The sequence below is a fragment of the Listeria grayi DSM 20601 genome, from assembly GCF_000148995.1.
GTDB classification, from domain to species: Bacteria; Bacillota; Bacilli; order Lactobacillales; family Listeriaceae; genus Listeria; species Listeria grayi.
Genome location: NZ_GL538352.1, coordinates 518,901 through 576,571, shown reverse-complemented (window position 1 = coordinate 576,571; position 57,671 = coordinate 518,901). Strand labels below are relative to the sequence as shown.

Below are 57,671 nucleotides of genomic sequence, written 5' to 3'. Positions count from 1 at the left end.
CTTTTTTCTTTCTTGCTAGTAAATTAAGCCGTTCAATTTTCGATTTTTCTAACATCACGTAACATCCTTTTTTTATAAAATGAAAAAGAAAGCAGTCTAAGACCACTTCATTCATTATAACATAAATCAGCGTATTCTTTTAATTATTGGTCTGCTAGTTGTATTTCGCCATTCTTTTCTAACCGATTATCCTGCTTCACAGGAATGACGATCGCCTCGCCCGCTTTTACCTCGCCGTCTTGTAACTCGTTCTCATTCTCCACCCAACTGATAAACTGTGCTTTGTTCATGGAACTTTCATCGGCATACTTATCCGCAAGTGCCCATAAAGAATCCCCTTCTTTAATAGAGACTTTATTGTAATCTTTTGTATTCTCCCCTGCATACATAAAGAGTAATATCATACCAAATACCGTACAGATCGCTATGAAAATAATCGACATATAAAATTTATTCCAAAATGTTTTCAAAGTCATGAAAATCCCTCCACTAGAATATATGTTCGCTTTTTATTATTATAGAACGACTGTTCCCTTTTGTCAACAGAAAAATCGAACCTTTGTTTGCATATCGAACAGACATTTGCTATACTATGTTATAAGAAGAATACATATTAATGATGAGGTGAAAACATGAAACTATCCAAACGCCAACAGGATATATATGATTTTATAAAAGCACAAGTTAAAGCAAAAGGCTATCCGCCATCCGTTCGGGAAATCGGTGAAGCTGTTGGACTTGCCTCCAGTTCCACTGTCCATGGTCACTTAGAACGATTAGAAACCAAAGGCCTTATCCGCCGCGATCCTACGAAGCCAAGAGCGATCGAGATCCTTTCATTGGAAGATGAGATCGATATCCCAAGTACAGTTGCTGTGCCTATCATCGGGAAAGTTACAGCTGGTACTCCAATAACAGCGATCGAAAATGTCGAAGAGTACTTTCCTCTTCCTGAACACTTGACGAGTGGCGAAAGCAATGTTTTCATGTTGGAGATCGATGGTGAGAGTATGATGAAAGCGGGGATCTTAGACGGAGACCGCGTTATCGTTAGACAACAAAGCAATGCTAACAACGGCGAGATCGTTGTAGCAATGACCGAAGATAATGAAGCGACTTGCAAACGATTCTATAAAGAACAAGATCATTTCCGCCTACAACCCGAAAATGATGCTTTTGAACCGATCATTCTGCAACAAGTATCTATTTTAGGCAAAGTCATCGGGCTTTATCGAGATATCGTGTGACCGTATATTTTGAAACAAGACGACTGATCGCCAGAGATTATCAGCCGGAGGATTTGCCTGCGTTTACAGCAATGAATCAAGATGATGCTGTGATGCGCTACTTCCCGCACAAGTTGAACGCGGCAGAATCGAAAGTATTTATGGAAAAGCTCCAATTATTGCTGATGGCAAATAATTACGGGCTTTTTGCTTTAGAAGAAAAGCGATCGAGAGCATTTATTGGCTTTACTGGCTTTCATCTTGCTGATTTTGAAAGCAGCTTTACACCTGCTACCGAGATTGGTTGGCGACTTTGCGAGGAAAAGTGGCATCAAGGTTATGCAACAGAAGCAGCGAGAGGAGCGCTTGATTATGCAGCAGCGAAAACTGCTCTCCAAGAGGCCATCAGTTTCACTGCAAAAGCAAATCTCCCTTCTCAAAAAGTCATGCAGAGGATCGGGATGACTTTTGCAGGAGCGTTTATACATCCGCGGGTAGCTCACGATTCTCCTCTTGCTGATCACGTTTTATATCATCTAAATATCAAAATAAAAAAACGCCCCAGAGTGACTGGAGCGTTTTTTTATTAATAGATTTCTAAGTATTGATCTCTTTCCCACGGATGAACTGCAGTACGGAACATGTCGCATTCGATTACTTTTGCTTCGATAAAGTGTTCGTAAATATGTTCTCCTAGTGCTTCTTTAATGATCTCATCTTTCGAAAGCTCTTTCAGCGCGTGGCCTAAGCTTTCTGGAAGATCATAGATTCCGTGTTTGTGGCGTTCTTCTTCGTTCATACCATAGATATTGCGATCCACTGGTGCTGGCGGCTCTAATTCGTTCTTGATCCCGTCCAAGCCAGCTTGCAATAATGCAGCCATTGCTAAGTAAGGATTGGCAGATGGATCAACGCTTCGTAATTCTAGGCGTGTGCTTAACCCTCTTGAACTTGGTACACGGATCAATGGACTGCGGTTTTTACCGGACCATGCAATATAACATGGCGCTTCGTAACCTGGTACCAAACGTTTATATGAGTTAATTGTTGGATTTGTGATTGCTGTGTAGTTAGGCGCGTGTTTGATCATTCCTGCTAGGAAGTGATACGCATCTTTGCTCAATTGCAATTCACCGGATTCATCGAAAAATGCGTTGCCTTCTTTATTAAAGAGCGACATATTGAAGTGCATTCCGGAACCATTTACACCGAACAATGGTTTTGGCATAAATGTCGCGTGTAGACCATGCTTACGAGCAATTGTTTTTACAACTAATTTGAATGTTTGGATATTGTCACATGCCGTTACAGCATCTTCGTATTTAAAATCGATCTCATGTTGTCCTGGTGCTACTTCATGATGACTCGCTTCGATCTCAAAGCCCATTTCTTCTAATTCAAGTACGATGTCGCGTCGACAGTTTTCCCCTAAATCAGTCGGTGCTAAGTCGAAATAACCACCGCTATCGTTCAGCTCTAATGTTGGTTTGCGGTTTTCGTCTAGTTTGAAAAGGAAGAACTCCGGTTCAGGTCCTAAGTTGAAATCTGTAAAGCCAAGTGATTCCATTTCTGTAAGTACACGTTTCAGGTTGGCGCGAGGATCGCCATCAAATGGAGTCATATCCGGGTTGTAAATATCGCAGATCATCCGCGCAACTTTTCCTTTTTCGGCTGTCCATGGGAACACTACCCATGTATCCAAGTCAGGGAATAAGTACATATCCGATTCTTCAATTCTTACAAAACCTTCGATGGAGGAACCATCAAACATGATTTTGTTATCCAGCGCTTTTTCTAATTGGCTGATCGGAATCTCTACGTTTTTGATGATACCTAGGATATCCGTGAATTGTAAGCGAATGAATTTTACGTTCTGTTCCTCTGCGAAGCGGAAAATATCTTCTTTCGTATATTGTGCCATTTTCTAAATCCTCCCAAAATTCAAATTATATTAACTTTAAAAAAGTAAATATCGATTAAAAATGCGGTAGCTGCCGCTTGCCTGAATCATCTTGTTTGATAAAACGTCCTGCTTGCTGCATTTCTCGGCGCAATATCTTGCGCACGTCTTCGTCAGTCAATGGTGATTTATCATCGGTGTGTTGCATTTGATACATTTTCTTGATTCCTGCAATATTCAAGCCATCGTTCAAGTAATCTTTGATCTCAAGTAAAGTGTCAATGTCTTGTAAGGAGTAGAGGCGATGGTTTCCTTGATTTCTTGCAGGGTGAATCAAATCTTGATCTTCATAATAACGTATTTGCCTTGCAGTTAAATCCGTTAATTTCATTACTGGACCAATTGGAAAAAGCGGCATCGATCTCCGAATTTCTTTTTCACTCATCCTATTCCCTCCAACCACTTTTATATGTCATCTTTATATGCATTATAAATAACGTTAGTTCTTTTGTCAAATTTATGTAAGATAATCTAACATAAATGAAATGCATTGATAGACAACAGGTTAGTGGATATAAGAAAAAAGTTTATCTAAAAAGATAAACTTTTTTTATAAAATCGATGTGACGGCGCGTGTTACTGCGACTTTTACATGTTCATATGTCAAACCGCCTTGAATGTAGAGCTGATAAGGTGCTCTTATTGGTCCATCCGCAGTCAGTTCTAGACTTGCACCTTGAATAAATGTGCCTGCTGCCATGATGACATCGTCCTGGTAGCCAGGCATGTAAGCGGGTTCAGGTCTGACATAAGCATTCACGGGAGAGGCCTGCTGGATGGCTTCTGCAAAACGGATCATTTTTGTTTTGTCATGGAAGGAAACACTTTGGATCAGATCGGTGCGCGGTGCATCCCAGCTTGGTTCGACATCAACACCGTAACCTGCAAGCATTCCAGCAGTGAAACGTGCGCCTTTTACCGCTTGAGCTGTCACATGCGGGGCAAGAAAGAAACCTTGATACATCTCTAATAAACTGTACAGACTTGCTCCTGCTTCTTTTCCGATTCCGGGGGTAGTGAGTCGATAGCTACAAAGCTCGATCAAATCTTTTTTCCCAGCTATATAACCACCGATTTTAGCGAGACCGCCACCGGGATTCTTGATCAGCGAACCGGCAATCAGATCCGCACCAACATCTGTCGGTTCCTGCAGTTCCACAAATTCACCATAGCAGTTATCTACAAATATGATCAGCTCTGGATTGATCGTCCGCAACATTTGGATCATTTCTGCTATTTTTGCAATTGAAAAAGAGCGGCGATCTGCATATCCTTTTGAGCGCTGGATACCGATCATTTTTGTTTTCGTTGTGATCGCAGCTTTTACCGCATCGACATCTACTTCTTTTTCTTCTGTAAGTGGTATCGCTTGGAACCCGATCTGGAATTCTTTCAGCGATCCTTTGCCACTTCCTTTTATCCCAACGATTTCTTCTAGCGTATCGTAGGGCGAACCTGTGATATAGATCAATTCATCGCCCGGACGTAACACGCCGAACAATGCAGTAGAGATCGCATGTGTCCCTGAGATGATCTGCGGGCGCACCAAAGCATCTTCCGTGTGAAAAACATCTGCATAGACACGTTCTAGCGTATCTCTGCCTTCATCGTCATAGCCATACCCTGTCGACGGATTGAAGTGCTGATCACTGACATGATTTTTTTGAAAACTATCCAGTACTTTAGCTTGGTTGATCTCCGCGATCTTATCCGTTTCTTTTTGCAGCGGTTCGATTTGTTTTTCAACATTGCTTTTCAGCGTTTGAATATCCATTCGTCGTACCTCTCTCTATGTATTTCTAAATAAAACAGTATCTCCTCTATCAGAGATACTGCTCACTTTTTTTGTTTTATTCCGTAACGAGCGTAACATTTTTTTGTGGTGAAAAGGTAGAGATAGCGTGCTTAAATACTAATTGCTGTTTTCCTTCTACATCAAGCAAAACAGTGAAATTGTCAAAGCTTGTTACTCTTCCGCGTAGTTGAAAGCCGTTAGTTAGAAAAACAGTAACCGGGATTTTTTCTTTCCTAAGTTGATTTAAAAAATTATCTTGTAATGCTTGTCCACCTTGTTTCATGTTATATCTCTCCTATCTCTCTCTTACTCTTTAAAGTCGTACTGATTTCCAATACCCTTCTGGGTCGAAATAAAACCGATATCCGCTTTTATTTCTTTAAAAAGTCAGTAATCAATTGTTCTGCCGTATTGTTTAGCATTTGGCTGTCGGCCTCTAGCCAGTGAATATCCATACGATTGCGAAACCACGTCAACTGCCGTTTGGCGAAACGACGTGAATTCTGCTTGATCTGGTCGGTTGCTGCCTCTAGACTAGTATCCCCTTCAAAGAAAGCGAATAGTTCTTTATAGCCAATTCCTTTCATTGCCGGAAGATTTTTATCCAAGCCTTGTTCATATAGGTTTCTTGCTTCTTCGACAAGTCCTGCTTGCAGCATGAGCTCGACACGCGCATTGATTCTCGTGTAAAGCTGTTCCCGTGGAAGGTCAAGACCAATGTATAGCGGCCGAAAATCAGCCACCGGCTCTTTATGCGTGTGCATCGCTGAAAAAGGCTTGTTCGTAGCTTTGATGACTTCTAAAGCACGAATCACACGCTGCTTGTTGTTGGCATGGATACGTTCTGCACTCAAACTATCTAACGCTTTCAACTGTTCCCACAAAACATCGTTATCTAGTTTTTCCAATTCTTTTCGATATGTACGATCCTCAGCAATCGTGCCAAAGTTGTAATCGTAAAATACGGATTGGATATATAATCCGGTTCCGCCGACGATAATAGGTAAATTGGCTCGGCCTGCGATCTGGTGGATATATTGCTTCGTCGCCTTTTGAAATTTCGCTGCTGTAAATGGCGTTTGCGGCTCGACCTCATCGATCAGATAATGGGGAATCGTGTGCATTTCTTCAGTGGTCACTTTGGCTGTACCGATGTCAAGACCCTTGTAGACTTGCATGGAATCGCCGCTGATAATCTCACCGCTGAATTTCTCAGCTACAGCGATGCTTAACGCTGTTTTGCCTACAGCAGTCGGACCTACAATGACGATTACAGGAATAGCACTCAAACAAAAACCTCCTTACATCTGATACAAATGTATCACGAATTGACATTATTGAAAATAGTTTCTTATAAAATTTATTTTTCAAAGAAAACCCCCGCGTTTTCTTGCGAAACGCAGGGGTTTTTAGATGATTTACTTACGGTCATGCCAGTCAGCTGGTTCTACAGCATCTTGGATTTCTTTTTCCAGGTCTTCTTCGTATGCTTGACGGCGCTCTTCTTCCCAGTGGAAGACTCTATTCATTTCTTCGACCACTGCTTTTTTGTGTTCTTGCAAATAGTCGATATCGAATAATAGATAACCGGTTCTTCTGAAGAGGAAATCGACCGGGGTCTGCACTGCTTCATGATAAATGCTGTAATGAAGCTCCGCATATAAACTATTTGGTAGCGGATTTTCTGGATCTTCCTTATGCGCTTCCGCATAGGTGAAGAGTTGATCGATATTTGTGCCATATCGTTTTGCCAATTCGCGTGCTTTCTCGAGCGTCCAACCGAAACGATTGTTTCCTTCTTGCGCTTTTTTAGCAAGGAAGTTTTCTAAGTTCTTCGAGCCACCGATATCCCCACCGGAGATCGGCAAATGTTTGGTCTGTACGTTTTTATATTTGGTCTTGGTTTCTTTTTCGATTCCTTTGGTGATATCATCCAATAGTTTTTCCGCCATTTTGCGGTACCCGGTCAGCTTACCGCCAGCCATCGTGATCAAACCGCTTTCGGAAAACCAAACTTCATCTTTTCGCGAAATCTCGGAAGGATCTTTTCCTTCTTCATAAATCAGCGGTCTTACTCCAGCCCAGCTTGATTCAATATCTTTCTCCGTTATCTTCACATCTGGGAACATGTAATTGATCGCTTTGATAACATAATTATGATCGGATTCCAAAGCACGCGGATGGATGATTTCTTCTTCATAAAAAGTATCCGTCGTACCAACATACACTTTCTTATCACGTGGGATCGCGAATACCATTCGACCGTCCGGTGTATCAAAATAAACTGCTTGTTCCATCGGGAAGCGTTTTTTGTCGATAACTAAATGGATTCCCTTTGTTAAACGTAAGTGTTTATTGTTGCGGGTATGATCCATATTACGAATCTTGTCTACCCAAGGGCCACCTGCATTGATAACGCGGCGTCCATTGATTTCAAACGCTTTCCCAGTAACCTGATCCGTAGCAGTCACGCCAGAAACGTTGTGATCATCATCATATAATAGATTTTCTACTTTTACATAATTCAGGATCTCTGCGCCTAGCTCTACTGCCTTTTTGATAACTTCGATCGTCAATCTAGCATCATCTGTACGATATTCCACATAATAGCCGGAACCTTTTAAGCCGTCTTTTTTAACAAATGGATTTTTTGCCAATGTTTCTTTTGGGCTTAAAATTCTGCGGCGTTCGCTTTTTTTGACACCAGCCAAATGATCGTAAACGCGGATACCAAATGAAGCTGTGGTTTTACCCATATTGCCGCCTTTATGGAATGGCAACATCATCCACTCGGGAGTAGTGACATGTGGTCCATTTTCATAGACGATGGCCCGCTCTTTCCCTAATTCTGCTACTTCTTTTACTTGGAATTGCTGTAAATAACGCAATCCGCCGTGTACTAATTTGGTGGATTTGGAAGAGGTCCCGCTAGCAAAGTCTTTCATTTCTACTAACGCTACGGAAAGTCCCCGGGTAATGGCATCTAACGCGATTCCTGCGCCAGTGATCCCTCCGCCGATAACGACGATATCATATTTTTTCTCTTGCAGCTTGCGTGTGATCGTTTCACGGTCAAAACTAGAAAATAATTGCACCATTTAATGTTCCCCCTTGATATATACTAAATCGTCCATTCGATTACTCTCTTCTTTTCCACTTTTTGGTGAAAACGAAACAAAAGAAAAAGAGACTGCAAAATAAGCGTGCGCACGCTTTTTGCAGTCTCTCCAAATCTCGGACAATTTATTAACTTATTTTTAGTATAGCGTATTCTTTTCAAAAAGAAAAGCAGCTTGCTTATTGATCGGCTAATTTCGCCTGTATCTCTTTCGCACGTGCCGGGTAGTCGGTGATGATACCGTCTGCACCGCTTAAAAGAAATTTCCGGATGTCCGCTTCTTTATTCACTGTCCAATAGCGGACCTTTAAACCTGCTAGCAATGGATCGCCTAAAGTCCGTTTATCAGGATGGATGGCTTGAATCTCGATCGATTGCTGAATCTCAGCTAGTGTCTTCAGATCCCGTCCTGTTATCAATGCCAGGTCCGCAACTGGATTTAATGTTCGAACTCGTTTTAGTGTTTCCGGATTAAACGAGGAAAATAAGAACTTTGTTTTTCCGCCTTGTGCGTTGCAAAGATCCAACACGATCTTTTCAATACCCGGGTAATCAAATTCATCTGTCTTTAATTCAATGTTTAGCAGGATCGGTGTTTCTTTCAATGCGTCCAATACTTCTTGGAACGACGGGATCTTCATTGGCAACATTGCTCTCCAGCCGGATCGTTTGATATGTAGTTTTTTGATTTCTTCATATGTGAAAGAACGAATCAAACCCTTGCCATTTGTCATGCGGTTAACGTCTTTATCGTGCATCACGATCGGAATATTATCTTTGGTAAGTTGCAAGTCTATTTCGATCGAGTCGGCACCAGCTTTTACTGCTTCTTTGATCGCTGCGAGTGTGTTTTCTGGATGTGTTCCGCTGCTTCCTCGATGAGCCATGATCATTGTCATTGTCATTCCCTCCATTTCGCTTCTGTTTTTATTATAACTGATTCAGAAAGATTTTTTAAATATCTACCTTTCTCGCTTACAACATTGTGCCAATATGGTATTATAGACAGATAGAACAAGACATATAGACAGAATGTTTTAGGAGATGTTATTTTGAAAAGAACTACTCGCTACAGTAGGAAATATGTTCCGAGTATGGATGGTCTTCGTGCGCTCGCAGTTTTAGTTGTTATTTTTTATCATTTACAATTTAATTGGGCCAAAGGCGGATTTATCGGCGTGGATATCTTTTTCGTATTATCCGGCTACCTTATCACCAATCTATTACTTACTGAATGGGACAATACCCAAAAAATCGATTTGAAATCTTTCTGGATCAGACGTGCTAGACGTTTGATACCAGCCGTATATACTATGATCATTATTGTGGTCGTTTTAGCAACGTTGTTTGCTAGGCCATTACTTGCAAGCTTGCATGGGGACGCCATTGCTTCTTTCTTTTACAGTAGCAATTGGTGGTTTATTTTCCACCATGTTTCTTACTTTGATAGTTTTGGTACACCATCGCTTTTGAAAAATCTTTGGTCGCTGGCGATCGAAGAGCAGTTTTATGTTTTTTGGCCGCTCTTTTTATTGATCTTTCTAAAATGGGTAAAGAATCCCAAATTGCTGCTTCAAATCATTGCTGGCCTGAGTTTGTTTTCTGTTATTTTAATGGGCGTTTTGTATTCGCCAGGCGCAGATCCAAGCCGTGTCTATTATGGAACAGATACCCGGGCTTTTGACCTGCTGATCGGATGCGGGCTAGCATTTATCTGGCCATTCAAACAGCTCAGCCCAACAATTCCAAAACAAAGTAAACTCGTTTTGAATATAGCTGGATCGATGAGTTTGCTATTCTTTGGTCTCTTCACTTTCTTCATCAGTGAATATCAGCCATTCTTATACCGCGGCGGATTGTTTCTCGTGGCATTGATCGGCGGAGTAATGATCGCGACCATCTCGCATCCTGCCAGTTTCTTAGCGTCGATTTTCAGTTTTTCACCGCTTCGTTATATCGGAAAACGCTCCTATGGTCTTTATTTATGGCATTATCCCATTATTACGCTTACGACCCCGGTTTTAGAAATCGGTCAGCCAAATATCGGCCGAGCTTGCTTGCAGATTTTACTTACTTTCGTTGTTGCCGAACTTTCCTATCGCTTCCTTGAAATGCCGATTCGGAAAGTTGGTTTTATTGCTTACTTTAAAGGGTTTAAAAATGTCCGCTATTTTACCTATCAGGACAAACCAGTAGGCAAATGGCTCGCGATTTCAGGCGTATCGCTTTTTAGTCTGTTTTTCCTGCTTGGAATGACAAATTTGTTTGTTCCGCATTCAGAGGCAACTAATCAAACCACGCATGTAAAAGTGACTTCTAAATCTCCTGATACGAAAGCAAAGAAAAAAGAAGATCCACCAGCGAAAAAAGCTAAGAAAGCCAAGAAAAATGTGCCTGCAAAAACTGGCAAAGCGGATCCTGTGAAGAAGTCGGGAACTATTCCTTACGCGCAAACATTGGCGATCGGTGATTCGATCATGATCGATATTGAATCCGACTTGAAGGATGCTGTTCCAAATGTTACGATCGACGGCTTAGTAGGAAGACAGCTTCGGGACACGATCCCGCTGGCGAACAGTTATCAGAAATTCAATAATTCTAGCAGTGCGGTCATTCTTGAACTAGGGACAAATGGCCCCTTCACTGAAGACCAGCTGGATAAGTTGTTAAGCCGCTTCAATAGAGCACATATTTACCTTATTAATACTCGAGTGCCGCGGAACTGGGAATCGGAAGTGAATCAATATATTGAAAAAGCTGCTTCCAAAGATAATGTCACGGTCATAGATTGGCACAAACAATCTTTAGACAATAACCATTACTTCGCCAAAGACGGTGTGCATCTGACCGGTCGTGGCTCCCAGACATATGTCGATCTTTTGACCAACAAAATGAAAAAATAAAAGAAGCGTTACTCATTATCTGAGTAACGCTTCTTTTTATTCTGCAAATACGTTTTTCCATTCTGCTTTTTTGTCTAAGAACTCTTTGGCTAATGCTTGGGCGCCGCTTAAACTATGGCTTGCTGCCCAACCACATTGTACTTCGTTGCAAGCTGGAACTTCAGTTGCTTGTAAGATGTCTTTCAGTGTAGCTTCTAAAATACGTAAGACATCATCAAAATCTGTATGGTTGATCACGGATAAATAAAAACCAGTTTGGCAGCCCATTGGACTGATGTCGACAATTTTGTCTGTATGGTTACGGGAAAGTTCCGCCATCAAATGTTCTAAGGAATGAAGCGCGGGCATTTCCATGTGTTCTTTGTTCGGTTGCTTGAATCTAAGGTCGTATTTATAAATCTCATCGCCGTGGTAGCCTGTTTTTGTTCCTGCTAAGCGAACGTAAGGAGCGGCCACTTTTGTGTGATCTAAGTTGAAGCTTTCGACGTTCATTTTTTCCGTCATTTTTCTTCACCTTTCCCTTCTTCTTCTTTGATTTCTGGGATTTCTGTCCAAACTTCGATCGGTGTTCCCTCTAAGGTTTCATCAAGGATGAACGAGCCATTGGAATAGCGATCGGTGGTACGGAGATTTTCCACCTGGATTTCGACAGTCTGTTCTTTGTTCGTGAGTACCATCAGGCGATCGTCTTTATCAGCTAAACGGATATCGATAAAGCGGTGCGGGTTTGCTTTCAATTCGCGTAGCATCAGCAAGCCGCGTTTCGCTCTCGAGATCGCCTCAAATTCAGATGCCTTCATTTTCTTCATCGAACCTCGTTGCGTTGTCAAAATGATACCGCGATTTTCTTCACTTTGCAACAATACGCCACCGACAACTTCATCGGTTTCTTTTAGATTGATGGCTTTTACGCCGGCCGTTCTTGTACCTGATTCTGGTATTTCAGTGATTGGATAGCGAAGACCGTAGCCATTACGAGTCGCAATGAAAATATCTTCACTGCCATCTGCAACTGCCACATTTAACAGCTTGTCATCAGCCTTCAATTTGATCGCCATCATCGCTTTTGAATAACGCTGCGGCCGGTAGTTGGCGATCAGCGAGACTTTTGTCATTCCTGCTTGCGTCAGAAAGACTAATTTTTGGGTTTCATTCGCTTTAGATAATGGCAACGCTTGAATCACTTCTTCGCCGCTGCCCATTTCTGTGACGATATGGCTGACGTGATCACCGAGATTTTTCCAGCGGATATCGGGTAGCTCATGGACTGGCCGATAAATAAAATTACCGTGGCTGGTAAATAAGAGCAGTGCGTCCATAGTATTCATCTTCTCGATAAAGATCGCATGGTCGGTCTCTTTCATTGCTAGTTCGTCGCCTTTTGAAGCGGTATAGGATCGGTAAGAAGTGCGTTTGACATAGCCTTCTTTTGTTACAGAAACAATAACGTCTTCGCTTGCTACTAACACTTCTTTATCAATAACGATTTCTGCGATCTCGTTTTCAATTGCAGTGAGTCGCGGTGTTTTATAGTTTTTCTTGATCTCTGTAAGTTCAGCTTTTAATGTCTTTACCAATTCGCCTTCATCACCGAGGATCTTTTCTAGAGCATCTATTTGTGCCGCTAATTCGGCTGCTTCCTTATTCAAGTCATGGATGTCTGTATTGGTCAAGCGATATAATTGCAGGGAAACGATTGCTTCTGCTTGACGCTCGCTGAATTGATAGGTTTGCTGCAAATTAAGTTTCGCATCGCGTTTGTCTTTCGACCCGCGAATCAATTGAATCACTTCATCCAGTATCGATAATGCTTTGATCAGACCTTCAATGATATGCTGTCTTGCTTTTGCTTTCTTGATATCATATTCTGATCGTTTCGTAATAATTTCTTTTTGATGACTGATATAAGCATCTAGCATGGCGATAATGCCCATCAGTTCTGGTCGCTTATTGTGGATAGCGACCATATTGAAATTATAGCTGATTTGTAAGTCCGTATTTTTGAAAAGATAGTTCAAAACACCTTCACTGTTGGCGTCTTTCTTTAATTCCACCGCGATCCGTAGCCCTGTGCGATCCGTTTCGTCACGGACTTCGGAAATCCCTTCGATCCGTTTTTCGATTCGTAGTTCGTCGATTCGTTTTACAAGATTAGCCTTATTGACTTCATATGGGATCTCATGGATCGTGATCTGCTTGCGACCACCGCGCAGGTCTTCTACTTCCGTCTTAGAGCGGACGATAATGCGCCCTTTTCCTGTTTCGTATGCTTTACGGATACCATCGATCCCCTGGATGATACCTCCAGTTGGGAAATCCGGGCCTTTCACGATTTTCATAATATCTGCTAAGGAGCAGTCGGGTTTATCCAATCTCTTGATCACTGCTTCGATGATCTCAGTGAGATTGTGAGGCGGAATATCGGTTGCATAACCCGCGGAGATCCCGGTAGAACCATTAACTAGCAGATTCGGGAATCTTGCTGGCAGTACAGTTGGCTCACTCGACGTATCATCAAAGTTTGGTATAAAATCTACGGTTTCTTTTTCAATGTCGCGTAGCAATTCAGCGGCGATCTTGGAGAGCCGGGCTTCCGTATAACGCATTGCTGCGGGCGGATCACCATCAACACTCCCATTGTTACCGTGCATTTCGATTAGGCTGTTGCGGACTTTAAAATCTTGGCTCATCCGCACCATTGCTTCGTATACAGAAGAGTCGCCATGCGGGTGATAGTTCCCGATAACATTCCCTACTGTTTTAGCAGATTTTCGAAAACCCTTTTCAGAGGTGTTGCCTTCTACATTCATAGCGAACAAGATTCGTCTTTGAACGGGTTTCAATCCATCGCGAACGTCTGGAAGCGCACGTTCTTGGATAATATATTTACTGTAACGGCCGAAACGGTCTCCCATTACTTCTTCCAGTGCTAAATCTTGGATATGCTGTTCTGGTAAACTCATTCGTCAGTCGCCTCCTCAATCATCATGTTTTCATTTTCGAGGATGTTTTGATCATCTTCCATGGTAAATTCGACATGTTTTTCGATCCACTTGCGACGTGGCTCTACTTTGTCGCCCATGAGTGTCGCCACTCTTCGCTCTGCCCTTGCAATATCATCGATCCGAACTCTTATCAGCGTGCGTGTTTCCGGGTCCATGGTTGTTTCCCATAATTGATCGGCATTCATTTCACCAAGCCCTTTATAGCGCTGGATCATGTAACCCTTACCGATCTTGCTGATGGCACCTTCTAATTCATCATCTGTCCAAGCGTATTCAAGCACTTCTTTTTTGCCCGCACCTTTGCTGACTTTATAAAGCGGCGGCAAGGCAATAAAAATTTTGCCGGCTTCGATAAGTGGCGTCATATAACGATAGAAAAATGTCAATAGTAATACTTGGATATGCGCACCATCGGTATCGGCATCGGTCATGATCACGATTTTGTCATAGTTGCAGTCTTCTAAATTAAATTCTGCACCGACACCTGCGCCGACTGTATGGATGATCGTGCTGATCTCCTCATTTTTTAAGATATCCGGTAATTTGGCTTTTTCCGTGTTGATAACTTTTCCGCGCAGTGGCAGGATAGCTTGAAAGCGTCTATCTCGTCCTTGTTTAGCAGATCCACCGGCGGAGTCCCCTTCGACAAGATATAATTCATTTTTATTCGGATTCCGTGATTGTGCCGGCGTTAATTTCCCTGACAGAATCGTTTCCGAGCGTTTGCGTTTTTTGCCGTTACGGGTTTCTTCCCGTGCCTTACGAGCTGCCTCTCGCGCTTCTCGCGCTTTGATTGCTTTTTTGACAAGTAATGAGCTTGTATCTGGATTTTCTGCTAAAAAGTACGCCAGGTGCTCTGTCACGACTGCATCAACAGCTGCTCGTGCTTCTGCCGTTCCCAGTTTTTCTTTGGTTTGTCCTTCAAATTGAAGCAAGTTCTCAGGCACACGAATAGAAAGCACAGCTGATAACCCTTCGCGGATATCGCTTCCTTCTAAGTTTTTATCTTTTTCTTTTAGCATACCGACGCGGCGTGCATAATCGTTGAACACACGTGTCATGGCTGCTTTCATACCGGATTCATGCGTTCCAGCTCCTCTGGTACGAACGTTATTTACGAAACTTAAAATATTCTCGGAATAACCGTCATTGAATTGGAAAGCAAGTTCCATCTCGATCGAGCCGCTTTCCCCATCAATATCAACAACTGGGTGAAGGACATCTTTTCCTTCATTGATATATTCCACAAAGTTTTTGACGCCTTCTTCAAATTGAAAAATTTCTTCAGCGCCAGTGCGTTCATCGCTAAGTTCGATCGCCATTCCTTTTAGAAGAAAAGCAGATTCACGTAAACGCTCAGAAAGTGTATCATAATTGAACGAAGTCATGGGGAAAATCGCTGGATCTGGCTTGAAGTGTATCTTGGTTCCTCTCCGCTTCGTTTTTCCGATTTTCTTTAATTTATCGACAGGCTTCCCGCCATCGGCAAAATTTTGTTCATAGATGGCACCATCGCGATAAACAGTGACTTTTAGCCATTCCGACAATGCATTTACTACGGAAGATCCGACACCATGAAGCCCGCCACTTGTTTTATAACCGCCTTCTTGACCGAATTTCCCTCCGGCATGCAAGACCGTCAAAATAACTTCTACCGTTGATTTTCCAGTTTTATGGGTACCTACTGGCATCCCGCGTCCTTCGTCTTCTATACTGATACTTTGATCTTTATATATTTTCACAGTGATTCTTTCCCCGAAGCCAGCGAGCGCTTCGTCCACAGAATTATCCACGATTTCATAAACCAAGTGGTGTAGACCGCGCACATCTGTCGATCCAATGTACATTGCCGGTCTTTTGCGAACTGCGTCAAGACCTTCCAGTACCTGAATGGAGTCATCATTATATTCATTCATAGGTTTGCTCATACTTCATTCTTTCTCCTCTCACTGAGATGTGTCTGCTCTCATCAGCTACCTTATCAGAATAGCACTATCCTTTAAAATAATAAAGGGCTATATGTAAAGAACATGTATTCTCATATTATACTAAATCACTCTGCTTCCGCAACTTTTTCTTCAATAACCGTCACTTTTGAGTGCGGTTTCGATAAAGTAGTAGCTGTTCTAATAAAATACCGATCATGCTACCGACGATCAAGCCGTTATTGAGGAGTGCTATCAAAGCAGCTGGTAGCTGGCTAGTTGCAGATGGAGGTAAAAACATGATCCCAACGCCTGTCATCAGCGAGATCCCGATAATCAAATAAGTATCGTTTTCCAGCCGAATAATATTTTTTAATTCTTTTAACGCCATTACGACCATATTTGAAAATAGGACGAACACAACTGCATATCCAACTGGCGCAGGAATAGCCGCCATTACGTGCATCAGTGGTGGGAAAAATGTGATCACTGTCGTAAGTACACAACCGATCAAAAAAGCCAATCTGCTTTTTTCCCCAGTTTGCGCGACAAAGCCTGCCGCACCGCTGATCGGTACAGAACCAATTGCGCCGAATCCTCCGCCTAGTAGCTGATTAAACCCTGATACAAAGCCACTGCGACGATAACGCGAAGAGTCTTCTGTACCGCTTGGGTTGACGATCGTTTCCATAAGCCGAATGGAAGCGACAAGGTTTGTGATCAGCAAGAAGGTCAAGAAAAACGCGGTCGTTATCCCGCCTAAGTCAAATAACGGTGCGCCGAACGGAAATAATTCTGGTAGCGCAAACCAACTGCTAGTATGTGCTACTGCTGGTGCTTGACGGAAAACAATAAACAATAACCAGCCTATCAATAAAGAAAAAACGACAGAATATTGACGTACCCATAAAATTCTTGTTTTACCAAAGAAAAAGGATAGACAAACGACAACTAGGCTGAGCAATGCTGTCTTGACATTAATCGTGCCATTTTCTCCTGTTATCCCAAACATCCCTTTGATAAACGAACCACTTAGCTGCAATACGAGCAGCATCAAGTAAATAAATGTCACAGTCGGAGTAAATAATTTAGCCAATTTTTCGATGAACCCAAAAAAAGAGAGGATGATGAAGAATCCTCCGCTCACGATCATTGCGCCAGATAAAGCCTGTAGAGCGGCAATATTGGTGCTATAAAGCACCCCGATAAACCCTGTATAAACGGTAAAGACGCTCCACCATAATCCTGCTGGTCCTTCGTGGATAGGAAGTTTATGACCGATAATAATTTGTAAGATACCTGCGATCCCTAATACAAAAATAGTTCGCGCCAGAAGTCCTGACGTTTCCGTGGTGGTTAAATGATACTGATTGGCGATTGAAATCGGTGCTACAATTGCCGCTGCGATCATAAAAATCATCCACTGGATTCCCGCAATTCCTTTTTTCATACTTTCCCAACTTTCCTCTGTATTCTCAATAAAACATTTTAGCGCTATCCTGCTTTGTTGTAAAGCGCTCATTTCTTGACATTTCCGACACAAACGCATCGTTTTTTTTGCCATTCTATGCTATAATGCGTACAGAATATGATTTATAAAAGGAGATAATACCGTGATTTTGCCTTTTATCTTACTAATTGTTTTAGCTTATTTGATTGGCTCCATTCCTTCTGGATTATGGATTGGAAAACTATTTTTCCAAAAAGATATCCGGGAACATGGAAGCGGCAACTTGGGTGCTACGAATGCGTTTCGAGTACTTGGTTTGCTACCGGGCAGTATCGTAACGGCTATCGATATCTTGAAAGGTACGCTAGCAACACTTTTACCGCTAGTTTTCCACCTTCATGTCGATCATCATTTTTATCTGCTGACCGGGATTTTTGCGATCATCGGTCATAGCTTCCCGATTTTTGCTGGCTTCAAAGGCGGAAAAGCGGTTGCCACGTCGGCCGGGATCATCTTAGGATATGCGCCACTGCTATTTATTGCTGTGATCATCGTATTTTTGATCACGCTCAAAATCAGCAAGTATGTATCGCTTAGTTCGATGATTACTGCTGTGATCGCCTTGCTCTTGTCAGTATTTGCAAAAGATTGGGTGCTCTCATTACTGATCGCCTGCATCGCGATTTTTGTGATCTACCGGCACCGTACGAACATCGCCCGTATCAAAAACGGAACCGAGCCGAAAATTACGTGGATGTAAAAAAAACGTTCTTGCTATTTTAGCAGGAACGTTTTTTTATTAACCAAGTGTAATCTCATATTCCGTTGCAAATATCGCTTCTGGGTCAAGCTGTTCAATACCTGCTTTATCCCGAATCTCCACAGGATCCCCAGCGCTATCAGCCACTCCAAACCATGGTTCGATACAGAGGAAAGGTGCTCCCGGTTTAGGTGTCCAAATTCCTACAAATGGAAAGTTTGGAAAGGCAACTGTCACAAAATGGGCATGCTTATGTGAACGAATCGAGATCTTATCTGCCATCAATCCTTCAAAGATCAACGCATCATTGGCGAATAAATCATAGTTCAATGGTAGTTTTTGCGCTTTTTCAGGTACAAGCTTTTTGATTTCCCCGCTGCGATAAGGGCCGTCTAGTACCAGTGTCTCCATGCTTTCTTCGGCATGAAAATCCAAGTAATAATCTTCAAAGTTTTCGCCATCCAGTAATGGTACATTGAAGGCAGGATGTGCGCCGATTGAAAAGTAAATCCGTTTTGTGTCCATGTTTTCAACTTCATAGCCAACCTTCACCGTATTTCCTTCCAGCGTATAGCGAATTCGTAAAGCAAAGGTATATGGATAGATCGCTTTGCTTTCTTCATCGGCTACCAAGCTAAAGACAATGCTTGTGTCAGTCTGCTCGATCACTTCGAATCCACGATCACGAGCAAAGCCATGCTGTCCAAGATGATAAGCTTTTTCATCCACATAATACGTATCGTTTACTAATCTTCCCACCGTAGGGAATAGGATCGGGGCATGACGACCCCAAAAAGCTGGATCTGCCTTCCATAGATACTCCAATTCCGTTTCTTTATTATAAATACGCGTCAATTCAGCACCTTGCTGTTTCAGTTCTACAATAAGCTGGCCATTTTCTAATTGCAACAATTCATTTTTCCTCCTTTAAGTGAAATCGTTTGATTTGGTCGTTTTTTCCTTCTGCTTCTAATACATAAACTTGGATTTCTCCAAAAAGATCATAATGCGGTAAACCAGCATGCCGATCATCGATCCATTCTGGCTGCAATCCGTATTTTTTCCCCCATTCACGCAACACTTGCTCATCTTGACAAGCAACTTTAGTTACCGTTTTTGAGTTAGGGAAACGATCATCCAGCCAATAATGTGTTAAGATCGCGATCTCTCCAGCCTGCGCTTTTTCTTTGAAAGCAAGCAGTTCGGCTCGTTTCACTCCGAAAGCCATCTTATTCTTGCTCCATGGCTTGGAGATAAGCCTTGTGCCATTCCGGGAATTCTCTGCGAAGGGCAACAGGTTTAAAATTATCTTTACGCACACAAACATGCGTTGTTTCGCCTGTGATCGCGATCTCTCCGCCATCTTTATAGCGAATCTCATATTGATACGTGACGCGCAGACCGTCATACGAGAGAATACTGGTTTTTACGATCGCTGTTTGACCATAACGCAGTGGTTTTCCATATGCTAGATGAACGTCCACGACAGGAGAAAGGAATCCTGCTTCCTCCATATCAAAATAACGAAATCCTAATTCTTCAATTAGTCTTGTCCGGCCGATCTCCATCCAGACAAGGTAATTCGTGTGATAGACGACTCCCATTTGGTCTGTTTCAGCGTAGCGTACTTCGATTTCCGTTTCTGTGAATTTCATTTTACAACCTCCAAATAACCGAATGTTTCTTTATATTTTAGCAAAAATGCACAAAAAAAGCTTCTTCTAATGATAGGAAGAAGCTTTTTGACACTTAATTATTTTTTAATTTTTCTAATTCTACTAAGAATTTATCATTCAGAACACGGATAAATGTTCCTTTCATACCAAGTGAACGCGAGTCGATGACGCCAGCACTTTCTAGTTTACGAAGTGCATTGACGATAACGGAACGAGTAATGCCGACACGGTCAGCGATCTTGGAAGCAACTAAAAGTCCTTCCTTGCCATTCAATTCATCGAAAATATGCTCGATGGCTTCTAATTCGCTGTAGGATAAGGAATTGATCGCCATTTGGACAACGGCACGGCTGCGAGCTTCTTCTTCGATCTCGCCGGATTTTTCATGGAGGATCTCCATGCCAACTACTGTACCACCATACTCTGCCAACATCAAATCGTCATCCGTGAAGTGACTTTCCAAACGAGATAAAATCAATGTTCCTAAACGTTCCCCACCGCCAACGATTGGCACGATCGTCGTTAAGCCTTTGGTGAATAAGTCACTGTTTTCAGTTGGAAACGCCGTATATTGACTGGACACTTCTAAGTTTGCAGATGTTTCGTTCACGTTAAACAAGCTGTGCGTGTAATCTGCCGGGAATTGACGATCCACCAGCATTTGTTTCATACGTTCGTTTTCAATTGGTAAAATTTCCGAAAAACCAAGTAATTTCCCGCGACGGCTGACGATATACGTGTTTGCGTCGATCACTTCAGCCAATGTATCTGCCATTTCTTTAAAGTTGACGGATTTACCGGATGTATTCTGTAACATTGCATTGATTTTTCTTGTTTTTGCTAATAAGCTCATTCTTATTTCCTCCTAGTTTTCTTATAAAATAAATTCAGTTAAATCTCGATTTTGCATGATTGAAGTTAGTTTTTCATTGACATAGCTTTCGGTGATAGTCACTGTATCAAGCGTGATCTCAGGTGCCTCGAACAATAGATCTTCTAGTAATTTCTCTAGGATCGTATGCAGCCTCCTGGCACCAATGTTATCTGTATCTTGATTGACTTCAAAAGCGATCGCAGCAAGGCGCTCTACTGCTTCTTTCGTAAAGACAAGATCGATCCCTTCTGTTTTCAACAATGCTCGATACTGCTTGATAAGTGCATTGTCGGGTTCTGTCAAAATCTTGACAAAGTCTTCTTGCCCTAGCTTTTCCAGCTCGACCCGAATCGGAAAACGTCCTTGCAACTCTGGGATCAAATCGCTTGGTTTCGAAGTATGGAAAGCTCCTGCGGCAATGAATAAGATATATTCCGTATTAACTGTTCCATATTTCGTAGCTACTTGCGATCCTTCAACGATCGGCAAAATATCACGCTGTACCCCTTCGCGAGAAACTTGTCCGCTTCCTGCTTCCGAACCGCTGGTGATTTTATCGATCTCATCGATAAAGATAATTCCTAACTGTTCTGCACGTTCAATCCCAAGCGCAGCAACTTCATCTTGATCGATCAGTTTGGCAGCTTCATCTTCGTGTAGGATCTTACGTGCTTCTGCTACTGTCACTTTTCGTTTTTTCGTTTGCTTCGGCATTAGATTAGAAAGAGCATCCGACATCCCATTCATTTGGTCCATTCCCGACCCTTTCAGCATATCGAACATGGGATTTTGCTGTTCTTTCACTTCGACGGTCACCATTTGATCATCGAGTTCTCCGTTTTGCAAGCGCCATAGTAACTGATCACGTTTACCACGAAGTTCTGCGTCAACTTCTTCCTCTTCCTGTGCTTGTTGATTAAACAAAGCTTCAAAAGGATTTGTCGTTTGACTTTTTTGTTTCTTTTGGGCGGGTGCCAACAATTTGATAACCCGCTTGTCTGCATTTTTTTGCGCTCTCGTATAAACCTCGCTCATTTTTTCTTCTTTCACGATCCGAACAGAAACTTCGACAAGGTCGCGTACCATCGACTCTACATCACGTCCCACGTAGCCGACTTCCGTGTATTTAGTAGCTTCTATTTTCGTAAATGGTGCTTTGACCAGTTTTGCGATTCGTCTGGCAATTTCGGTTTTCCCAACACCAGTTGGTCCGATCATCAAGATATTTTTAGGAATGATCTCTTCCCGGATCGTTTCCTCCATCAAAGAACGACGGTAACGATTTCGCAAAGCAACGGCCACAGATTTCTTGGCGCCATGTTGACCAATGATATATTGGTCTAGTTTTTCTACGATTTGTCTAGGCGTTAATGCCGCTGTATTTTCCAATGACTATCACTCCTTTAGAGTTCTTCCACGGTAATATGGTCGTTTGTGAACACACAAATTTCCGAGGCGATCTGAAGCGCATTTCGGGCGATCTCTTTTGCTTCAATAACTTCGCTGCTGTAGCGTTTCAATGCTCTACCAGCTGCCAAGGCGTAATTGCCGCCTGAGCCGATTGCCAAGATGCCATCATCTGGTTCGATTACTTCCCCTGTCCCCGAAACGAGCAGCAATTTTTCTTTATCCATTACGATCAGCATTGCTTCCAGTTTGCGAAGCACGTTATCGCTGCGCCATTGTTTCGCTAGCTCGACCGAAGCTCTTTCTAAATTACCGTTATATTCATTTAATTTATTTTCAAATTTTTCAAATAACGTAAAAGCGTCTGCTACAGATCCGGCAAAACCTGCGATCACATTGCCATTAAAAAGTTTCCGCACTTTTTTAGCGGTATGCTTCATCACGACAGATTCACCAAGCGTTACTTGTCCGTCTCCTGCCATTGCTGCTTTTCCATTGTGTTGAACAGCAAAAATCGTTGTTGCATGTAATTCCATTTTTATCTCCTCCTTTATGCCCTCGGGTGAAATTTCATGTAGGTCGCCTTCAGATGCTCCTTCGTAACATGGGTATAGATTTGAGTGGAAGACAAGCTCGCATGCCCTAATAATTCTTGGACCGTCCGCATGTCTGCGCCATTGTTCAGCAGATCAGTCGCAAAGGTATGTCTCAGCATATGCGGGTGGATCTTGCGCGTCATCGCCGCACTTTCGATCGTCTTAGAAAGACAATACCTGATACCGCGTGGTGTCAAAGGATCACCGTAATGATTTACAAATAGATAATCATGTTCTTTATGATATTTCTCCATCAAAGCTTTGCGACTCGCTTCCAGATAAAGCTGGACAGCATCCTCGGCATAGGCACCAAAAGGGACATATCGTTCTTTATTCCCTTTCCCGCGAATCAAAATCGACTGATAGGTAGCATCGATATCAGCGAGCCGAATATCTGCGCACTCACTCACACGAATACCTGTCCCATACAATATTTCAAGCAGGGCCCGGTTGCGCAATGTCAATAGTTTGTCATCTTGATAGACGACCGTAAACAAAGCCTCCATTTCTTCTGAGTAGAAAAATTTTGGAAGCCTTAAGTGATTTTTCGAATGACTGACATAAGAGAAGGGATTTTCTGCTATCTGCTGGTCGCGCAATAAGAAAGTATAAAAACTTCTTAAACTGGATAGCTTTCTTGATACGGTCGATCTTGAATACTCTTTCTCGCGAAGTCTCGTCAAATAGACGCGTACTTCTAAATACCTTACGTCGGTTAAAGATTCAATAATCTCTTCTTTTAAAAAAGTCTGAAAATCGTGTATATCTTGTTTATATGCTGCAACTGTGTAAGCGGAATAGTTGCGCTCTTTCTCTAAATAAGTCAAGAAAGATTGCACGAAGGAAATATCATTATCCATTATATTCATACCTTTCAAACACTTTCATGGTAACATAAGTATGGAAGAGTTGCAATAATTATAGACACTTTTCAAAACTTTTTGAATTGCATATCAATTCGTAATTATGTGAGCAACTAAACATAAAAAATCATAAAAAAGATTTGAAGAATTGGCATTATTTACACAATCCCTCAAATCATTATAAATAGTTTATACTTCTTTCGCAAGTCCCTTTAGTGCATTTAATGCTCTTTCTACTATTTTTTCGTTGCGCAGCTCTTTTTCACGGATCGTATCTGTCAAATCGGGAAACAAACCAAAATTGACATTCATCGGTTGAAAAGAATGCTGATTCGCATGGGTGATGTAATGTGCCATACTACCGATAGCTGTCTCACGTGGGAAAGTGATCGGCTCTTCGCCCGAGACATACTTCGCAGCGTTAATGCCCGCTGCAAGTCCGCTCGCCGCAGATTCTACATAGCCTTCCACACCAGTCATCTGACCGGCAAAAAATAGATCTTCGCGTGCCTTCAGCTGATAAGTCGGGAGTAGGATTTCCGGCGAATTGATAAAAGTGTTGCGGTGCATGACCCCATAACGCACGATTTCCGCGTTTTCGAGACCGGGGATCATTTGAAATACTCGTTTTTGTTCGCCCCATTTTAAATGTGTCTGGAAGCCAACCATATTATAAAGCGTTCCAGCTGCATCATCCTGCCGTAATTGTAAGACCGCATATGGACGCCTTCCTGTATGTGGATTTTCTAATCCGACAGGCTTCATTGGACCAAAGAGCAATGTCTTCATCCCCCGCTTTGCCATTACTTCGATCGGCATGCAACCTTCAAAGTAGATTTCTTTCTCAAAATCTTTCAGTTCCGCTGTTTCCGCTTCCACGAGTGCACGATAAAATGCGAAAAACTCCCGCTCCGTCATCGGGCAGTTCAGATAAGCAGCTTCTCCTTTATCATAACGGGATTTCAAATAGACTTTATCCATATCGATGCTGTCTTTTTCGATTATTGGAGCAGCCGCATCATAAAAGTAAAGATACGAGGAACCGGTCAATGCTTTGATACTCTCTGCAAGTTCCGGACTTGTCAGCGGCCCGGTCGCAATTATCGTCGGCCCTTCTGGAATGGCCGTGACTTCTTCCTGATAAACGGTAACGAATGGATGCTGTTTGACTTGCTCAGTGATATAGCCGGAAAATTCATGCCGGTCCACTGCGAGCGCTCCTCCCGCTGGAACAGAAGCTCGATCAGCAGCATTGATAATAATAGAGTCAAGTATCCGCATCTCTTCTTTAATAAGACCGACTGCATTCGTTAAAGAATTAGCACGTAAGCTATTGGTGCAGACAAGCTCAGCAAATTTGTCCGTATGATGCGCTGGAGTTTGTTTGACAGGACGCATTTCATATAGTGCTACCTGAATCCCTCTTTGAGCAAGTTGCCAAGCTGCCTCACTGCCTGCTAGCCCAGCACCGATCACATTTACTTTCTTTTCCAATCTAATCCCCCCAGACAAAAAGGCTAAAGCGCGAAGCCTTAAAGCCTTTTATTGTTGCGTTTGTTCTTTATAATCACAGTTGGTACATTGAACTTGGATTCCTTTTTTGAGCTTTTTCTCCACAAGCGCATGTTCCGCACATTTTGGACAAGCACGTTCGACTGGTTTATCCCATGACACGTAATCACAATCCGGATAACGATCACAGCCATAGAAAATCCGTTTTTTCTTGCTCTTCCGCTCAATCACGTGGCCTTCGCCACATTTCGGACAAGTTACACCGATTTCTTTAACGATTGGCTTCGTATTTCGGCATTCCGGAAAATTACTGCAAGCAAGGAATTTTCCGTATTTCCCCATTTTATAGACCATCGGCGATCCGCAGATATCACAATCAATACCAGCAGGTTCATCTTTGATCTCGATTTTTTCCATTTCTTTATCCGCGCGTTCTACGTTCGGCTCAAAGTGTTTATAGAACTCATCGATTACTTTGACCCATGCGACTTTCCCATGTTCTACTTCATCTAGCTCGTTTTCCATGTTCGCTGTGAATTTGACATCTAAGATCTCTGGGAAATAGTCTTCAATTAGTTCATTGACGATTTCTCCTAATTCAGTTGGGATGAATCGTTTATTTGTAAGCGATACATAATTACGGCGCTGAATCGTATCAAGCGTAGGAGAATAGGTAGAAGGACGGCCGATGCCGATTTCTTCTAATGTTTTCACCAATCTTGCTTCGGTATAGCGTGGTGGTGGCTGTGTGAAGTGTTGTCTTTGTTCTAAAGTTTGCGATTCTACCTTGTCTTCTTTTTTGAGATCAGGTAAGATATTTTCTTTTTCTTCCTTATTATCATCATTACTTTCGACGTACACCTTCATAAAGCCGGCAAATTTCACTTTAGAACCATTGGCGCGGAATTGAACGCCATTGTTATCTAGATCGACACGCATCGTATCTAAAATAGCCGGTGCCATTTGGCTGGCAATAAATCTTTCCCATATCAGTTTGTATAAGCGATACTGATCTCTACTCAGATAATCTTTCATTTCTGACGGAGAGCGAAGTGCGCTTGTTGGGCGGATAGCTTCATGCGCATCCTGTGCCCCTTTGGTATTTTTATCTGTTCGTTTTTTGGAACGCGTAAACTCTTTTCCATATTTTTCTATGATGTGCTGATTCGCTTCTGCTACGGCGGAGTCAGCAATACGGGTGGAATCCGTACGCATATACGTGATCAAACCAACTGTTCCCTGCTTACCGAGTGCGATACCTTCATATAGTTGTTGTGCTAGCATCATTGTCTTCCGTGTACGGAAGTTTAGTTTACGTGCTGCCTCTTGTTGAAGGGAAGATGTGGTAAATGGTGCAGCTGGATTACGATAACGTTCTTTTTTCGTAACATCAGTAACCGTAAATTGTTTTCCTTTTAAGCGGGACATTACTTCTTTTACTTCTTCTGCGTTAGACAGCTTTTTCTTTTTCCCGTCTACGCCGTAAAAATTAGCTTGGAATTCTTGCTTACCTTTTTTGAAATTACCATCGATCGTCCAGTATTCTTCCGGTTTGAAATTATTGATTTCTTTTTCACGATCAATGATCAAACGTAAAGCTACAGACTGAACACGGCCTGCACTAAGTCCTTTTTTGACCTTTTTCCATAAAATCGGGCTGATATTATAGCCAACAAGTCGGTCTAATATACGTCTTGCTTGCTGAGCATCTACCAGATCCATATCGATTTTACGTGGATGTTTAAACGATTCTTTGACCGCGTCTTTCGTGATCTCATTGAAAACAACGCGTAATTCTTGTGATTGATCTAATTCTAAACTATTCGCTAAGTGCCAAGCAATCGCTTCACCTTCGCGATCGGGATCGGCTGCTAGATATACTTTTTTAGCTTTTTTAGCAGCTTGTTTCAATTCTTTTAAGATTGGTCCCTTTCCACGAATAGTGATATACCGTGGTTCAAAGTCATGCTCAGTATCTACACCCATTTGACTTTTGGGTAGATCACGAATGTGTCCCATTGATGCTTTTACTTTAAATTTTTTACCTAGATATTTTTCAATTGTTTTAGCTTTAGCAGGTGATTCTACAATAACTAAATAATCTGCCATGATTAAATTCCTCCCCGATTTGGGCCACAACATGGGTAATTCTCTTTACTTTACCTCATGTTCTTATTTGCTTCTCTTTGGTGCACATAATTCAATTGTAAATATTATCCTTTATCAAAAGGTTTGTCAATCTTTAATTGAATAAATAAAAACACTCTGAAGCAAACTTATCTGAAAATCTCGGGAAATACAAGCTAAAACACTTGAAAAGATCAAAAAGGCTCAAACGTAGGAAAAGTTTCAAGGATATCTGTTGCTTGTCGCACCACGATCGCCCCTTCTGCAATCAGCTGGTTCGTTCCACTACTGGCTTTGTCAAAAATATTACCGGGGACGGCATAGACGAGCCGATTTTGATCCAATGCCAAATTTGCCGTGATTAGCGAACCACTACTGGTCGCTGCTTCGATCACTAATGTTCCCCTGGACAAGCCACTGATGATTCGATTACGCTCGGGGAAATGCCAACTGTTAGCCTTGATACTCGGATGATGTTCCGTCAGCAACAAGCCTTTTGCCGCAATTCGCCTCGCCAGTTCCAGATGCTGTTTGGGATAGATATTGGCAAGACCACTTCCTAAAACTGCAATGGTATTCCCACCATGATCCAGTGCCGCATGGTGCGCTTTACCATCGATCCCCACTGCTAGACCGCTGATTATCGTTAATGGACATGCCACCAGTTCCTTTATGATATGTTCGGTGGCATGGCTGCCATATGGCGTCATTTTTCTAGCTCCCACTACTGCCAGACCTTTTTCCTTTAGCAAGGATAACTGACCTTCATAAAATAATATAGGTGGAGGCTCATAGATTTCGCGGAGCAAGGACGGATATGTGTCCTCTTCAATGAAAAGTATATTTTTGTCATTCGCAAGAGATGGTGCTGCTGCTAATTCCTGTTTTAATTGCTCTATTTTGGTTGGTTGAAAAAAAAGCTGAATGAATTGCCGGAGCGATATATCCGATAATTCTTCTTCCGTTGTTTTTTGCCATATCTGTGCTCGTTTCTTAGCTGTGACGGAGGGACAGTAAGCGAGTTCCAGCCAAGTTTGTTTATCCCTTAGATTCAAAGTCTCTACTCCTTTTCTAACAAGTAATGAACTCAGTATAAGCGGTTTGAGACTGGTTGTAAAAAAACCAAATCCCTCCTTTCTGTCGTAAAAAAAAGTTTTCTCCATGGAGAAATACTTTTTTTGCTTTTTTCTTCTATTAAATAGACTGCGTTTTTTATTGAAAACGCGAATTCGCTGCTTTGACTGGTGCAAATGTCAAACGGTGAATCGGACAAACACCTTGCTGATCCAATCCTGCCAAATGCAGTTTCGTGCCATAACCCATATTATGTGCAAAATCATAGCCCGGATATAGTTGTTCCGCTTCTTTCATCAAAGAATCACGCGTGACTTTCGCAATGATCGAAGCAGCAGCAATAGAAATGCTTTTCGTATCTCCCTTGATGATTGCTAATTCTTGTTTGGAGTAACCCAACTTCATTGCATCGATCAAAGTAAAATCAGGAGCTGGATCCAGATTATCCAAAGCTTCTGCCATCGCTAATTTGGTAGCTTCGTAGATATTCACTTGATCGATCACTTCATGAGATTGGATGGAAATACCGATACTTACTGCTTGTTCACGGATAATATCATAATAATATTGGCGTTTCTCCTCGCTGAGCTGTTTAGAATCATTGATGCCTGTTACCGAAAAATCATTCGGAAGGATCACTGCAGCGGCAACTACCGGACCTGCAAGCGGACCTCTGCCAACTTCATCGACACCGGCGATTCGCGAGTAACCTGCTTTTAGATATTCCGATTCAAATTGTTTCATTTCTTGTAATTTCAGAAGACTTTCTTGCGCTTGCTGCTGTTTCTTTTCCCAAGCGCGAATAACTTGTTGCACACCTTTACGTGAATCAGAGCGAAGCCGCTTGATGTAATCAGATTGCATGGAAAATTCTAATTCAGCAAGTTTTGCTTTGATTGTAGAAATACTTTCTATCATTGTTCTTCTCCATCATTGCTCTCATGCGGATCATCTAAAGTTATTCGACCTAATTTTTGAGTGCGTATATCGCGAATAAATGTTTCGGCGGCACGATCATAGTCCGGGTCTTGATAACGGTCAAAGAGTCGTTTTTTCTCCGCGATCATTCCTAAGAATTCAAGACTCGTTTCCGGGATCGTATCATTCTCTAAATAATGGAGCAGACGTTCTGGATAGTTTTTGCGGAAAAACTCAGCGGCAAAAGAAGCAATATCTTCCATTTGTAAGAGATCATCTTTAATGGCACCTGTTAATGCCAGTTTGAACCCGACAGATTGATCCTCAAATTTCGGCCATAAAATCCCCGGCGTATCTAATAATTCTAAGCTTTTTTCCACTTTTATCCATTGCTGCGCTTTGGTGACGCCCGGCTTATTGCCCGTTCTGGCAATGTTTTTCTTGGCTAACCGATTGATCAGTGTGGATTTCCCAACATTGGGAATACCTAATATCATCGCCCGAATCGCTCTGGGCTTCATTCCTTTGGTTTTCCAATTATCGAATTTCTCTTTCATCAGCAGTTCTGCTGCGCGGCTGATTTTGTGCATCCCTTTTCCGGCTTGTGCATCCACTGCCACTGCTAATAAGCCTTGTTCAGCGAAATAATCGATCCACTCCGCTGTTCTCACTTCATCTGCAAGATCCGCTTTATTTAAAATAATGACTCTTTTCTTTTGATGAATGATCTCTGCTAACATTGGATTAGCAGAAGAAAGCGGCAATCTGGCATCCACTAATTCAAAAATAACATCTACTAATTTTAATTTTTCCGTCACTTGTCTTCTGGCTTTGGCCATGTGACCTGGGAACCATTGTATCGTCATATCATACTCCTATTTCATTTAATTATTTTTACATTCTGGATCGGCCAGTAGCTGAAGATCGCTCGGCCAATAACCTTGCTTTCAGGAATCTCGCCCAAAATCCTGCTATCCTTACTTGCCCGGCGGTTGTCCCCTAGTACAAAATAAGAACCTTGCGCAACTTTTCCATTTTTCAACTGATTTTTAGTATCATAATCATCAGTTAGATTACCATCTTTTAATTTTGCTTTATACCGATTCAAATATGGCTCTTCGTATTTTTTGCCATTGATAAAAAGCGTATCGTTATGGAAACGGATATGATCACCGGGCAGACCGATCACACGTTTAATATATTCTGTTCCATCATTTTCACGAAAAACGATCACATCAAAGCGGTCGATATTGGCAAATCGATTGATAATGACGCGATCATCATTATGAAGCGACGGCATCATCGAGATCCCGTCTACAAAAATAGGCACAAATAAATAAAAACGAATAATGGTTGCAAGGAGTATGGCAATAACGGCAGCCCAGATCCACGACCACAACCGCTTTAAATTTTTCTCTTTCATCTGACACCCTCGCTCTCAACCTCTATCTCTTATCTCTTTCATTATAAACGAAATAGAGCCCATTTAATAGACAAATCCGCGAAATTCCTTCGCGGATTTGTCTATTAAAATTGAATTATTTTCCCGTTGATATCTGTAGCATCAATAAAACTGAACACCCGGCTGTCTGAACTGCCGCTGCGGTTATCCCCCAATACAAAGTACTTGTGAGGAGGAACCTTGCTTTCGCCAGTGACCTGTTGCAAGCTAAACGTGGTCTCAAGGCGATCAGGGCTAATGGTCGTCTTTGTTCCTTTTTTCAAATATGGCTCTTTATACATCTTGTCATTCACATATAGATCACCATTTTCAAATCGAAGGGCATCGCCCGGCAAACCGATGACTCGTTTGATAAAGTGGCCATTCTTCCCAAATGCGGACGGCTCATTAAAAACGATGACATCAAAGCGCTTCGGTTTTGACAATTTTTCAATAAAGAGACGTTCTCCATTGTGATAAGTCGGCAACATGGAACTGCCGTCAACTTTAACTGGCGCGAGCACATACATTCTAAGTAGTAAGGCAAGCACAAATGCGATCATTAGCATAATAAGCCAGCTAAATAAACCACGTAGAAAAGGCCGTCTATTTGTTGTTATGCGCATCTATTTCTTCCTTTCCAAACGGTCATTCTTATCTCTTCTTAAAGAAAATCACTTTCCCCAAGACATTTTTCTGCTTAATGAAGCCGATATAACGGCTGTCTTTACTGATAGCACGATTATCGCCAAGTACAAATAGCTGTCCTTTTGGCACCGTCATGCCACTACTTCCTGGTATATCTTCCATCGTGAAGTTCTCTTTATTGCTGATCGTCGTTAAAAAGCCGCCAGCCAATTCTTCTTTTTCCGAATCCAGATATTTTTCCGGATATTTTTTGCCATTAATATAAAGTTGATCTGCCTTATACTCGATTTCATCTCCAGGAAGGCCGATCACACGCTTGATATATTCTTCTTTGGTATCATCCGGTGCAGGAAATACAATAATATCAAAACGTTTAGGTTTTGTTACTTTATTGATAAAAAGGTGTTCGCCATCATGTAACGTTGGATCCATCGAGTGTCCGTTGACAGTTACCGGTGAGATAAGGAAATATCGAACTCCGGCAGCAATGATTACAGCAATGACGATGACTTTTACCCAGCTCCATATATTCGCTGCTGTTGATTCAGTTTTTTTAGATTTTGCCATACAATTATTCCTTTCTAACAATTATGCTATAAAGTATACCATGATTGCTACCTTATGGAATACTTAAAACATGCAAATTATATAAAAAATTACATATACATAAAAAATGACAAAATTCTGCCATAAAGCAGAATTTTGTCATTTTTTGTTTTAAGCGGAAGTTTTGATCGGAATCACAGAACCATCCGCTAATTCGACTTGCGGTTCTTGGTTTCCTTCGACTGCTTCTTTGGTGATGACACATTTCTTGATATCATCACGAGAAGGGATCTCGAACATCACTTCTAGCATCAATTTCTCAATGATAGAACGAAGGCCACGTGCTCCTGTTTTTCTAGCGATTGCTTCTTTCGCGATCGCTTTTAGTGCTTCTGGCTCAAATTCGAGTGTTACGTCATCTAGTTCCAACATCTTCACGTATTGTTTCACAAGCGCGTTCTTTGGTTCTGTCAAAATCGACACTAAGGCTTCTTCATCCAATTGTTCCAATGTCGCAATAACTGGAAGACGACCGATGAACTCTGGGATCAGTCCAAAGCGAAGCAGATCTTCTGGAACGACTTTCGATAAATACGTTTCGTCTTCTTTCAATCTTTGGTTATCACTACCAAAACCGATCACTTTTTCACCCATGCGATTTTTGACGATTTGTTCTATACCGTCAAAAGCACCGCCGACAATGAAAAGAATGTTGCTTGTATCGATTTGGATAAATTCTTGTTGCGGGTGTTTTCTTCCTCCTTGAGGTGGAACACTTGCAACCGTTCCTTCTAAAATTTTCAGCAATGCTTGCTGAACGCCTTCACCAGAGACATCTCTTGTGATAGAAGGGTTTTCGGATTTACGTGCTACTTTATCGATCTCATCGATATAGATAATGCCCTTCTCCGCTTTTTCAACATCGAAATCAGCAGCTTGGATGAGTTTAAGCAAGATGTTTTCTACATCTTCCCCCACATATCCAGCTTCTGTAAGCGAAGTTGCATCCGCGATCGCAAATGGAACATTCAAAATACGTGCCAACGTTTGGGCAAGCAAGGTTTTCCCGCTACCAGTCGGACCGATCAGACAGATATTACTTTTAGAAAGCTCTACTTCATCTTCGGAACCAAGACCGTTCACGCGCTTATAGTGGTTATAGACCGCTACCGACAATGCTTTTTTCGCACGTTCTTGACCAATGACATATTCGCTAAGGATATTTCTGATTTCTTGTGGTTTTGGCACTTCACCAAAATCTACGAATTCAGATGTTCCTAGCTCTTCTTCAATTATTTCGTTGCATAATTCGATACATTCGTCACAAATATATACACCTGGTCCTGCTACTAACTTACGAACCTGTTCTTGCGTTTTGCCGCAGAAAGAACATTTTAGCTGACCTTTTTCATCATTAAATTTAAACAAGACTTTCACCCCTCCACTTCTAAACTAGCGATTCTTTGTTGTTTATTTCATTATGATAGCATGTCTTCTTTCAAAATACTAATCATCTGTACTAAGGAAAACAGGGCATAAGTTGAACTCATGCCCTGCTCTTATTATTCATTAGCGCCAGATCTCGCTTTACTTCGCAACTTCTTTCGCGCTATCAACTAGCACTTCGATTGCTTTGCGGATTTTAAGATCTGCTTTAAGTTCTTTTAAGTCGCCTAATGCAGCACGAACAGCATCTTTTTCCATATTATAGTTTTCAGCTAGTGTGGAAACTTCTTCATCGATTTCTGCTTCTGCTGGTTCGATACCTTCTGCTTCTGCGATCGCTTCTAAAACAAGATTCATTTTAACGCGTTTTTCAGCATCTTGTTCCATTTGATCGTGCATGCCTTCAGCAGTTTGACCAGTGAATTGGTAGTACAATTCAGGCGTTAATCCTTGAGCTTGAAGATCTTGAGTGAAGTGGCTCATCAAGTGATCTGCTTCATGATGGATCATCGAATGAGGGATCTCCACTTCTGCATTTTCCACAGCTTTTGCAACAACTTCGTCTTGTTTCGCTTGTTTTACGCTGTCTTCTTTTGCTTCTTGCAGACGTTTTGTTACTTTTTCTTTTAATTCAGCTAAAGATTCTACTTCTTCGTCGATATCTTTTGCTAATTCATCATCTAATTCAGGAACTTCTTTTGTTTTTACTTCGTGTACTTTCACTTTGAAAACTGCTTCTTGACCAGCTAGGTCCTCCGCATGGTATTCTTCTGGGAAAGTAACCGTGATTTCTTTTTCATCGTCAGCTTTAAGACCAACTAATTGTTCTTCAAAACCTGGGATAAATTGGCCGGAACCGATTTCTAACGAATGGTTTTCCGCTTTTCCGCCTTCAAATGGTTCGCCGTCTTTGAATCCTTCAAAGTCTAAAACGACAGTGTCGCCATCAGTTGCAGCGTCTTCTTTGATCACAAGTTCTGCTTGACGTTCTTGCATGCTTTTAAGTTCTGCGTCCACTTCTTCATCTGTCAATGCTGGATCGCGTTTTTCTACTTCTAAGCCTTTATAATCGCCAAGTTTCACTTCAGGTTTCACAGTAACTTCTGCAGAAAGAACCCAAGTTTGATCTTTTTCCATTGATTCCACGTTTACTTGTGGTGTATCAACAGGATCGATACCAGCTTCGTCTACTGCATCGGAGTATACTTCAGGTAACAATATATCTAAAGCATCTTGATAAAGTGCTTCTTCACCAAAACGTTGGTTGAAGATTTGACGCGGTACTTTTCCTTTACGGAATCCAGGTACATTCAAAGTTTTGCGTACTTTAACAAACGCTTTGTCTAAACCTTCTTTGATTTTGCTTTGTTCAATTTCAAAAGTAAGTGTACCCACGTTACCTTCTTTTTTTTCCCATTTCACTGACATGGTACAATTCCCTCCATCATCTATTAAATTCAATTTTTAAGCATCTTTCTTTTCTCATGACCTCACTTAGCCATACTAGTTTATAATAACACAGATTTTGATAGCTGAAAACTAGGAAGATCATTATGAGAGATTTTTTTGCTGCGCTTCTTCTAATTGTTCGATAAATTGCTGCGCTCGTTCCAATTCTTCCGTTTCGGCAATCCGTTTAATTGGCTGCGTATGATACATAGTCGAGATCCAATTATAATAGGCTTGTGCCCATAATGTGGGTTCTTCCGGTTCGAGTGAAAATGGATAGAGCAGGAATAAATGCTGCTGCACGATGTCCGTCACCTGCATCAGCAAACTCGGATTATCATTTTCCAAACTTTCTTTTAAAATGGAAAAGAATGTCTGGATAAATGGATTTTCTTCCATGATCGGTGTTTTCACTGGATTGAAAACCGCTTGACGCCCCAGTTTTTGCACGGTTATATTTTCATCGATATGGTTTTCCTGTAAGATCTCAAAAATAATCGACTGTACAAAGGGGGAAATGGTCTCTGTCTTTAAGAGCAGCCGAAAATCCGCAATGTACGAATCTATTTTTTCAAAACGAACATTTTGTAGAAATTGCAATTGTTCGGCAATATTCCAATCCAGAAAAGAGGAATACATTTCCTCACTACTAGCGGTCAATCTCTTGCGGGGAAAAGGAATTACGGTCGCCTGCTCCGCTTGGACGATTTTTTCTTCGGCCACGTATTTTCGTACTAATGTAAAATAAGTATCCATTTCGTCAGTCGCTAAGTATGTGGTTGATAATTCTCCCAATACCGCCTTACTGTAACCATTATCTGTTAAAAAAGCTTGGCCGATCTCTTTGGCATCGAGATAGTGCTTTCTTTCATTATAGTAACGGATCAGCAAATACGTCAGAGCTTCAGAACTCGGATCATGGTAATAATTATCTTCTAGGTAGATCCCAACTTTGTCATATTCTGCTTCAGATAGCGTATCACTATGACCATCTGCAAATTTCATTACGATCGTGGGAAACCTTCTATTTTCATCCATTCTACAGAACTCCCTTGAGCTTGATTCGCTTTATTCTATGGGATAAAAAACACCTTGTCAAGCATCCGCACAAAAATGAGCAACTTGAAGAAAAACGATCAACTTCATCGTTTGACTGGCAAGCTGCCCATCGCTGAAAGTAATGGAAACATTTTTTTGATTTGCATGTTTCACCATCAATATTTCATCAAAGTACTATTATTTCGTTTGGCCTTCTCCAAAGATGATATATTTGGTAGAAGTCAGTTCCGCCAGTCCCATCGGACCGCGAGCATGTAGTTTTTGTGTACTGATGCCGATCTCTGCTCCAAAACCAAATTCAAAACCATCTGTAAAGCGCGTCGAAGCATTGATATAAACAGCAGCAGAATCGATTTCGCGATGAAAGATCCGGCCTGTAAAATAATCACGGGTAATAATCGATTCGGAGTGTCCCGTACTATAAAGATTGATATGCTCGATTGCTTCATCCAATGAATCCACAGTTTTAACTGCAAGAATCAAATCGGAAAATTCGGCAGCATAATCTTCTGTCGTTGCTGCGACAGCCGTTTTGAGATAATGGCGAGCAGCTTTGTCTGCGCGGAGTTCTACTTGCTTTTCCTGCATCAGCGCTTCCATTTTAGGCAAAAACTCAGCAGCTACGGCTTCATGGACGACCACGGTTTCGCAGGCGTTGCAAACAGAGGGTCTAGAACATTTGGCACTAACTACTATCGAAACTGCCATATCGATATCTGCTTCCTTATCCACGTAGATATGACAATTGCCACTGCCCGTCTCAATAACGGGTACGGTAGCATTCTCAACGACCGTTCTAATCAAATTCGCACCGCCTCTTGGGATCAGCACATCGATGAGACCATTCAAGCGCATCATTTCTTGAGCAGTCTCTCTGGAAGCATCTGCCAGCTGGATAGCTTCGACGGGAAATCCGTATGTTTGAAGGGTGGCTTGGATGACTTGAATAAGCGCTGAGTTGGATCGATATGCATCGCTACCGCCTTTTAAAATCACGGCATTTCCTGATTTGAAGCATAAAACAGCGGCATCGACCGTCACATTTGGGCGCGACTCAAAGATAATACCGATAACACCGAGTGGTACCCGTTCTTTGCCGATCGTCAAACCATTCTCCGGTTTCCACATTCGATCTACTTCGCCGATTGGATCGGGCAATGCAGCCACATCACGTACCCCTTGTGCAATGCTCTCTAGCCGAGCGTGATCAAGCAGTAATCGATCCTGCATCGACGCGGACATACCATTTGCCTTTGCAGCTTCCAGATCCTTGGCATTCGCCGCCAGTATGTCTCTTTCTGCTTTTACGATATTTCGACTCAGTGCCAATAGCACTTCATCTTTTTCGCTTCTAGTAGCAGCTGCCAGACGCCGAGCAGCCTGCCGAGCTGACCTGCCTTGTTTGTTTAGATCTGCCATTTCATTCGCCTCCGATCATTTGCTTTCTTTTTGAAAACAGCGTGCCGTGCATTTCCCCATTGATTGCTGCAAAGATCAAGGCTGGATCTTGTCCATTGATAAGCAGCATTTGTTTATCAGCAGCTAGGCAGTATTCCGCAGCCAGCAGTTTGGTATACATGCCACCAGTTCCGAATACAGTCCCTTCACCGCCAGCAAGCTGTTTTAATGCTGGAGTGACTGCTGTTATCTCATGAAACATTTTCGCCTCCGGATTAACAAGCGGGTTTTCCTCATAAAAACCGTCAATATCGGAGAGCATGATCAAAATGTCCGCTTGGATCAACTTAGTCACAATAGCTGACAAACGGTCATTGTCGCCATATTTCGTTAAATGCTCGATTTCTTCCACTGCCACCGTATCATTCTCATTGACAATCGGAATGATCCCCTTTTTAATCAATGTCTCCAAGGTATTGACAACATTTTCGCGGCTTTGCGGGAAGTCAGTCACATCGCGAGTCAGCAAAACTTGTCCGGTCATATAGCCGTATTCTCCGAAAAACTTGCTGTAAAGATGCATGAGCTCTGTTTGTCCGACCGCAGCAACTGCCTGCTTTTCAGGGATCGTCTGCGGTTTGATCGATAGATTCAATTTATGGCAACCTACTCCGATCGCTCCCGAAGATACAAGAATGACTTCCTTACCTTCGTTCTTCAGATCGGCTAGGACACGGGCTAACTTTTCGATCGCCCGCAGATTGACATTCCCATTGTCATACATCAATGTACTAGTTCCAACTTTGACAACGATTCGTTCGCAGTTTTTTAGCGCGCTACGCATGCTCTTCTTCCCCTTTTCTTCTCACGATTTTAGTTTGAATTATAAACTAAAATCCAACCGATTACAAAGTATTTTTGAGCGAATTTTCAGGTATTTCACGCATTATTCATTTTTTTGTTGGGAATTTGAACGATATCTGGTATAATAAAAATAGATATTACGACGGAAAACACACGAAAACTGTAAAAATGATCTTTACAGCTTCCGTGTGTTTTTTATTTTTCATTTAATGTTTTTGCTTGCTCGAGAACAAATAACAATGATTCCCGCATGAAAGTAGCGATCTCCGGTGCTAGATCCTGGCCATTCAGCTTTAGTAAGCTACTACCTTTCAAATCCATGCAAAGTCGTTCCAACTGAATATCTACATTTAAAACATTTCCCTGCGCATCTGTTTCATCGTCTTGTCCGATCAAGTAATCTACACTTACATCATAAAGCTCGGCAATGTTTGCAACCATTTGCAAGTCTGGCTCCCGTATTCCATACTCCCAATTGCCGTAGGTTGAAGGGGCTTTTAATCCTAATCTTCTTGCTGTTTCTGCTTTTGACCAACCTTGGTTCTCTCTAAGTAAAGTTAGTCGCTGACTTAATATAGGCATAGATTTCACTCCTTTGACCTACATTATATAATATCTTGGTCAATTTAACTATAATTCAACACAACAAGAATGTATAGTGATTTGACACATTCGTTTAGAGTTGTTATTATGAATAATATCACTCAATATGTGTTAAGGAGGCAGCACGATGAAACTATCAGCATCTAAGCAAATTAACATTGCTAAAATCAAACAGTTGCGTTTAGATCGGGGAATTACTCAAGCCTTTGTTGCAAGAAAAATGGGATATCGCTATACGAGCGGGTACAGCGCCATTGAAAGTGGTAAGGTTCGTTTATCCTATCGAAATGCGATCATTTTAAGTGAGATTTTGATGTGCGATATTCGGGAATTTTACGATTGATCTCTCGTCCATCCTAAAGATAAATAAAAGAAACTGCTATCAGCTTGCCAAATATGGGTAGGCTGTTTTTTATTACTTTTTTGTGTCTATAGGAGAAAAAAGTCCGTACTTAGCAAAGGCATTGTTTACTTATATAATAATAATGGTATAACTACTAATAATAAGATAATGAGGTGTAAAAAGATGGAAATGAAATTAACAGGAAAAACAGCACTTGTTACTGGCTCAACAAAAGGAATCGGCCGTGCCATTGCCGAAGAATTAGCAAAAGAAGGTGTACACGTTATTGTTAATGGACGAAGTCAGTCGGATACAGCAGCAGCCGTAGCAGAACTGAAAAAAAGCTTTCCAGAAACAGAGCCTCGATCTGCGGCATATGACTTAGGTAAGACAGAGGATCAAACAGCCTTATTCGAGGCTTTTCCGGAAGTCGACATCCTTGTCAATAACATGGGGATCTTTCAACCAATGGATTACTATGATATCGATGATGACACGTGGAATCGCTTTTTCCATCTAAATGTCTTAGCTGGAAATGCACTGGCAAAATTTTATCTTCCCAAAATGCTGGATCGCAATTCTGGCAGAATTATCTTTATTGCCAGTGAAGAGGCCATCATGCCTTCTGGAGAAATGCCGCAATACAGTATGACGAAATCGATGCAACTCTCCCTTGCTAAAAGCCTATCCAAACTTACAAAAGGAACTAACGTAACTGTCAACACGGTGATGCCCGGCTCCACATTAACAGAAGGCGTGACGGATATGTTGAATGATATGTATCCGGATGACATGGAATTTACGGAAAAAGAACACGTTTTCATGGTGAAGCATCGTCCCCTTTCGCAAATCGAGAAATTGATCAAGCCGGAAGAAATCGGCCGTTTGGTGACATTCATCAGTAGCCCACTAGCAACCGGGTTCAGTGGCGCGGCTATTCGAGCAGATGGCGGTATGGTCCCAACTATTTTCTAAGCTTATAACGAAAAGCACTCCAAAAAATTATTTTTGGGGTGTTTTCCAAATTTATGTTACAAAAATTGCATATCAGTCCTATACTTTGGTACACTAGAGAGAGAATTGGTATTGCTAAGAAAAGGAGTGATTGGATGAAAAAAGGACTTTTTATGATGCTCATTTTATCGATACCTGTCTATTTGACGGTCTTGTTTATCCTTCAAATCTATAAGAAAAAGACGACGACCTATTTCCCATTAAAAAATGAATTTGCACATTGGACAAATAAGGAGGCTACCAAATGAAGAACGAGCAAAGTGAAAAACCACTTGTCATTAAAATCGTCATCGGCGTTTTACTCGGTTTACTGATACTTAATTTCATGCCGTTTATGGCGATTTTTTCCTGATTGGTTTGCTCTTAAAAAGGAAGCTTGTCAACTTTTTATTACTATGATATATTAATTTTGTAATATAGCTTTTTTATGGTGAGACAGTTAATGGCAAATCGATGCCTTAATGCTTTTTTGATAAAAAGACTCCGAATTACCGTCTTGGTTATTCTTTGGGGTCTTTTTTTATGCACAGAAAGGAGAAAAAAATGAAAAAAGAAACCGTATTGAACTTAATAAAAATTGTGGTTGGTGCTTTTCTATTTTCCTTGGCAGTGAATGTCTTTGCGATTCCTAGCCATTTAGGGGAAGGCGGCGTCACCGGCCTTACAATGCTGCTCTATTATCTAGTAGGGATCGCACCTGCGATCACAACCCTGATTTTCAATGGGATCCTAATGATTATCGGTTATCGTTACTTAGACCGCAGCACGATCCTATGGACGATCGTGGCAATCAGTTTTACAGCTATTTTCCTACATTTTACAGAACCACTTGCATTCCACCCGCACCAAACGATCATCGGCGCACTCGCTGCCGGATCTTTGATGGGAATCGGGATGGGGCTGATTATGAATGGCGGCGGAACAACAGCAGGAAGCGCGATTTTAGCAAAGATCGCCAATAAATACCTGGGCTGGAATACTAGCTATGCCCTTCTATTCTTTGATTTGATCGTGGTTATTCCGTCCGTTTTTGTTATTGGACTTGAAAATATGTTGCTAACGATCGTTTCCCTTTATATCTCTACCAAAGTATTAGATTTCATTTTGGAAGGCTATAACCCGAAAAAATCCGTTACGATCATTTCCGAGAAATACGAAGCGATCGCTGCGGATATCGATCAAGAATTGGAACGTGGCATCACTCTTTTCCATGGACAAGGCTATTATTTGAAACAAGATAAAATGATTCTGTATATCGTGATCAGCCGGGCACAACTTTTGCCGCTCACTAAAATCGTAAATCGTCATGATGATAAAGCCTTTTTCATCATCAATGATGCACAAAGTGTCGTTGGTGAAGGATTTACGAAGCAGATTACCAGCGAATAACCTCCCTTTTTTGTTATACTAGAGAAGCATTCTATTTTAAAAGTGAGGTAACAGTGATGAAAAATAGTTCTTATTCGTTAATTACCTTGCTTGTTATTGGCTGCATCTTTATTATTTTAGGGCTTATCAACATTGGGATTTCACTGTTTTGGGATTTTAGTAATTTTGAAAATATGGTGATCGGTATTATCATGCTCACAGTTGGGGGCATTGGGGTTTTATGCGCGTATTACTGGAATCAAAAGAAATAACCTCCGCTGCGTTGGTCAGCGGAGGTTATTTTTATTTATCTGTATCCTTATTATTGGATCCAGAAAGATCCTTTTTTATTTGCGTAGTGGAGATTCCTTCTGTCCGTTCCAAGTAAATAACTTCGCAATAATCTTTTAAAAAATCGAATTTACCTTCCCAATCATTTCCCATTACAAAAATATCGATATCATGTGCCTGCACATCCGATATTTTTTGTTCCCAGTCATTTTCTGGAATGACTTCATCTACATAACGAATCGCTTCCAAAATAAGTTTGCGGTTCTCATAATTATGGAACGACTGCTTATGTTTGACAGCATTAAATTCATCAGTCGAGATCGCTACCACTAAATAATCGCCTAATGATTTTGCTCGTTTCAGTAAATTAATATGTCCCCAATGTAATAAATCAAACGTTCCATAAGTGATTACTTTTTTCATGCTGTCTCCTCCTCTATTTCGTTTACCTATGATAAAAGACTTTATTGACGATTTTTTCCGTAGGATGTCTTTTATCTAAGTAGCAAAGCTGTTCAAAAAATGCAGCGGACTCATTTTCTTCGTTTAAAATGTTACGGATCAAATCTTTTGTTCTAAATGAGGTACTTAATGGAAAAGTCTTTGTCAAATCAAAATATAATCCGCGGGTATCGCTCTTATATTCCTCATAATCTGGAATATGAAAAAGAATTTTTCGATCTAAATTCGCAAAATCAAACATCACTGACGAATAATCTGTAACTAAAACATCACTGATCTTGAATAATTCGTTGATATTGATATGTTGTGGCGGTTTGAAAGCGAAATGTTGATATTTCTCTGGGATCACCATTTTATCGCTGATGAGATAATGCCATTTTATCAATAAAATGTAGTCTTTGTGTAGTGCTTCATACATTTTTTCGAGGTCAAAGAGGATTTCTCCAATATACTCACCTCTTTTATAATTCTGATTATCTCGCCATGTCGGTGCAAACAGAATAATTTTTTTATCTTGCGGCAAATGCAGCCGCTCTTTTATTCGTTGGTTTTCTTGTTCATCGACCTTGGTCAATTCTTCATTTCGCGGATAGCCCATGGTTAATATTTTCTCTTGTTCGAGGTGGAATGCTTCTTCAAAGATTTTAGCTGCGTAATCATTTTGAGCGATCATATAATCCCACTTCGAGGTCGCTTCCACGAAATTCCGGTGATATTTGGCCGTATTGGTTCCCGGCATAGTCACATGCTCAATGTCCAGACCTAATTTTTTTATAGGTGTGCCGTGCCATGTCTGCAGGTAAGTCGTCCGGTTACTTTTGTAGACCCAGTTCGGCATTCGAATGTTATTGACCCAGTAACTGGATGTAGCTAAATAGAACAACCACTTAAGGCTATTTCTTCGTACACAAATAAGATCAAGATCTTCAAATTCCTTCTCAAATCCTGATTTCACTACCCAGATCAATTGTTTTTCTTTAAAAAGCTTATGTTTTTTTAGATATTCATAAATCACTTTTGGACTGTCGCTATATTGTTTACCGAAAAAGCTCTCGAAGATGACTCTTTTTCGTTTTGGCAACAAATCAAAGATGCGCATGAACCCATTTATAAAAAAAGTAGTTGCCCTTGCTTTAAGTCTCCTCAAAATGCCCACTTCTTTCCCTTTTTTATCGAGGTTGTTTACAAATTTTTAACACAATACTAACAAAATTTATAATATCATAACAATCACTTGTTTACTACTTATATTTTTGTAAATAGTTTGTTTGTTATAGTTGAAAAATTCAATATTTTCCCTCGAAAAAAACCTCACGCGTTAAATAGCGTGAGGTTTTCGGATAGAAGCAATTATTTAGAAGAAAAACGATCCGCAATATTAAGTGCTAGTTTTACAGCTTTGCGATTAAGCGTGCCTTCGTGTTTGTATAATTTCTTGTTTTTCTTATTGATTGTCGCGTTTAGATCTTTGATTTTTTGATCTTTTTCTTTCATTATTTTATCCACATAACTTTGGTGTTCGACCCAACGTTCTCCTGCTTCGGCCATACTCAATCTCGTGATCGCGTCAACTGGCTCTAACAGATCCAGTTTAGCTAACTGATCATCCAATGGGACACTTGCTGGATAGTTGCCGGATTTGTAAATGTGATCTAGCTCGTTCTTATTTAGAAATTCAATGTAATTCTCGAAATGAGCAGCATGGTTTTTTTCTGGCGATTTAAAATCTACTTGCTCGATAACGTCCGCCAATTTTGTTTCGGCAGTAATTTCGTTTGCCCAAATGTGCGTAAGGTCATGAAACTCTGTCAGTTCTCTCATTCGTGCATCTTTTGGAATCAAAATACTTGGTGTTCCAGCGATGACTGCTGTGATATTACCATGAAGACGAGCACCGAAAACAAGGTCAGCCTCTTTCAAAAAGTCGATCCACTTCGGCGCATTTAGCGGGAATTTCACACGGCCTTCTTGATAAAATTTATGGCTCAAATCATTCGGATAATATGCAGAAGTCGCTTTGATCTTTGCATTGCCGAGATAAGTAAGCTTCATCTCCGTCAACCACTGAGGAATGAAGTAATAATTCGGAAATTCTTCTGTTGATCGTTGTATAAAATCTAATACGTTGTCCGGCGAAAGTTTGGACGAGTTAACTCCGATCAAGGAATCTTTTGTAATCGTGGTATCGCGAATGTTCAGCTCTGGACCGAACGCATACATGGAAGGACAGCCGATCACCATATGGTCTTTGCCTTCTTTAAAACCTAGTCTTGTCAGATAATCTGCAGTGATTTGTCCCCGCACACCAATGATAGATGACTTTTCAAGAACAGCACTTACAAATGCTTTTACGTCATCATCAAATGGGAAGCCTTCGTTGAGTTTCGGTTCAAAAGGCGCTCTTAACCCCACTCCGATCACAATAACAGGAATGGTGAGTTTTTTGATCAATTTTGCATACTTTCTTAAACTAGAAACAAAATCTGGGCGGAATGCATCCGCTAATGGAATTATGTAACAATCATATTCTTTGTTGATCTTATCAGCATCACTTGGATTGATGCGGTAATTATCTGGCACAAAAGTAACGTCTTCTGTTGTTAATGTACGATAGACACTATACGCATAAATAAGGTTGCCGACATTCCCGCCGATTGAATTTTTCGCAATGATTTCTTCTGGACTTTTGACATCCAATGGAGAGATGCCAGAACGTATTAAAAAGCGTTTCATAGTTATTTATTGCCCCCTGTGTTTTATCACTTATAGTAACAGGATAACGAACTACAGCTTATCTTACAATGACTGTAAGCAAATAGATGGCTAATTGTTAATTAAATGAAATAATATTTCACTAAACTGTAATCAATGACACCTAATATACGCTTTTTCTTCCAAAATCAATAAGTCTACTTGTTCGCAAGTAAACTTGTTATTCGTGAATGGATCTTTCTAATAGTTTGCCAACTTCTGTCAGATAATACCGTTTTGGATTATTTGCCATTACTGGACGCCGCTCTATGTACCCGTTGTATTCTAGCCAATAAGCAGTTTGAAGCAGTTCGTTTTTCGTCATTTCCACATGAAAGGTATCAAAACTATCATAATTAAAAATCGGCATAGCGAAATTAGGATCTTTCACTAAACGGATCACTTCCTGGATTTGTTTTTGGTTCGGCTGCCACATGTCCTCTCCCCCTTATCCCGTGCTATGCTCATTCAATCCCCACTGAATGGTTGTTATAAAGAATATACCACGAATTTGCTTCTCGCCAAACTAAAAAAGTGCGCTAGCTATCCTAACACACTTTTTTCGAATATTTACTCTGCTATTATTTTTTTGGGTACTTTTCCTGCGCCCTCTACAGACCATTCATTTTTTTCAGAGCGCTTATCATGCGGAACAAGTTTGAAAACCAGTTGTTTGCCAGTGAGTGTATAATGATGATACTCATATTCTGGGTCATCGCTAGGATTCACAGTGAGTTCATTTTCTCGATCATGGGATACAAGAGCGACATCGATGCTTTCCCCGTTTTTGATGCCGATCGTAAATTGCGTGTGTGCAGCATCCACATGGATCGTCACTTTATCATTCTGATTACTTTTCACCACTAAGCTGTATAGTTCCAATTGTGTCGAAATTTTGTCATCAAAATAAATAGCAGCTCGCGAGGTTTGTTTTTCACCGGAATAACTAAGGTTATTCGGGGAATCCATTCTTATTTCAGAAAGTTTGTTTGCTTTTTTAAAATGTACTTCCAGCCCCGATTTACCCTCTGCTTCCCCGACATTATAATTATAAGGAAATGCTTTTTTCACGTGCATCGGATAATTTTTGACTTCTAAATAAGCAAATTGTTTAAGTTTATAAAACCAATAGCCTCCGAATGCAAGTCCAATGACAATAAGTATCAATATGCTGTAGATCATGATTTTTTTTGTTTTAAATGTCATAAGCAGCCTCTTTTTTACGTATTTTTATTAAAAAGTATCGAATGTCTTTTTTTCATTTGCCGATTTTACAAGCGATAGGATTCCAGCAATCAAGAAAAGAATGCCTGTGATCGAGCCATAGCTAAAGAAACAAAGCCCGCCGACCACAACTAATACGATGGACCAACCCTTAACAGATGTGCCATTTTTCATTTTAAATGCAGCAATAAATCCAAATACACTAGCAATGACCGCTAAAATAAAGTTGATACCGATGAATGCTCCGCCAATAACCATCCCAATTTGATCGTCCGTAGCCATTTGAGGAGCTTCTCTAACAGCTGAAAAGGTTGCGAGAAGTACTATTCCTCCCATGATGAGCACCCCGAGGACTGCTAAACTTGCACCAATGATGGCTAAAATAAATTCTGCTTTTCTATTATTCATTTTGTAACCTCTTTCTGTTTATTCTTCATATTGATTATATAGTAACTAGCTAGTTTTGAATAGGTGTAACTCCTGCAGAAAGTTCTAGCAAACGCCATCTTTATTGCGATGAATCCATAGAATTTTCCTTTTCTTCAGGAACAATTGCCGTCCATGTGCTGTTGGCAGAACGGTGAAAAATAGGAAACATATAATGGCGCTCCCTAAGGCTGATTTTTCAATATTCTTATTTATACTAGTAAAATCTGTGATCTCAGCTAGGGATTGTTTTCCTCTTGTATTTATGTTACCTTTTGAGCATAAATAAAATGAAGGAAGGAACATCTATGAAGAAATGGCTGCTTATCAATATATTTTCTTTTATTTCTATATTTAATCTTCTTCTCGTACTTGCCTCAACCAATCTCAATAGCGATACTTTCAATCGTTTAATAGGGTTTTTTATTCCGCATTTTGCCAATGACCACATCAATAACGCTTTCGCGATCTTTGCGTTTTTGGGGATTCCTGTTCTCGCCCTTATTGGTGCACTTCTTAGTTTATTTGTAACAAAATATAAATTTTCTTCCTATACCTTGTTTTGTACAAATTTCCTGCTGCTTGTTATAAATGGAATCCTTTTTGCCTTAGGTGCGGGCGGTGGATGAGTTGAAAAAAGAAAGTTTTCCGTACACTTCTTGCCATCTACTCTTCTTTGCAGTATATTTTATTTGTACTAACCCTATCGATTTAGTAGGAATTATAGATGAAGGAGAATTCAAATGAAAAACAATACGACATTAGCTACTAAAAGTTGCTGTCTCACAAGAGCATATTGCTGTTGTGCTATTTGTATTGTTTGATTTGCGTTCTCTCTGAATAACAATATACCTTTTTATGTATGTAAAATAGGTTCTCAGAGTGAATGGCGTATGTCCATTTCACTCTCTTTTTTTACCTTGATTTCCAAAAGGACAGGAGGATCATGATGTTAATATCACGAATTCAGGAGCTGATCGGTAATACCCCGCTTTTAGAAGTAACGGGATTCTCGGTTCCAAATAATAATAAGATCTACGCAAAGCTTGAGATGTTCAACCCTGGGGGAAGTATGAAGGATAGACTTGGTGCGATGCTGATCGCAGAGGGGTTCAAGCGCGGGCTGATCACGGAAAACACCACGATTATCGAACCTACAGCAGGAAATACCGGGATCGGGATCGCGCTAGCAGCTTTGGAGCATCACTTGCCAGTTGTTTTAGTGGTTCCAGAGCAGTTCAGTTTTGAAAAACAAGAATTGATGAAGGCATTGGGTGCGAAAATCATTCATACAGAGGCTTCGCTTGGTATCAAAGGAGCGATTGCCAAAGCAAAATCGCTGCAGGAAGAGATTGGGAACACTTATCTCCCACTTCAGTTTTATAATCAAGCAAATCCCAAGGCCTATTACGAAACACTGGGTCCTGAATTAGTAGCAGATTTGGCTAAGATCGATTCTTTTCTCGCTGGAGTCGGAAGCGGCGGGACATTTTCCGGAACAGCAGCTTATTTAAAAGAACAGTTTCCTGCTATTCGTTTGGCAATGGTTGAACCTGAAGGCTCGATCCTAAATGGCGGATCGGCAGGATCGCATGATACAGAAGGCATCGGGGTCGAGTTTATTCCGCCGTTTATGGAACAGCTTGCTATCGATGCGATTTATACCATCGCTGACAGCGAAGCCTTTTACTTTACGAAAGAATTAGCTCGCCGAACCGGCGTTTTTGTTGGTAGTTCAAGTGGCGCAGCTTTTGCAGCAGCAATGAAAGAGGCTAAACAAATCGAGAACAGTAACATCGTAACGGTTTTTGCAGATAGTAGCGAGCGCTATTTAAGCAAGGATATTTACCATTATACAAACAAATTGGAGGAGAAAAAATGAATTTAAAAACAACGGCTGTACATGGTGGGATCAGTATCGATGAATTGACGGGCGCAGTGAATGTGCCGGTTTACCAAGTTTCTACTTTCAAGCAAACAGCAATCGGGAAACATAAAGGATTTGAATATTCGCGCTCTGGGAATCCAACCAGACTGGCGCTGGAAGAATTGGTAAAAGAGTTGGAAGACGGCGTGCAGGGTTTTGCGTTTTCTTCTGGTTTAACAGCGATTTTTACCGTTTTTTCCTTATTAAAAGCTGGTGATCATGTGATCGTGGGCGATGATGTCTATGGCGGTACCTATCGCTTGTTGACCCAAGTACTCAATAAACAAAATATCCACTTTTCGATCTTGGATCTCAATAATTTGGAAGACGTAGAGCGCGCTATCCAAAAGAATACACGAGTCATATTGCTCGAATCGCCAAGTAATCCGCTGCTGAAAATCGTCGATATTGCACAAATCAGTGAATTGGCGAAGAAACACGGCTTGCTGACTGTGGTCGATAATACGTTTGCCAGCCCGTATTTTCAACGTCCACTTCATTTGGGAGCTGATATCGTTGTACATAGTGCAACGAAGTATCTTGGTGGTCACAGTGATCTTGTCGCAGGGGTCGCAGTGACAAATGATCCGAAGCTCGCTGAAGAGATCGGTTTTCTGCAAAATGCGATCGGTGGTGTGCTTGGACCGCAAGACAGCTGGCTGTTGCAGCGTGGGATCAAGACATTGGGTCTGCGCATGGAAGCACATGAAAAAAATGCGTTGGCTATCGCTCATTATTTGGAAAAACATCCGAAAGTAGCGAAAGTTTATTATCCTGGCTTGGCATCACACCCCAATCATGCAGTTGCTGCAAAACAAATGACTGGTTTCAGCGGAATCGTTTCAGTCGAATTAAACGATGAGGTAAATGTTGAAACATTCATTGCAGCGTTAAGGTATTTTACTTTGGCAGAAAGTCTCGGCGGAGTGGAAACATTGATCGAAGTCCCTGCGCTGATGACCCATGCTTCCATCCCTAAAGCGGAACGTGAAAAAACCGGGATCAAAGATAACTTGATCCGCATTTCTGTTGGAATCGAGGACGAAGAGGATTTGATCGCGGATCTGGAGCATGCTTTTAATCAAAATTAATGGAGGCGGAACACAAGTGGGCAGAGAATTTTTACCGGTCTTTTCAAATTGGGCCGAAACATATGATGCATTTGTTACAGGAAAGGACCCGGCTTATGCCGCTGTTTTCGAAAATTATTCCAAGATGTTGGGAAAGATCGCCGTACAAAGCGGAGAAAAAATCATCGAATTCGGAAGCGGCACGGGGAATTTGACACTTCAGTTGCTTCACCAGAAAAAACGTGTGATGGCAGTCGAACCTTCTGCTGCTATGCGAAAAAAAGCTAGTAGCAAACTACCAAAAGGCTTTACTCAATACGACGGGGATCTGTTGGAATTTCCAGAGCCGCCCTTCACTCCTGATACGATTGTCAGTTCGTTTGTTTTTCATCATTTAAATGCAGAAGAAAAGCGTGCTGCTATTGAAAAATATTATGCTTTACTTCCTCAAGGAGGGAAAGTAATTTTTGCCGATACCATGTTCCTTTCCCTCCAAGCATTCCAAGCTATCTTACGAGATGCGAAAGAGCAAGGCTACGACGCACTTTTGGAAGATCTGATCAGTGAATACTATCCGCTTATCAGTGAGTTGGAAGCACTTTTCAAGGGAGCGGGATTTACTGTTTCCTTTGAGCAGCAAAATAGTTATGCGTGGTTAGTGACTGCCTATAAATAACCAAAAAGACGATGGGGGCTCCTATCGTCTTTTTTAAATGCTGGATTTAATTATTTCCATTTCTTGATAAAGATGCTTCTAAGCCTATTTCTTCCAACACGATTTTTTCTTTATCCAAATCGTGTGAATAAACCAAGCTACCATAAACTTTGTTTGCTGTAGAAACTCCTCCTAGTAAATTTTTCAGCATTTTCGGTATAGGAATGGTATGGATTTTCTTTCCTTGCGTGGCTCGCATAATTGCAATTGCTTGATTTGTATGTAGATAATAGCTGTTTTGTGGGTGATAGTACCCTGTCTTGTTCTCTGCGACCAGCTGCATGATATACCTTTCCAAATTCCCGATATATATACTGCTTCGCGCGTTATCGATTCGCGGATAAAATGGGAGGATACGTGCCAATTTCTCCAGTCTCGCAAAATTACCGGGTGCTCCTGGGCCATAGATCATCGGTGGTCTAACAATACAAATATGGAAATCGGGTGCTGCGATCTGTTGAAGATGATTTTCGGCTTTTAATTTTGATTTCCCATACGGGGATTGTGGATCGGGCACCGTGCTTCCATCGATTTGAATGGGCTGTTCGATCTTTCCTTCTAATCCAAAAACTGCCATGGTACTGAAGAAAACAAATTGCCGGACGCCCTCCGCTTTTGCTTTTATTGCTACTTCTTTTGTCAGTTCGCAGTTGATTTGCAGATAATCTTCTAACGACGCATGGGGATCGCTACCATGAACGAGTGCCGCTAAATGGATCACGACATCATAACCGTTAAAATCAGTAGTTTTCCAATCCGGCGTACGCATACTGATCCGCTCCACCACTTCGCCTTTTTTCTGAAAAGCGTCTTCCAAATGATTGCCGACGTAGCTGGATGTGCCTGTCAATAGTATTTTTTTTGGCATCAGTGCTTCACACCTTTTGAGGTAATTGTATTTTGGATCGTTTTATAAATAATCCGCATATCTAAGAAAAAGTTTTGATTTTCCAAATAATATTTATCATATTTTACTTTTTCATCATCCGTAATATCGTCTCTTCCCATCACCTGTGCCAGTCCAGTCAAGCCGGGTTTGATCCTATGTACATTGGCTTGCGTCCTTTTTTCAATCAACTCGTACTGGTTGAATAAGGCGGGGCGAGGGCCGACAACGGACATATCGCCTTTGATGATGTTGAAGAGTTGCGGTAGTTCATCGAGTGATGTTTTGCGGATAAAGGCACCGAATCTGGTAATATATATGCTGGCATCGATCTTGTCGGTAGCCAGATGCGGGGTATCGGCTTTCATCGAGCGAAATTTATAAATATTGAACAGCTGATTCTGCAGTCCTGAGCGTTTTTGCTTAAAAATGACCGGCCCCTTTGATTCTGCTTTGATCAATATGGCGACAATTAGGAAAACCGGAGAGAGAATCATAATAGCAATGGATGCACTGAAAAAATCAAATACTCTTTTCATTCTCCATCCCCCTCATTTCAGTAGTTCATAGTATTTATCTGTATTTTGCGTTCTCGTGTAATTATTTTTGAAAATCTCGTAAGCTTGTTTCCCCATTCGCGCTAGGTCAGCCGGACTGTTTTGTTCAACGAAAGCTTTCATTTGCGCTGCTTCTCCATTATGAAGATGGATGCCTGCTTGATAGTCGGTTATTTGACGGACGATATCCGTATCTTGATCCATGATCGCGATCAAGGGTTTCTCAGCCGCAAGGTAGCCATATATCTTACTCGGAACGCCCAGTCCAACACCTTCTTTGACTAGCGAAACAATGCAGCAATCCGCCATTATTAAAACATCGGAATAATCGGTTCCTGTTAAGAAATCATACACGATCGCATTAGAAATATTATTTTCTGCGATAAAAGTTTTCACTTTCGCCTGTTTATCGCCATGTCCGCAGAAGATCGTAAAGAGGTCTGGATTCTCTTTTGCTGATTCCAGAAAATCAAGAATGGTATCCATGTCTTGCAGTTTCCCCATATTTCCGCTATAGAGTAAGATTTTTTGATAGTTTTCCCGAATCGTTTTAAATTTTTCATTGTGGATAATGGGGCTCTGGAAATTATCTTCATACCAGTTAGGGATGATATGGATATTTTCTGGTGTATGGGAAATATGGTTCGTCAGGAGGTAATTTTTCATTTCTGTTCCTAAAACAATCACATTCTCAGCATTTTTATAGACGTGCTTATTGATATATTTCATGAGCCGGTCGATCATACTACCTGGTTTGGTGGCACCAATCTTGATGGCATTGTCGGGAGCAATATCATAAACGACGAACGAATAATCGCGTTTGCAGAGCCGGTGGATCAAATCCGGGACAAACGGAAGGATCGGGGGATTGGAATATACGACGATATGATCGTACTTCAACATTGCTGGTGCCCGTAGCAAGAACATCGTAAAAAGGGAAAAGAAATTGATAATGCGACCAATTTTCGATTTATTATTGAACTGCGTATATTTTAAGCGGGTGATCTGGATGCCTTTATAGTTCTCTTTTTTGGGGACAGCTTTTGCGTTAGTGTATTCTTTGGGCCAGCCACAGATCACATCTACATCCATCCCTTTTTTTACCAAGTCCTCCGCCATTTGAGTTGGGAGTGTGGCGGAGGAAACATATTCTGGATGAAAATATTGGCAGAGTATGACTATTCTTTTGTTTTTCATTTGTAGCATCCCCTTACTTTATTTCCGAAATCGAATTGAAGTTATAATAATGATCGATCCCTACTTCGTCGACGATATTTTTAGTGTCGAACACAACGATGTCCTCCGTCACATATTTGTTTAGCTCCTTATATTCTTTATGATCCGTCAGTACCAGTGCCAAATCACTGCCGGTCAATGCTTTTTTGATGTCTGCCTCGACCCAATCTAAGTTTACATGGCTATCTTGCGCAACAATCTCAAAATCCGTTTCTCGCTTTAATTGATGGTAGATCTCTAAGGCTGGTGATTCTCTTATGTCATCGATGTTTCCTTTATACGTAAGTCCTAGCACAGTTATTCGCTTTCCATTTTTAGCTGCCATTATTTTTTTCGCTTTTCCGATGACAAATGCCGGCATGCTACTGTTTATTTCACGTGAGATCGCAATCAATTTGGCATCTGCTCGATCACTTGCAACGATAAAATAAGGATCGACCGCAAGACAGTGTCCACCCACTCCGGGTCCTGGGAAATGGATGTTAACGCGCGGATGTTCATTTGCCAGTTGGATCACGTCTAGAGCATTGATCCCCAAGGAATCACTTATTTTGACAAGTTCGTTTGCCAAAGCGATATTGACATCACGATAGGTATTTTCCATTAGTTTCGACATTTCGGCGGTACTTGCTTTGGTTTCGAAAATCTCGCCTTTGACAAGTGTAAGATATAGTTCCTTAGCTTTTTTAGCACAGTTTGGTGTGATGCCGCCAATGATCCGATTATTATGGACCATTTCTTCGATGATTTTCCCCGGCAGAACTCGTTCAGGGCAGTGTGCTAAAAAGATATTTTCCCCGATCTCATAACCATATGCCGCGATCATCGGTGCTGCAACGTCTTCCATCGTCCGCGGTGCGATCGTTGATTCAATGATGATAGTATCCCCCTTTTTCAGTACGTCTTTCAGCTTTGCGATCGCTTCTTTCATATAAGATAAGTCACAAGAATTATCTGGCAAATATGGCGTTGGTACGGCTACAATATAATAATCTGCGGTTTCTACTTCCAGTGATGCTTTGAAATTCCCTGCTGCTAAACTAGCATGGAGCAACTCTTCCATTCCAGTTTCTTCAATATGCAGTTTACCGTTGTTAAGTCCTTCCACCACATTGCTATTGATATCGACTCCTACCACATCCACACCTTTTGATGCGAATAATAATCCCGTTGGCAGTCCGATATACCCTAACCCTATCACTGTGAGTTTCATATCATCCAATCCTCTCTTTTGAGTACTTGATTCCTAACATTGCTAAAAAAATCATTTTTATAAAGTTTAGCAGTAGTACCCCGATGAAAAAGCCCGTTAATCCAAAGAAATAAGTCAAGATCAATTCCGAGATCACGTAAACAAACACAAACACCACTTGGAAAATGGTTTGGATAGAAATAGAGATAAATTTAACATTTAGCGATTGGACAATATTCCCGATGACGCTGAACAGCATCCCCATATTCCCGATAATGATATATGGCTTGATGATGGCGCTATTCTGCTGATAGATTTTTTCCACGATGAAGATGGTCAATGGATAGCAGATCGCCAAAACTATTATAGAAAACAGCGTACCCAAGATAAGTGTGCGAAAGTATTGTTTGGTTTTATTTTGGACATTGTTCACCGAAATATAAGAAAGGATGACGTTATTGACTGGATATAAGAAGGTTGCTAGCATTTTCCCGATAAAAGTCGCTAGAAAAGCCAGCGTTACAGCTGAACCACCTATCAGCGGCAATAATATCAGCCGATCCAGATAAATCGAAATATTATTTAAAAAATTAGTACCCAGCAACATGAGATAATCGTTAGTTGGGCTGGTTCCATGCGCATTGGCGATTTCCCTAGTTACAAAATGGTGGCGCAAAGAAAAAATAATATAGCCCATCGCGACGATCTCACTTGCCAAAAATATCAGTTCCCAATAATTGATGTATTGATAGAAGAGCAGCCCAACTAACAGGCCTAGGAATTGGAAAACAGCTACGAAAAGAATTTTGTTGTAGTGTAACAACATCCGGTAAAAAACGTTCAAATAGATCCGCAGGCACATCAGCATATTGATAACGACCAGCAATAAGATCGAAATCAGGTTTTCGTTGTAAAAAATCACGAGCACCGCAGCTAAAAGCACACTTTCTACTAGAATTGAAATCCCAAGCAAATAACGGAAATTTCGGTAGATTCGTCTTGGATCATAGCGAGCCATATTGATCAAGCGAATGTTATTTAAGGTATTTCCTAAGACCACACTTGCCAAAGTCAAAATGGTATAGATGTTTAATATTTCTCCAAAGTGCGTGTTTCCCACTTGGTTCACAATAAATGGATAAGCAATCAGCTGTAAGCCAAATGCGATAATCAACGAGCCGATAACGGTTTTGATGCTGTCCTTTAAAAAACTAAGCTTCGTCATAAGTTTTCTCCTTTATCTTGGCAAATAGATAAAATACGACAAACCAAAATTCGCTGGTGATCAAAAAATTAGAGCTAAACATCAACATCGTCAGCGGATATAACGCAATATAACCGACGATACCGTCTGGCGAATTTTTATTAAAGAAGCTTGCATATTTGACGATCAGCCGGCCAGCGAGGAATAAAAAGATCATACAGCCAAATACGCCGCCGATCAGCAAAAATTCCAAAATTATATTATGCGGGATATTATTGATCAAATGGTAATAATTGAAAAGTCCATGCCCTCTCCATACATGTTCTTTGATAATAGTGATGTCATTTTCATAAATAAAATTTCTTCCAGAAGTTTGATCTAAGGAAATGCCCTCGTCCGAGATGTAAGAAAAAATTCGGCTGTCTTTATCGATCACAAACACTAAACTCAAGAACATGACAATAAACAATAGGATCATTCCGCCTAATATGATTTTTTTCAAAGTGGAAATCTGCTTGTCTGTCATTATTTTGACACTCGTTAGTAAAATATAAAGAATCAGCAAAACAGCGCCGCCACGTCCAGAGGAAATCAAAATCACTGGGATGAGAAGAATGATCATAATGATATAGAACAGCTTTGCCTTGGTACTTTTTTGAAGAATAAAATAAAAACCCAGTCCAATCACAAAAGCAGTAATATAAGAAAGATTTTGGTAATTCATTAAGCCAAAGTTTATGTAGGAAGGTAGTTTCCCTAATAAAAATGGCACTAAAATGATGAACACCATGCTTATAGAGAAAATACAGAAAATCCATTTAAAGAAATTTTCGATTTCTTTTTTTGTGAATTTGGCTGCGAAAACGCCACAAACAGCAGCGGGTATGCTCCATAGTAAGAAAAACAGGTAGTTATTCGTTGCCAGTTTTACATTATGATAGGGCGAAATCGCATAGGAAACAGTAACTACCAGAAACAGCAAGAGAACGTAAAACAGTTTCACCGGAATAGCTTTATCCATGCCGATCTTAACAAAAGCATAAAGGATCGTAAACGCTGCAATCACTACCATGGTAATAAAATAATACGGATAAATATTTATTTTCAGCACTTCATTAAGAAAAGTCGATATAACGATGAAAAAATTCATACTTATTATTGATAGTAAAAATATATATTTCATATCTTCATCCACTCTATCCCGTTATTTTCACCTGAATGTGAATTACTTTTAACCTTGTTAGCTTTTCGTATACAGCGCTATCAGTTTTTGCTCTTCCACTTGCCATGTCAACTGCTGGGCAGCTGCGGTTGCGTTTTTCTCCAGCTCGGCGTACAAGCGGGTATCGTTTTTTAATGTTGTGATCGCCGTGGCGATTTTCTGCGGTGTCACTTCCTCTAGGACGATACCAAACTGATAGGTGTCATTTAAATAGATATGTTCTTTGACTGGCGATAAGATGACAGGCAATCCGGCATGGATACATTCAAAGATTTTATTGGAAACGGTATATTCAAAGTTGATCGAGATCCCTTTTGTTAAAATGACACCGACGCTGCTTTCTCTCAACTTGGAGACCAGTTCATCCATTTCCACTGGCGGAGCGAAGCGGACATTTCGGATTCCCATTTCGCTTTGCTTGTCTTGTAGCTTTTGTTTTAAGGGGCCAAAGCCACGGATCACCAGCTCAATTTCTTCATCTGCCAGCATTGTTCCTGCTTCCATAAACTCTTCGTAACCGCGGTCAGAAACGATCTGCCCTTGGTAGACGACTTCAAACGTATCTTTTTTCCATGTCTGTTTTTCATTCAGCTGTTTGATAGGAGCATTTGTGATCACCACCGGGATCTTCGGATAATGTTCGGCTTGATAATATCCTTTGGCTGCATGACTGACGGTAATGAAATGATCAATGTGCTTGATGATATGCTTTTCTAAGCGTTGGACAAAATGAGACAAGATCTTGATTTTATTGATAAACGCATTTTTCGAGTAGATCTCGTGCGCATCGTAAATGATTCGGGCGCCTTTATATCTGCTTAAATAAGTGATGAGCAAGACATCGAAGTCATTGGCATGAATCACAGCCGGTCGATAGTTACGAATATAGCGGATCACTTGCCGACCAAATTGGATGCGATGGACGATTTTTTTCAGCAAAGTAGTATCATTTACTTTAGAGCCAATCAGTTTGTAGTGGAAATCTAGTTTTGCTAAACGTTCGTCTGTTACCTCTGCATTCATTTTCCCCAATACTATATAATCGTCAGTCACTTGTTTGATCGTTTCCATTTGTTTTAGAATCCGTGGATCTTGGACGATATTACTTGATACGATATTCAATATTCTCATTTGGCAGTC

At 41.0% G+C, this 57,671-nt stretch carries 61 protein-coding genes (2 of these 61 cut by a window edge); 13 read left to right on the top strand and 48 right to left on the bottom strand.

The features are described from left to right. On the bottom strand, window positions 1–55 hold the 5' portion of the coding sequence (locus HMPREF0556_RS03035; protein ID WP_040486422.1) for a DUF896 domain-containing protein. Its footprint begins 173 nt before the window's first position; only the first 55 of its 228 coding nucleotides appear in the window; its start codon is at window positions 53–55; its stop codon lies off the left edge, out of view. A gap of 88 nt (window positions 56–143) precedes the next feature. After that, a complete protein-coding gene (gene yneA, locus HMPREF0556_RS03030) occupies window positions 144–476 on the bottom strand; it encodes a cell division suppressor protein YneA (protein ID WP_003755382.1) in 333 nt (110 codons plus the stop codon). Between the two features lie 156 nt (window positions 477–632). On the opposite strand from yneA, the gene lexA reads away from it, so the two are divergent. Both lexA and HMPREF0556_RS03020 read left to right on the top strand, forming a co-directional pair. Then, the gene (gene lexA / locus HMPREF0556_RS03025) at window positions 633–1,247 is read left to right on the top strand and encodes a transcriptional repressor LexA (protein ID WP_003755380.1); all 615 of its coding nucleotides are present in this window, start codon (window positions 633–635) and stop codon (window positions 1,245–1,247) included. Beyond that, entirely contained in the window at window positions 1,244–1,816 is a 573-nt protein-coding gene (locus HMPREF0556_RS03020; RefSeq protein ID WP_003755379.1) for a GNAT family N-acetyltransferase, read from the top strand. Before lexA ends, HMPREF0556_RS03020 begins: the two co-directional genes overlap by 4 nt. On the opposite strand, the gene glnA is transcribed toward HMPREF0556_RS03020, so the two are convergent. From glnA to HMPREF0556_RS02985, 7 genes are all read right to left on the bottom strand, one after another. Further along, window positions 1,813–3,147, bottom strand: a complete 1,335-nt coding sequence (glnA, locus tag HMPREF0556_RS03015) for a type I glutamate--ammonia ligase (RefSeq protein ID WP_003755374.1) — start codon at window positions 3,145–3,147, stop codon at window positions 1,813–1,815. The genes HMPREF0556_RS03020 and glnA overlap by 4 nt on opposite strands. A gap of 55 nt (window positions 3,148–3,202) precedes the next feature. After that, window positions 3,203–3,571 carry a MerR family transcriptional regulator gene (locus HMPREF0556_RS03010; protein ID WP_003755372.1) on the bottom strand — a complete coding sequence of 123 codons (369 nt, stop codon included), beginning with the start codon at window positions 3,569–3,571 and terminating at the stop codon, window positions 3,203–3,205. 165 nt (window positions 3,572–3,736) lie between these two features. Further along, the gene (locus HMPREF0556_RS03005; protein WP_003755370.1) at window positions 3,737–4,960 is read right to left on the bottom strand and encodes a methionine gamma-lyase family protein; all 1,224 of its coding nucleotides are present in this window, start codon (window positions 4,958–4,960) and stop codon (window positions 3,737–3,739) included. A 76-nt stretch (window positions 4,961–5,036) separates the two neighbouring features. Continuing rightward, window positions 5,037–5,264 (bottom strand): RNA chaperone Hfq, encoded by a 228-nt coding sequence (gene hfq / locus HMPREF0556_RS03000; protein ID WP_003755367.1) that lies wholly within the window; start codon window positions 5,262–5,264, stop codon window positions 5,037–5,039. Between the two features lie 88 nt (window positions 5,265–5,352). After that, entirely contained in the window at window positions 5,353–6,270 is a 918-nt protein-coding gene (gene miaA, locus HMPREF0556_RS02995; protein WP_003755366.1) for a tRNA (adenosine(37)-N6)-dimethylallyltransferase MiaA, read from the bottom strand. A 129-nt stretch (window positions 6,271–6,399) separates the two neighbouring features. Beyond that, window positions 6,400–8,079, bottom strand: coding sequence for a glycerol-3-phosphate dehydrogenase/oxidase (locus HMPREF0556_RS02990; protein WP_003755364.1), 1,680 nt, complete (start codon window positions 8,077–8,079; stop codon window positions 6,400–6,402). Window positions 8,080–8,278: 199 nt separating this feature from the next. Next, window positions 8,279–8,998, bottom strand: coding sequence for a glycerophosphodiester phosphodiesterase (locus HMPREF0556_RS02985; protein WP_040486421.1), 720 nt, complete (start codon window positions 8,996–8,998; stop codon window positions 8,279–8,281). A gap of 153 nt (window positions 8,999–9,151) precedes the next feature. Here HMPREF0556_RS02985 and HMPREF0556_RS02980 point away from each other — a divergent pair, with 153 nt between their 5' ends. Further along, on the top strand, window positions 9,152–11,002 hold the full coding sequence (locus HMPREF0556_RS02980; protein WP_040486420.1) for an acyltransferase family protein: 1,851 nt from the start codon (window positions 9,152–9,154) through the stop codon (window positions 11,000–11,002). Window positions 11,003–11,038: 36 nt separating this feature from the next. Here HMPREF0556_RS02980 and HMPREF0556_RS02975 read toward each other — a convergent pair whose 3' ends face one another. The 4 genes from HMPREF0556_RS02975 to HMPREF0556_RS02960 all read right to left on the bottom strand — a co-directional run bounded on the left by HMPREF0556_RS02975 (window position 11,039) and on the right by HMPREF0556_RS02960 (window position 17,382). Beyond that, a complete protein-coding gene (locus tag HMPREF0556_RS02975) occupies window positions 11,039–11,506 on the bottom strand; it encodes an S-ribosylhomocysteine lyase (protein WP_003755359.1) in 468 nt (155 codons plus the stop codon). Further along, a complete protein-coding gene (parC, locus tag HMPREF0556_RS02970) occupies window positions 11,503–13,965 on the bottom strand; it encodes a DNA topoisomerase IV subunit A (RefSeq protein WP_003755356.1) in 2,463 nt (820 codons plus the stop codon). Before parC ends, HMPREF0556_RS02975 begins: the two co-directional genes overlap by 4 nt. Beyond that, entirely contained in the window at window positions 13,962–15,923 is a 1,962-nt protein-coding gene (parE, locus tag HMPREF0556_RS02965; protein ID WP_126320688.1) for a DNA topoisomerase IV subunit B, read from the bottom strand. The genes parC and parE overlap by 4 nt, the downstream gene beginning before the upstream one ends. A gap of 172 nt (window positions 15,924–16,095) precedes the next feature. After that, window positions 16,096–17,382, bottom strand: coding sequence for a purine/pyrimidine permease (locus HMPREF0556_RS02960; protein ID WP_003755353.1), 1,287 nt, complete (start codon window positions 17,380–17,382; stop codon window positions 16,096–16,098). A 163-nt stretch (window positions 17,383–17,545) separates the two neighbouring features. On the opposite strand from HMPREF0556_RS02960, the gene plsY reads away from it, so the two are divergent. Further along, complete coding sequence (plsY, locus tag HMPREF0556_RS02955) at window positions 17,546–18,142, top strand: glycerol-3-phosphate 1-O-acyltransferase PlsY (protein WP_003755351.1); 597 nt, start codon at window positions 17,546–17,548, stop codon at window positions 18,140–18,142. A 39-nt stretch (window positions 18,143–18,181) separates the two neighbouring features. On the opposite strand, the gene HMPREF0556_RS02950 is transcribed toward plsY, so the two are convergent. The 21 genes from HMPREF0556_RS02950 to HMPREF0556_RS02850 all read right to left on the bottom strand — a co-directional run bounded on the left by HMPREF0556_RS02950 (window position 18,182) and on the right by HMPREF0556_RS02850 (window position 38,622). Beyond that, complete coding sequence (locus HMPREF0556_RS02950) at window positions 18,182–19,054, bottom strand: aldose 1-epimerase family protein (protein WP_003755349.1); 873 nt, start codon at window positions 19,052–19,054, stop codon at window positions 18,182–18,184. Window position 19,055: 1 nt separating this feature from the next. Next, window positions 19,056–19,370, bottom strand: coding sequence for a hypothetical protein (locus HMPREF0556_RS02945; protein ID WP_003755347.1), 315 nt, complete (start codon window positions 19,368–19,370; stop codon window positions 19,056–19,058). Between the two features lies 1 nt (window position 19,371). Next, window positions 19,372–19,797 carry an acyl-CoA thioesterase gene (locus HMPREF0556_RS02940; protein ID WP_003755344.1) on the bottom strand — a complete coding sequence of 142 codons (426 nt, stop codon included), beginning with the start codon at window positions 19,795–19,797 and terminating at the stop codon, window positions 19,372–19,374. A 94-nt stretch (window positions 19,798–19,891) separates the two neighbouring features. Further along, the gene (codY, locus tag HMPREF0556_RS02935; RefSeq protein WP_003755342.1) at window positions 19,892–20,671 is read right to left on the bottom strand and encodes a GTP-sensing pleiotropic transcriptional regulator CodY; all 780 of its coding nucleotides are present in this window, start codon (window positions 20,669–20,671) and stop codon (window positions 19,892–19,894) included. Window positions 20,672–20,692: 21 nt separating this feature from the next. Continuing rightward, entirely contained in the window at window positions 20,693–22,081 is a 1,389-nt protein-coding gene (gene hslU, locus HMPREF0556_RS02930) for an ATP-dependent protease ATPase subunit HslU (protein WP_003755340.1), read from the bottom strand. Between the two features lie 14 nt (window positions 22,082–22,095). Next, complete coding sequence (gene hslV / locus HMPREF0556_RS02925) at window positions 22,096–22,635, bottom strand: ATP-dependent protease subunit HslV (protein ID WP_003755338.1); 540 nt, start codon at window positions 22,633–22,635, stop codon at window positions 22,096–22,098. Window positions 22,636–22,649: 14 nt separating this feature from the next. Next, window positions 22,650–23,555, bottom strand: a complete 906-nt coding sequence (xerC, locus tag HMPREF0556_RS02920) for a tyrosine recombinase XerC (protein WP_040486419.1) — start codon at window positions 23,553–23,555, stop codon at window positions 22,650–22,652. 192 nt (window positions 23,556–23,747) lie between these two features. Then, window positions 23,748–25,052 carry an FADH(2)-oxidizing methylenetetrahydrofolate--tRNA-(uracil(54)-C(5))-methyltransferase TrmFO gene (gene trmFO, locus HMPREF0556_RS02915; RefSeq protein ID WP_040486418.1) on the bottom strand — a complete coding sequence of 435 codons (1,305 nt, stop codon included), beginning with the start codon at window positions 25,050–25,052 and terminating at the stop codon, window positions 23,748–23,750. Between the two features lie 48 nt (window positions 25,053–25,100). Then, on the bottom strand, window positions 25,101–27,179 hold the full coding sequence (topA, locus tag HMPREF0556_RS02910) for a type I DNA topoisomerase (protein WP_040486417.1): 2,079 nt from the start codon (window positions 27,177–27,179) through the stop codon (window positions 25,101–25,103). A gap of 212 nt (window positions 27,180–27,391) precedes the next feature. Further along, the gene (dprA, locus tag HMPREF0556_RS02905; RefSeq protein WP_040486416.1) at window positions 27,392–28,252 is read right to left on the bottom strand and encodes a DNA-processing protein DprA; all 861 of its coding nucleotides are present in this window, start codon (window positions 28,250–28,252) and stop codon (window positions 27,392–27,394) included. Window positions 28,253–28,409: 157 nt separating this feature from the next. Then, entirely contained in the window at window positions 28,410–29,189 is a 780-nt protein-coding gene (locus tag HMPREF0556_RS02900) for a ribonuclease HII (RefSeq protein ID WP_003755330.1), read from the bottom strand. Then, window positions 29,186–30,055 (bottom strand): ribosome biogenesis GTPase YlqF, encoded by an 870-nt coding sequence (ylqF, locus tag HMPREF0556_RS02895; protein ID WP_003755328.1) that lies wholly within the window; start codon window positions 30,053–30,055, stop codon window positions 29,186–29,188. The genes HMPREF0556_RS02900 and ylqF overlap by 4 nt, the downstream gene beginning before the upstream one ends. A gap of 14 nt (window positions 30,056–30,069) precedes the next feature. Beyond that, on the bottom strand, window positions 30,070–30,612 hold the full coding sequence (gene sipZ, locus HMPREF0556_RS02890; protein ID WP_003755326.1) for a type I signal peptidase SipZ: 543 nt from the start codon (window positions 30,610–30,612) through the stop codon (window positions 30,070–30,072). Between the two features lie 104 nt (window positions 30,613–30,716). Continuing rightward, a complete protein-coding gene (gene lepB / locus HMPREF0556_RS02885; RefSeq protein WP_036106495.1) occupies window positions 30,717–31,256 on the bottom strand; it encodes a signal peptidase I in 540 nt (179 codons plus the stop codon). Between the two features lie 28 nt (window positions 31,257–31,284). Continuing rightward, window positions 31,285–31,845 (bottom strand): type I signal peptidase SipX, encoded by a 561-nt coding sequence (sipX, locus tag HMPREF0556_RS02880; RefSeq protein WP_003755323.1) that lies wholly within the window; start codon window positions 31,843–31,845, stop codon window positions 31,285–31,287. Between the two features lie 150 nt (window positions 31,846–31,995). After that, window positions 31,996–33,252 carry an ATP-dependent protease ATP-binding subunit ClpX gene (gene clpX / locus HMPREF0556_RS02875; RefSeq protein ID WP_036106492.1) on the bottom strand — a complete coding sequence of 419 codons (1,257 nt, stop codon included), beginning with the start codon at window positions 33,250–33,252 and terminating at the stop codon, window positions 31,996–31,998. A gap of 159 nt (window positions 33,253–33,411) precedes the next feature. Continuing rightward, window positions 33,412–34,698: a trigger factor gene (gene tig / locus HMPREF0556_RS02870; RefSeq protein WP_003755319.1), complete on the bottom strand. Its 1,287-nt coding sequence runs from the start codon at window positions 34,696–34,698 to the stop codon at window positions 33,412–33,414. Window positions 34,699–34,821: 123 nt separating this feature from the next. Further along, window positions 34,822–35,757: a hypothetical protein gene (locus HMPREF0556_RS02865; protein WP_003755318.1), complete on the bottom strand. Its 936-nt coding sequence runs from the start codon at window positions 35,755–35,757 to the stop codon at window positions 34,822–34,824. A 198-nt stretch (window positions 35,758–35,955) separates the two neighbouring features. Continuing rightward, window positions 35,956–37,197, bottom strand: coding sequence for a glutamate-5-semialdehyde dehydrogenase (locus HMPREF0556_RS02860; RefSeq protein WP_003755314.1), 1,242 nt, complete (start codon window positions 37,195–37,197; stop codon window positions 35,956–35,958). A gap of 1 nt (window position 37,198) precedes the next feature. Further along, window positions 37,199–38,020: a glutamate 5-kinase gene (gene proB / locus HMPREF0556_RS02855; protein ID WP_003755312.1), complete on the bottom strand. Its 822-nt coding sequence runs from the start codon at window positions 38,018–38,020 to the stop codon at window positions 37,199–37,201. A 215-nt stretch (window positions 38,021–38,235) separates the two neighbouring features. Beyond that, on the bottom strand, window positions 38,236–38,622 hold the full coding sequence (locus tag HMPREF0556_RS02850; RefSeq protein WP_003755311.1) for a helix-turn-helix domain-containing protein: 387 nt from the start codon (window positions 38,620–38,622) through the stop codon (window positions 38,236–38,238). 148 nt (window positions 38,623–38,770) lie between these two features. On the opposite strand from HMPREF0556_RS02850, the gene HMPREF0556_RS02845 reads away from it, so the two are divergent. The 5 genes from HMPREF0556_RS02845 (at window position 38,771) to HMPREF0556_RS02830 (ending at window position 41,640) form a co-directional block, all read left to right on the top strand. Then, complete coding sequence (locus HMPREF0556_RS02845) at window positions 38,771–38,986, top strand: helix-turn-helix domain-containing protein (protein WP_003755309.1); 216 nt, start codon at window positions 38,771–38,773, stop codon at window positions 38,984–38,986. Between the two features lie 183 nt (window positions 38,987–39,169). Continuing rightward, window positions 39,170–39,961 carry an SDR family NAD(P)-dependent oxidoreductase gene (locus HMPREF0556_RS02840; protein ID WP_040486415.1) on the top strand — a complete coding sequence of 264 codons (792 nt, stop codon included), beginning with the start codon at window positions 39,170–39,172 and terminating at the stop codon, window positions 39,959–39,961. 134 nt (window positions 39,962–40,095) lie between these two features. Further along, a complete protein-coding gene (locus HMPREF0556_RS13380) occupies window positions 40,096–40,248 on the top strand; it encodes a hypothetical protein (protein ID WP_169308989.1) in 153 nt (50 codons plus the stop codon). A gap of 295 nt (window positions 40,249–40,543) precedes the next feature. Continuing rightward, window positions 40,544–41,389 carry a YitT family protein gene (locus HMPREF0556_RS02835; protein WP_036106478.1) on the top strand — a complete coding sequence of 282 codons (846 nt, stop codon included), beginning with the start codon at window positions 40,544–40,546 and terminating at the stop codon, window positions 41,387–41,389. A gap of 56 nt (window positions 41,390–41,445) precedes the next feature. Beyond that, entirely contained in the window at window positions 41,446–41,640 is a 195-nt protein-coding gene (locus HMPREF0556_RS02830) for a hypothetical protein (protein ID WP_003755301.1), read from the top strand. Between the two features lie 31 nt (window positions 41,641–41,671). Here HMPREF0556_RS02830 and tagD read toward each other — a convergent pair whose 3' ends face one another. From tagD to HMPREF0556_RS02800, 6 genes are all read right to left on the bottom strand, one after another. Beyond that, a complete protein-coding gene (tagD, locus tag HMPREF0556_RS02825) occupies window positions 41,672–42,082 on the bottom strand; it encodes a glycerol-3-phosphate cytidylyltransferase (protein WP_003755299.1) in 411 nt (136 codons plus the stop codon). 22 nt (window positions 42,083–42,104) lie between these two features. After that, window positions 42,105–43,268, bottom strand: coding sequence for a CDP-glycerol glycerophosphotransferase family protein (locus tag HMPREF0556_RS02820; RefSeq protein ID WP_139028040.1), 1,164 nt, complete (start codon window positions 43,266–43,268; stop codon window positions 42,105–42,107). Window positions 43,269–43,471: 203 nt separating this feature from the next. Beyond that, entirely contained in the window at window positions 43,472–44,854 is a 1,383-nt protein-coding gene (locus HMPREF0556_RS02815) for a polysaccharide pyruvyl transferase family protein (RefSeq protein WP_003755295.1), read from the bottom strand. Window positions 44,855–45,053: 199 nt separating this feature from the next. After that, complete coding sequence (locus HMPREF0556_RS02810; RefSeq protein WP_003755293.1) at window positions 45,054–45,308, bottom strand: DUF3116 family protein; 255 nt, start codon at window positions 45,306–45,308, stop codon at window positions 45,054–45,056. Between the two features lie 134 nt (window positions 45,309–45,442). Beyond that, window positions 45,443–46,078 (bottom strand): hypothetical protein, encoded by a 636-nt coding sequence (locus tag HMPREF0556_RS02805; RefSeq protein WP_003755291.1) that lies wholly within the window; start codon window positions 46,076–46,078, stop codon window positions 45,443–45,445. A 27-nt stretch (window positions 46,079–46,105) separates the two neighbouring features. Next, entirely contained in the window at window positions 46,106–46,504 is a 399-nt protein-coding gene (locus HMPREF0556_RS02800; RefSeq protein WP_003755289.1) for a DUF4064 domain-containing protein, read from the bottom strand. A gap of 326 nt (window positions 46,505–46,830) precedes the next feature. On the opposite strand from HMPREF0556_RS02800, the gene HMPREF0556_RS02795 reads away from it, so the two are divergent. The 4 genes from HMPREF0556_RS02795 (at window position 46,831) to HMPREF0556_RS02780 (ending at window position 50,195) form a co-directional block, all read left to right on the top strand. Then, window positions 46,831–47,151, top strand: coding sequence for a hypothetical protein (locus HMPREF0556_RS02795; protein ID WP_040486414.1), 321 nt, complete (start codon window positions 46,831–46,833; stop codon window positions 47,149–47,151). Window positions 47,152–47,468: 317 nt separating this feature from the next. Further along, window positions 47,469–48,404, top strand: a complete 936-nt coding sequence (locus HMPREF0556_RS02790; RefSeq protein WP_277813134.1) for a PLP-dependent cysteine synthase family protein — start codon at window positions 47,469–47,471, stop codon at window positions 48,402–48,404. After that, window positions 48,401–49,540, top strand: coding sequence for a trans-sulfuration enzyme family protein (locus HMPREF0556_RS02785; protein ID WP_003755281.1), 1,140 nt, complete (start codon window positions 48,401–48,403; stop codon window positions 49,538–49,540). The genes HMPREF0556_RS02790 and HMPREF0556_RS02785 overlap by 4 nt, the downstream gene beginning before the upstream one ends. A gap of 16 nt (window positions 49,541–49,556) precedes the next feature. Further along, entirely contained in the window at window positions 49,557–50,195 is a 639-nt protein-coding gene (locus tag HMPREF0556_RS02780; protein ID WP_040486593.1) for a class I SAM-dependent methyltransferase, read from the top strand. Window positions 50,196–50,241: 46 nt separating this feature from the next. On the opposite strand, the gene HMPREF0556_RS02775 is transcribed toward HMPREF0556_RS02780, so the two are convergent. The 8 genes in view from HMPREF0556_RS02775 to HMPREF0556_RS02740 are tightly spaced (at most 57 nt apart) and all read right to left on the bottom strand, a layout consistent with a single transcriptional unit that may run on beyond the window. Beyond that, on the bottom strand, window positions 50,242–51,102 hold the full coding sequence (locus HMPREF0556_RS02775) for an NAD-dependent epimerase/dehydratase family protein (protein WP_003755278.1): 861 nt from the start codon (window positions 51,100–51,102) through the stop codon (window positions 50,242–50,244). Further along, a complete protein-coding gene (locus tag HMPREF0556_RS02770; protein ID WP_003755276.1) occupies window positions 51,102–51,659 on the bottom strand; it encodes a sugar transferase in 558 nt (185 codons plus the stop codon). Before HMPREF0556_RS02770 ends, HMPREF0556_RS02775 begins: the two co-directional genes overlap by 1 nt. A gap of 12 nt (window positions 51,660–51,671) precedes the next feature. After that, complete coding sequence (locus HMPREF0556_RS02765) at window positions 51,672–52,874, bottom strand: glycosyltransferase family 4 protein (RefSeq protein WP_040486412.1); 1,203 nt, start codon at window positions 52,872–52,874, stop codon at window positions 51,672–51,674. Between the two features lie 13 nt (window positions 52,875–52,887). Next, on the bottom strand, window positions 52,888–54,126 hold the full coding sequence (locus tag HMPREF0556_RS02760) for a nucleotide sugar dehydrogenase (protein WP_003755273.1): 1,239 nt from the start codon (window positions 54,124–54,126) through the stop codon (window positions 52,888–52,890). Between the two features lies 1 nt (window position 54,127). After that, the gene (locus HMPREF0556_RS02755) at window positions 54,128–55,330 is read right to left on the bottom strand and encodes a polysaccharide biosynthesis protein (protein WP_003755271.1); all 1,203 of its coding nucleotides are present in this window, start codon (window positions 55,328–55,330) and stop codon (window positions 54,128–54,130) included. After that, entirely contained in the window at window positions 55,317–56,492 is a 1,176-nt protein-coding gene (locus HMPREF0556_RS02750; protein WP_139028038.1) for an O-antigen ligase family protein, read from the bottom strand. The genes HMPREF0556_RS02755 and HMPREF0556_RS02750 overlap by 14 nt, the downstream gene beginning before the upstream one ends. Before the next feature lie 57 nt (window positions 56,493–56,549). Then, window positions 56,550–57,662 (bottom strand): glycosyltransferase, encoded by a 1,113-nt coding sequence (locus HMPREF0556_RS02745; RefSeq protein WP_040486411.1) that lies wholly within the window; start codon window positions 57,660–57,662, stop codon window positions 56,550–56,552. A 7-nt stretch (window positions 57,663–57,669) separates the two neighbouring features. Next, window positions 57,670–57,671: a 2-nt sliver of a CatB-related O-acetyltransferase gene (locus HMPREF0556_RS02740; protein WP_003755263.1), read on the bottom strand. It continues 637 nt past the right edge of the window; only 2 of the gene's 639 nt are visible here; its start codon lies off the right edge, out of view; its stop codon straddles the right edge of the window (only 2 of its three bases are visible, at window positions 57,670–57,671).

Excerpts from the sequence above, each read along its gene's own strand:
- parC (WP_003755356.1), bottom strand. The coding sequence starts at position 13,965 with ATGAGTTTACCAGAACAGCATATCCAAGATTTAGCACTGGAAGAAGTA.
- HMPREF0556_RS03005 (WP_003755370.1), bottom strand. The coding sequence starts at position 4,960 with ATGGATATTCAAACGCTGAAAAGCAATGTTGAAAAACAAATCGAACCG.
- HMPREF0556_RS02760 (WP_003755273.1), bottom strand. The coding sequence starts at position 54,126 with ATGAAACTCACAGTGATAGGGTTAGGGTATATCGGACTGCCAACGGGA.
- xerC (WP_040486419.1), bottom strand. The coding sequence starts at position 23,555 with ATGGATAATGATATTTCCTTCGTGCAATCTTTCTTGACTTATTTAGAG.
- tig (WP_003755319.1), bottom strand. The coding sequence starts at position 34,698 with ATGTCAGTGAAATGGGAAAAAAAAGAAGGTAACGTGGGTACACTTACT.
- yneA (WP_003755382.1), bottom strand. The coding sequence starts at position 476 with ATGACTTTGAAAACATTTTGGAATAAATTTTATATGTCGATTATTTTC.
- proB (WP_003755312.1), bottom strand. The coding sequence starts at position 38,020 with ATGCGTAGCGCGCTAAAAAACTGCGAACGAATCGTTGTCAAAGTTGGA.
- HMPREF0556_RS02990 (WP_003755364.1), bottom strand. The coding sequence starts at position 8,079 with ATGGTGCAATTATTTTCTAGTTTTGACCGTGAAACGATCACACGCAAG.
- HMPREF0556_RS02815 (WP_003755295.1), bottom strand. The coding sequence starts at position 44,854 with ATGAAACGCTTTTTAATACGTTCTGGCATCTCTCCATTGGATGTCAAA.
- HMPREF0556_RS02845 (WP_003755309.1), top strand. The coding sequence starts at position 38,771 with ATGAAACTATCAGCATCTAAGCAAATTAACATTGCTAAAATCAAACAG.
- HMPREF0556_RS02940 (WP_003755344.1), bottom strand. The coding sequence starts at position 19,797 with ATGAAATTCACAGAAACGGAAATCGAAGTACGCTACGCTGAAACAGAC.
- HMPREF0556_RS02745 (WP_040486411.1), bottom strand. The coding sequence starts at position 57,662 with ATGAGAATATTGAATATCGTATCAAGTAATATCGTCCAAGATCCACGG.
- lexA (WP_003755380.1), top strand. The coding sequence starts at position 633 with ATGAAACTATCCAAACGCCAACAGGATATATATGATTTTATAAAAGCA.
- HMPREF0556_RS02775 (WP_003755278.1), bottom strand. The coding sequence starts at position 51,102 with ATGCCAAAAAAAATACTATTGACAGGCACATCCAGCTACGTCGGCAAT.
- HMPREF0556_RS02985 (WP_040486421.1), bottom strand. The coding sequence starts at position 8,998 with ATGACAATGATCATGGCTCATCGAGGAAGCAGCGGAACACATCCAGAA.
- HMPREF0556_RS02800 (WP_003755289.1), bottom strand. The coding sequence starts at position 46,504 with ATGAATAATAGAAAAGCAGAATTTATTTTAGCCATCATTGGTGCAAGT.
- parE (WP_126320688.1), bottom strand. The coding sequence starts at position 15,923 with ATGAATGAATATAATGATGACTCCATTCAGGTACTGGAAGGTCTTGAC.
- sipX (WP_003755323.1), bottom strand. The coding sequence starts at position 31,845 with ATGGCAAAATCTAAAAAAACTGAATCAACAGCAGCGAATATATGGAGC.
- HMPREF0556_RS02850 (WP_003755311.1), bottom strand. The coding sequence starts at position 38,622 with ATGCCTATATTAAGTCAGCGACTAACTTTACTTAGAGAGAACCAAGGT.
- HMPREF0556_RS02835 (WP_036106478.1), top strand. The coding sequence starts at position 40,544 with ATGAAAAAAGAAACCGTATTGAACTTAATAAAAATTGTGGTTGGTGCT.
- HMPREF0556_RS02805 (WP_003755291.1), bottom strand. The coding sequence starts at position 46,078 with ATGACATTTAAAACAAAAAAAATCATGATCTACAGCATATTGATACTT.
- ylqF (WP_003755328.1), bottom strand. The coding sequence starts at position 30,055 with ATGACGATACAATGGTTCCCAGGTCACATGGCCAAAGCCAGAAGACAA.
- HMPREF0556_RS02865 (WP_003755318.1), bottom strand. The coding sequence starts at position 35,757 with ATGGATGAAAATAGAAGGTTTCCCACGATCGTAATGAAATTTGCAGAT.
- topA (WP_040486417.1), bottom strand. The coding sequence starts at position 27,179 with ATGGCAGATTATTTAGTTATTGTAGAATCACCTGCTAAAGCTAAAACA.
- HMPREF0556_RS02830 (WP_003755301.1), top strand. The coding sequence starts at position 41,446 with ATGAAAAATAGTTCTTATTCGTTAATTACCTTGCTTGTTATTGGCTGC.
- hslV (WP_003755338.1), bottom strand. The coding sequence starts at position 22,635 with ATGGAATTACATGCAACAACGATTTTTGCTGTTCAACACAATGGAAAA.
- HMPREF0556_RS02975 (WP_003755359.1), bottom strand. The coding sequence starts at position 11,506 with ATGACGGAAAAAATGAACGTCGAAAGCTTCAACTTAGATCACACAAAA.
- HMPREF0556_RS02750 (WP_139028038.1), bottom strand. The coding sequence starts at position 56,492 with ATGAAATATATATTTTTACTATCAATAATAAGTATGAATTTTTTCATC.
- tagD (WP_003755299.1), bottom strand. The coding sequence starts at position 42,082 with ATGAAAAAAGTAATCACTTATGGAACGTTTGATTTATTACATTGGGGA.
- codY (WP_003755342.1), bottom strand. The coding sequence starts at position 20,671 with ATGAGCTTATTAGCAAAAACAAGAAAAATCAATGCAATGTTACAGAAT.
- HMPREF0556_RS02840 (WP_040486415.1), top strand. The coding sequence starts at position 39,170 with ATGGAAATGAAATTAACAGGAAAAACAGCACTTGTTACTGGCTCAACA.
- HMPREF0556_RS02860 (WP_003755314.1), bottom strand. The coding sequence starts at position 37,197 with ATGGCAGATCTAAACAAACAAGGCAGGTCAGCTCGGCAGGCTGCTCGG.
- hfq (WP_003755367.1), bottom strand. The coding sequence starts at position 5,264 with ATGAAACAAGGTGGACAAGCATTACAAGATAATTTTTTAAATCAACTT.
- sipZ (WP_003755326.1), bottom strand. The coding sequence starts at position 30,612 with ATGAAAGAGAAAAATTTAAAGCGGTTGTGGTCGTGGATCTGGGCTGCC.
- HMPREF0556_RS03010 (WP_003755372.1), bottom strand. The coding sequence starts at position 3,571 with ATGAGTGAAAAAGAAATTCGGAGATCGATGCCGCTTTTTCCAATTGGT.
- HMPREF0556_RS02765 (WP_040486412.1), bottom strand. The coding sequence starts at position 52,874 with ATGAAAAACAAAAGAATAGTCATACTCTGCCAATATTTTCATCCAGAA.
- HMPREF0556_RS02945 (WP_003755347.1), bottom strand. The coding sequence starts at position 19,370 with ATGGCTTTCGGAGTGAAACGAGCCGAACTGCTTGCTTTCAAAGAAAAA.
- glnA (WP_003755374.1), bottom strand. The coding sequence starts at position 3,147 with ATGGCACAATATACGAAAGAAGATATTTTCCGCTTCGCAGAGGAACAG.
- HMPREF0556_RS02900 (WP_003755330.1), bottom strand. The coding sequence starts at position 29,189 with ATGATAGAAAGTATTTCTACAATCAAAGCAAAACTTGCTGAATTAGAA.
- HMPREF0556_RS02795 (WP_040486414.1), top strand. The coding sequence starts at position 46,831 with ATGAAGAAATGGCTGCTTATCAATATATTTTCTTTTATTTCTATATTT.
- HMPREF0556_RS02755 (WP_003755271.1), bottom strand. The coding sequence starts at position 55,330 with ATGACGAAGCTTAGTTTTTTAAAGGACAGCATCAAAACCGTTATCGGC.
- HMPREF0556_RS02770 (WP_003755276.1), bottom strand. The coding sequence starts at position 51,659 with ATGAAAAGAGTATTTGATTTTTTCAGTGCATCCATTGCTATTATGATT.
- HMPREF0556_RS02810 (WP_003755293.1), bottom strand. The coding sequence starts at position 45,308 with ATGTGGCAGCCGAACCAAAAACAAATCCAGGAAGTGATCCGTTTAGTG.
- HMPREF0556_RS13380 (WP_169308989.1), top strand. The coding sequence starts at position 40,096 with ATGAAAAAAGGACTTTTTATGATGCTCATTTTATCGATACCTGTCTAT.
- HMPREF0556_RS02785 (WP_003755281.1), top strand. The coding sequence starts at position 48,401 with ATGAATTTAAAAACAACGGCTGTACATGGTGGGATCAGTATCGATGAA.
- HMPREF0556_RS02960 (WP_003755353.1), bottom strand. The coding sequence starts at position 17,382 with ATGAAAAAAGGAATTGCGGGAATCCAGTGGATGATTTTTATGATCGCA.
- HMPREF0556_RS02790 (WP_277813134.1), top strand. The coding sequence starts at position 47,469 with ATGATGTTAATATCACGAATTCAGGAGCTGATCGGTAATACCCCGCTT.
- lepB (WP_036106495.1), bottom strand. The coding sequence starts at position 31,256 with ATGCGCATAACAACAAATAGACGGCCTTTTCTACGTGGTTTATTTAGC.